Source organism: Shinella sp. HY16, from assembly GCF_028534175.1.
GTDB lineage: Bacteria > Pseudomonadota > Alphaproteobacteria > Rhizobiales > Rhizobiaceae > Shinella.
This window is the reverse complement of the sequence record NZ_JAHYXL010000003.1, coordinates 402187-459857: the sequence shown is the minus strand read 5'-3', so window position 1 is coordinate 459857 and position 57671 is coordinate 402187. Positions and strand designations below refer to the sequence as shown.

Below are 57671 nucleotides of genomic sequence, written 5' to 3'. Positions count from 1 at the left end.
ATGGCGTGCATCATCTCGCTGGTGGGCTCGGAGCTGTTGGGATTGATCAACAGGATGTGCGGGGTCATGCTCTTGTCAGGCTCCTGCTTTTGCGGGCTCTGCGACGAGGTTGTCACTTGCCGTGGTGGCGTCCGCCCGCTGCGTGATATCTTCCATCGACATGCCATAGGTTTCCGGTCCGAGGCGGATGCAGATGGCGAAGATGGCGTACATGGCGGCGGCGAGGCCGAAGACCCCACCCATGCCGTAGCTGTCGAACAGCGCACCCGAGATGGTCGGCACGAAGGATCCGGCAGCTGAGCCTGCCGCCAGGATGAAGGCGACGCCGAAGGCGCGGATGCGGGTCGGGAAGAGTTCCGGCGCATAGATCCAGATGGACGTGTTCAGGAGAAGCACGAAGAACTGGAACAGCGCGCCGAAGAACAGCACCAGATAGATGGTGGTGCCGAACTGCATGATGGAAAGCGCGGCAAGGCAGGCGCAGATCGCACCGACGGTCAGGACGCGCTTGCGCGGGAAGTAGTAGCCGAACATCGAGGCCGCGATGGCACCAAGGACGCTGCCGCTCTGGATGATCATGCTGTAGAGCAGGCTGCCCTGCAGCGTATAGCCCATCGAGACGAAGATGACGGGCATCAGGGTCAGAACGGAAAGCTGGGCGCCGTAGCTCATCAGGATGGCGATGGACACCGGCACGATGCGGCCGAGGAAGGGTGCACGGAACAGTTCCTTCCAGGCGCCCTTGGCGCGCGGCGCATCCTGCTCGTTGTCCTTCGAGAGATATTCGCGGACCACGAGGTTCTTCGGCCGGAGCGAACCGGATTCCAGCACCGAGAGCACCTTGTTCGCCTCGTCTATCCGCCCTTGCGAGGCGAGGAAGCGCGGCGTTTCCGGCACATAGCGGCGGTAGAAAACGACCAGCAGGGCCGGCAGCGCAAGCGAGGCGAAGAGCCAGCGCCAGCTATCCTCACCCGGGAAGATGCTGAAGATCATCAGACCATAAACGGGGGCAAGGAAATTGCCGAAGCCGCCCGCGCCCACATTGACGAGCCCGGCCGCCGTTCCGCGGAATTTCGGCGAGCAGAATTCCGACAGCATGGTGACGGCGGTGGAAATCTCGCCGCCGACGCCGAAGCCGACGATGGCCCGGGCGATGCACAGGAACATGAAATCCGGCGCCAGCGCGCAGGCTAGGGAGCCGAGCGAAAACAGCAAGAGATTGACAGTGAGCATGACACGGCGGCCGTAGCGATCGCCGAGGATACCGGAAAGCAAGCGGCCGATGGCGGCGCTGCCAAAAGTAATCGTGTTCAGGAAGCCGATATCCGTACCCGTCAGCCCCCAATGCTCCTTCAGGAGCGGGCCGGACACGCCGATCGTGTTCTGTTCGAAACTGTCGAACAGGCAGCCGATCAGCACCAGCGCGATGATCTGCTTGTGCGCACGTGTCACTCCGATACGGGTGAGCGCGCCCTCCAGTTGCCGAATGGCCGGCGATGATTTGCCGGACTGCACCATACCTTCTGCTGCCATAGTCTCCTCCTCTTGGCATCAGCATGAAAATCAATTTTCTTAGAATACACGTGAGAAATCATTTTTTCAAGAAACTTTGTGTCCCGGCCCGAGCGGCATTCTTGCGTAGTCCTGCAAGTCCGTTACAAGCTTGATTTCGAAGTGAAAGGCGGTGGCTCCGATGGGCTCTACGGATCGTTCGTTCCTGTTTCGCGTGCGTGATGCGCTTGACGACCTGCATCCGGCAGAGCGGCGACTCGGCGACTTCGTCTGTGACTTTCCAGGAGAGCTTGCCAGCTATTCGGCATCGGAGCTCGCAAAGCTGGCCCAGGTCTCGAATGCAACCGTGACACGGTTCGTCCGCCGGCTCGGCTACGAGAACTACGAGGAAGCCCGCCGCCATGCGCGCGACGAGCGCGAGACCGGATCGCGCCTGTTCCTCGCCACCTCGACGGATGCTGCAGGCGCGCAGTCGCTTGGCGCGCATGTCGCCCAGGGCATCGCCAATCTCGAAGGCACCTTCTCGAGTATTACCGATGCGCAGGTGGACGCCGTCGCCGACGCGATCCTGGCCGCGCGCAAGACCTGGGTGGTCGGCTTTCGCAGCAGCCATGCCTTTGCCGATTACCTGCAATGGCAGATGACGCAGGTGGTGGAAAACATCGTCGCCATCCCCGGCGCCGGCCAGACGCTCGGCGAACACCTCGTCAGCGTGACGGAGAAGGATGTCGCCATCGTCTTCGGCCTGCGTCGCCGTGTGGCGCAGATGGACAGCATCCTGACCGCGATCGAAAAGAGCGGCGCCAAGCTGCTCTACCTCACCGATGAAGGCGTCACCCATCGGGCGAGTGCCACCTGGCATTTCCGCTGTCACACGCTCGCGCCGGGACCGCTGTTCAACCACGTCTCGGTCATGGCCGTCTGTCACCTCATCACGACGCGCGCGATCGAGCGCGCCGGCCCCGCCGGCCGCACGCGCCTGCGCGGAATCGAGCGCTTCGGCGACACGCTGGAAGAGCTGTAGCGCCCCTAGAGTTTGTCAGGAAAAAGTGGAACCCGGTTTTCCCGAAAAGACAAACGAAAACAAAGAACGCTAGAGCCGTCAGTATGAAGCTGACGGGCTCTAGCGGGCGATGCGTTCGATCCTGCCGTTTTCCACCAGCGCTTCCGCCGGCGCCGGATGGGAGAGGAAATGCCCCGGGCTTGCCGTCAGGCCGTAGGCGCCGGACTGCAGAACGGCGACGAGGTCCCCGGCGGCAAGCGCCGGCAGCCCCGTGTCACGCGCGAGCGTATCGAGTGGCGTGCAAAGGGGGCCGACCACCGTTGCGGGCAGATCCGGTCCAGCCGCCATATGGGCAGGCGCGACGACCGGATAGTTTCGCTTGATGACTTGGCCGAGATTACCGGAAGCCGCCAGATGGTGGTTCATACCACCTTCCAGGACAAGGAACCGCACGCCGCGGGACGTCTTTACGGCGTTGATTTCACTGACATAGAGGCCCGCCGTACCGACAAGGAAGCGCCCCGGCTCGACGATGGCCCGCGCACCGGCGAGCAGCGGTTCGGAGCGTATCAGCGCCATCAGATCGGGAATGGCCGCGGCAACGGCATCAAGATCGAGCGGCCTGTCCCCGTCATAATAGGGAATGCCGAGGCCGCCGCCGAGATCGATCGTGGCAAGCGGTCTCCCGCTCGTGCGGGCAACACGCGCGGCCAGCGTGATGGCATGCCGCCAGCTTTCGATCAGCGCCGCCGCATCGAGGATCTGCGTGCCGCCATAAACATGGATGCCGACAAGTTCGATGTTCGGTACGGCAAGCACGGCCGCGATCGCCGCATCGAGGTCTTCCTCATCGAAGCCGAAGGCGGTCGCCTTGCCGCCCATGCGCATGGCGCCCACCTGAACGGCTGGAACCGGATTGATGCGCAGCGAGGCGCGGACCGGCCGGCCGATCGCGCGGAGCCGCGCGATCTCGTCATGCCCTTCGATGTGGATTTCACCAATCCCGCCGTCGATAACCGCCGCAAGTTCCGCATGGCGCTTGCCGGGCCCGGCGAAGAGGATCCGCTCCGGCTTTGCACCGGCGGCAATGGCCGCGTGGTACTCACCGATTGAGGCAATCTCGACGCCCGCCCCCTCCTCGATGAAGAGACGGATGACACTGCGGGCCGGATTGGCCTTGGCCGAGTAGTAGATGGCGGCAAAACCGTCGAGCACAGCGGCCAGCCGGCGATAGGCCCGGCGCATGACCGCACCGTCATAGATATAGGCGGGCGACCCCATCTGCGAGACGATCTCGCGCACGGAAAGCTCACCGACATGGAGGTCGTCGCCTCGCACCTCGAAAAGCTCTGTCGCAAGCGGGTAGCCGTGACGCGTCATCTTCACCGCGGGATCAGCCATTTTCCGTGCGCTCCCTGACGAGTTGCCGGTAGTCCACCTTGCCGTTCGGCGTCACCGGCAAAGCCTCGACGAATTCGAGGCCTCGCGGCACCATATAGGCCGCGAGCATGCCCGCGACCGCCTGCAACACCGACGCCGCGTTGACATCCGGCTCCAGCGCCACGCCCACGGCATGGAGCTTCTGCCCGGCAAAATCATCCGGCAGGCCGATGACGGCAACCTGGCGGAAGCGCCCGGTGCTCATGATCGCCTCCTCGACCTCCGATGGGCTGATGCGGTAGCCCGAGGATTTGATCATCGCATCGTTGCGGCCGATGAAGGAGAAGAAGCCGTCCTCGTCCTCAACGGCCAGATCGCCGGAGTAACAGACGATGTCACCGCCCTCGTCCCGCGGGCGGAACGGGTTCTGCCGCAGCACCCGGGCCGTCTCCTCAGGCCGGTTCCAGTAACCAAGCGAAACGGTCGGTCCACGATGCACGAGGATGCCGGGCTCGCCCGGCCTCGCGCGGCGGCCATCCTCGGTCACGATGAAGATCTCGCATTCCGGTATCGCCTTGCCGATCGAGGTCGGGCGGCGGTCCAGCTCTTCCGGTGGCAGATAGGTCGAGCGGAAAGCCTCAGTGAGGCCATACATCAGGAAGACGTTCGTCTGCGGCAGCATCCTGCGCAGATCCGCGACCGTCTGCGAAGGCACTGCCCCGCCAGAGTTGGTGATGTAGCGCAAATCCGGCAAGGCGGTCTTGTGCAGGAGGGGCGCAGCCTTCGTCAGGATCGCCCAGATGGTCGGCACGCCGGCAAGGGCGGTGATCTTGTGGTCACGCAACGCGCGAACGATCTCGTCGCCGAAGCGGAACGTCAGAATGACGGTCGTCGCCCCCTGCTCCACCGCGGTCAGGAGCTGGTTGAGGCCATAATCGAAACTGAACGGCAGGATGGAAAGAATGCGCTCCTCCGGCGTGATGCCGAGATAGGTGCGCACGATACGCGCGCCGGCCAGAAGGTTGCGGTGCGACACCATCACGCCCTTTGGCCGCCCGGTCGAGCCCGATGTATAGAGGATCGCTGCAAGATCCTCGCCGATGGCATTTTCACGGACAGCCACAGGCGCGGCTTCCGCCATTTCCTCGACGGTCAGGATATGCGCTTCGGCAACGCCATGCAGGCTTTCGGCGACCATCGGCGCAAGCTCGCGGCTGGTAACGACGACACGCGCCGCGCAATCGGCGACGATATGGCTGATCTGCGGACCGCGCAGCAGCGCATTGATCGGCACGAAAACGGCGGCAGCCCGGCTGGCCGCAAAGATGGAGACACATTCTTCGATACCGCGCGGCAGGAAGATCGCGACGCGGTCCCCGCGCTCGACGCCCACCTGCAACAGCGCCGCGGCAAAGCGCTCGACAGCCTCGTGGAAGGCGCGATAGTCGAGTTCCCTCTCGCCATGAACCAGCGCACGCCTGCCGCTCTCGGCATGCGGGACAAGAAGGTGATGAAGAAGAACCGGTGATCCCGTCACGCCCGAACCTGCGAGACGAAGCGCACAAGGCTTGCGGGTGTCGCCAGCTCCTGGAAATCGAACCCGTCATCCTCCATGGAGACCCCGAAGCGCTCGCCGAGGAACATGATCAGCTCGAGAAAGCCAAGGGAGTCGATCGCGCCGTCAAGCAGTGCCGTGTCTGGCGCAACGGGCGCGAGTGCCGGAAAACGCCGATCGATATAGGCGTGGATCTCGGCGCTGATGTCGTCTGTGGGGACTGCTGCACTCTGCATCGTCCGTCTCCTCTTCCTTTGCCTCTCACCGGCTACATCTTCAGAAGTACGCGCTCGGAATAGAGCTCATCGATCAATCTGTCGTCCCAATCGCCCTTCACCTGGTAGCAAAGGCCGCGTTTCCAGACCCAGGCATGCGGGACGTTGCGACCTTCCTCGACCTGGAGCGCGAGAACCGGCACCCCACGCAGGACAAGCAGGCGTGCAAGCGCCCCGAGATTGTCAGCGACGATGTCCTGGCTTTCGGCAAAAACAACCCGCGCGACCGGAATGCGCTTGCGCGAGGTGACGCTGAGCACGACCGGATGGTAACGCCCGTTGACTTCGACCGCGACAACGATGCATCCGAGGGCCAGATGGTTTCTGAGATCCCGCAGCAGGGTTTCGGCAAGCGCGCCTGTCGGAACAGCTTCGAGCGGTCGAAGCCGCCCCTGCCTTGGACCAGCGAGCGCCAGCCAGGGAAGGACGACGAGGGAAAGATCGAACCCTATCGATCGGAATCCGAAACGGTTGTTTATTTCAACGGCGGCGGGGGTCGGCGTCAGGTCCGTGTAGATCGCTTCCTTGTCGGCCAAACCCGCCATGATCAGACGTGTGGCGGACCAGCGATGATTCTCTTCCACGTACCAGCTCGAAAGATTCACGATCCTTCGACCTGTCTGCGCATCCCATCGGGAGATCGTCAGAAGGATGCCGACAGGGGTCTCCCCCGCCAGAAGAAAGAAGCCAACCGACGGTTGGCCGGCCGCCCTGTTCTGATCGGCAAGCCTGCGCAGTCCCTTGCGCCAGAAAGCACGAGAGCGGGAGGGGAACCCCTTCGAGAGCAGGGTCTCGGCCGCTTCCAGGCGAGCCTCGTCAATGGCGCAAAGCTTCAGCATTTCCTCAATCGAAAATCCGTTCCTGTCGAACCGTTCTAGGGATGACACCTTCTGAAAGCGTAAACGCACCTTCTTGCAATTAAGGCTTGAGCGGCAAATGACGAGAACGTGAACGGACGCGGCGACATTTGCCATTCACCGCGCCCTGTCTTTGCCAATTCTTCAACTTTGGCCCGTCCGCGACAGCGCTTTCGCCATTGAAGTGAAAACAATTACAACTTTACCTTTCGCATAAACGGCATGCTGACCCGGCCTCGTTATGCTCCGCCGAAGTAAGACGAAGGGGACCCCATGAGCTGGCATATTTTCACCGCCACCGCAGCGCTTGCAGCAGGAATGTACAGAGGCCAGTTTTTGGACCGCGCCGAGCCGGACGTGTTCGTTGCAGCCAGCTCCAATGCATTGCCGATGGAGCCGCGCCCGATCAACCCCGACTGGGTCATGGCAGGCAATCCCGTTGCCCGCGCCGCGCTTCACTCCCGGCCGGCGGACACCTATGCCACGATGGCGGTCTGGGATTGCACGGCCGGCCAGTTCCGCTGGTTCTTCGGATGGGACGAGATGGTGGTCATCCTCGAGGGCGAGGTTCACGTGACAGCCGAGGACGGCAGTGCGCGCCTCCTGACCAGCGGCGACATGGCCTATTTCAAGGCCGGCACCTGGGCGACCTGGCGTATCGATCGCTATGTCAAGAAGGCCGCCGTGATGAGAAAGCCCTTCCCGCTGCCCGTTTCGCTGCTCTATCGCACGCTTGGCTGGCTCCGGTCGGCCATCAAGGGCACGCAGTCGGGTGGCGGCCTGTAACGTCAAAAATCTGGCGCAGAAGATTACAGGCGCAGAGAAAGCCCCTCGCCCCGGAAGCGGGGCACCCTGGCATGAGCAGCGCAAGTCCTTTAGCGGATGCCATGCATCTCCGGGTTGACAAAACGCCTTGCTTCACTGGGAAGCAAGGCGCCTCGGGCTCTTGAGGCTCCAGCGAAACCGTGGAACCTTGCAGTCGATCACCTCGAGATGCTCGCTGCTGTTGAGCGTGTGTATTCTTGAAATCGCTTTGTCACGGGACGGAATGGGAACGGGGGCCGCAAGGCGCACCCTCTCCTCGTTCAGCTCGAGAAGATCGGCAAGCCCGAGGCCGGCGCCGTATTCCTGCGTTCCATCCTGCAAGGGCAATACGAGGCGGTTGCCGACACCGATAAAACTCCCGCCGGGCCGGGCGGCGGCCCGGTCTATCTGCAGCGGATTGCTGCGGTGCGGCGTCCATTCGCCATCCAGACGGTCCGCATAATACACCACGAGTGTGTCCGCAGCGCTCCCATAGGTGTCGCGTTCACTGGCGAACAGCCACAGGCGCCCCTCGTGCTCCAGGAGCGTCGCATCAAAAAGCGCACGATCCGGTATCAGGACGGCGTGTCGTACCCAGCCGTCCGGAAACGATGCCGCACGATACAGAACGAGACCGCCGCCCGCCGCACTCTCCGGCAGCATCCAGATTTCACCGTCGCGGCTGAAAACCTGCGGGTAAGACAGATGATGCGGCTCCTCGACGACCGTACGCGGAACGCTCGCCCTGCCATCGGGAAACACTTCCGCCACGGAAATGACGGCCTTCGTATCCCCGTCGGCAAAATCCTCCACGAAAATGAAGTGCCGCCCGTTCCAGTCGAACGGGAACGGATCGGCATAGAAGCGATTGCCGCCATCCGGCAGGATCGCCCAGGGCTCGCCCGTCAACGACCCCGTGCTGCCCACCTGCACACCCTTGTGGAACCGATAGTACGTATCCCAGCGGTGTATGTTGAACAGTGCCCGCTGAGCCGCGCCCGCCAGCTGGCGCGGCATCATCGAGAACATATAGGCATTGAGCAACTGCCCGGCCGTCGGCTGAGGCGATCGCGTGACGCGCTTGTAGGGTGTTTCTGCCGGCGCCCCGCTCCTGAGGTAGCGATCCGCCGCATCCACCAAAAGGGTAAGCATGCGCGCCAGAACATCGTCCAGCCCCCGGACGAGCGACAGGCGACTGTCGACCATGGGCGCAGCATGACCAATGGCCTCATCGTCGTTGAGAACGATATCGATCCTGGGCAAACATCCCTGCATCAACGCTTTCGCGGCGGACGCGACGGAAGCACAACCGTTGAAGCGCGGTTCAAGTGTCGGCGATGCGAAACTCTGCCCGCTCGCCGTCAGATCTATCCGCAGCGCTGCCTCGGCACGGGAGGAGGACAGTCCGACAGTGGACACGACATCGAAAAGATCGTTGCCGCGAATCCGCAATGTTCTTCTTTCTGCCCTAAGAATATTGCTGAGCATGCGGGGTTCATCGGGTGTTTCCACCCCTGCGAGCACAATATCGTGGCCCTTCTCGGCAAGGCGATCGGCAACAAGAAGATGGATGCGCCGAACGTCATTTGCAGGCACTAATATATCGATTGTGCTCACACGATTCCTTTATCTCAGGCTGATGAAAAAAATGATATAACACTTGATAGTTGCAAACTTTGGCAGGTCAAGTGAAATCTCCGATCCAGCCGCATACACCGTGCAATCAGACCGGCGCACTCTTTTAAATCGGGACAAACGCATGACAAGCCGTGTCTAAAATACTCCGGCATCCGTTAGCCAAACAGAAAAGGAGAGCAGCCAGTTTTCAGGTTGCTGTGCCCAAGCTCCCGGAATTTACATTCCCTGCGATATTTGTATTATTTTTGTCGTTTTTGATTTCGCGCCAGATGCCCTTTGCGATTGCGATTGTCAGGCCGATGGCGGAGCCGGTTATTGTGCCGATGACGAGGAGGACGGCGAGGCTTGGGGGCCAGGATCGGTTCTGGGGCGGCAGGGCGGTCGAGATGACGCGGATGTTCGTGGTGTCGAGCTGGCCGCGCTCGTTCAGCTGCTGGGCGCGGGCGAGGAAGGCCTCGTAGACGGCGGCCTTGGACTGGGCGTCGCGCTCGAGCTCGCGCAGCTGGACGAGGGCCTCGTTGTCGGTGAAGACGGTGGCGCTCTGGCTGGAGGAGCGGGATGTCAGGGCGGCAAGGGCGGCCTGGGCGCGGTCGAGCCGTGCCTTTGCGGCGACACGCAGGCGGCCGCTTTCCGCCGCGATCTGGGTTTCGAGGGCCTTTGCCGCCGACTGCAGCCGGGCGATGACGGGATGGCGGGCGCCATAGATGATCGACTGCACGCCGAGCTGCTGCTGGGTCTGGGCATATTGCGTGCGCAGGGCGGCAAGCGTTGCGGTCTCCGGATTGTCGGCGCTGGCGAGGGTGGCGCGGCCGGAGACGAGCTCCTTGTAGGCGGCCTCCTCGGCGATCACCAGGCGCTGGGCCTCCAGGACCTGGGTGTTGAGCTGGTTCAGCGAGGTCTGGCTGGTCAGTTCGCCGGCCACGCTGGGCTGCAGCCCCTTCTCGCGCTTGTAGGTCTCGACCTGTTCCTCGGCCTTGTTGACGGCATCCTTGAGTTCGGAGAGGCGGTCCTCCAGGCCCGTGACCGAGCGGCTGGCGCCGTCCGATTCGGCCTTTGCCAGTTCCTTTCGGAAGGAGGCGATCATCGTCGCGGAGATGTCGATCGACTTGGCCGCGTCCTCGGTGGTCACGGCAAGGGAGGCGACGAAGGAACGCTGGTCGCTCTCCACCTTCACGCGCTTGCGCAGGTTGGCGACGGCGATCACGGTGGGGTCGCCGGTCGCGTCGGCCGGCACGAACTCGCGGTCCCGAACGAGGTCGAGATCCTTGACGACCTGGGAGAGCACGTTGCCCGAGCTCAGCACGCGCAGCTTGCTGGCGGCCGCGAGCATCTGCCCGTCGAGCTGGCCGGCACTGGCATAGAGATCCTCGCTGACCACCTTGAGGCCGGCGGGATCGACCAGCACCTCGGAGGTGGCGGTGAAGCGCGGCTTGACGAGGAACACGACGGAGGCGCCGGCAAGCGCGCCGATCAGGGCAAGGCCGGCGATGACGAGCCAGCCCTGCCGGATCCAGTCGTAGAGGTGCTGGACATCCAGCGCGAGGAAGGCGCCGCGCCGCTCGACGGCCGACGGATGGCGGCCGGGCATGGCGAGGGGAACCGATGACGATGTCGAGGCGGCCGTGGACGCTGCCTTTGCCGTCGCGGCGGACGACGTGGACGTGGACGTGGACGTCGATGCGGACGCCGGGGAGGATGCGGACGCGCGGTCGGACGGGACGAGCTGGTTCAGCAGGGAGCTGCCGCGCGAGGATGACCGTCCCATGCGGCCCCTCACGGCGCCGGAAGGGTACCTGTCGGATATGTTGCTCATTCCGTAAAGTCCTGTCTTGCTTCGCGCGCCGGTCGGCGTGCGCCATGCGGGGGGATCGATTCGCGCGCGTCCATCCTGCCGGCTGTTGGTAAATTTGCGGTTTACCATAATGGAGGCTGCGCCTGCCGCGGTCTCAGCCCGGCTCTTGCCGGACGCGGGCTCCCCTATCGGCCGAACCAGGTGCGCAGCATGCCGGGCAGGCGCACCAGGGCCAGGCTGGCATAGTGCGGGTCGAGCATGACGGGCCTGCCCATCTCCCTTGCAAGGCGCAGGGCCAGGCCGCCGTCGCACACGACGATGCTGGCGCAGATGGCGGCGGCCATACCGATCGTGCCGAAGGCGTAACCGAGCACGATGCAGCCGGTCACCATGACGACGAAGCTGTAGGTGAAGTAGCGCCGGACCAGCGTCTGGCGCTGCGTGACGAGGAAGTTGTTGCCGGCCAGGCTGAAGGCGGCGTTGACGGTCACGCCGGCACAGATCAGGAGCATCGGCCAATAGGCATCCTGGTAGGAGGGCGGGAAGAACAGGTCCAGCACCATGCGCCCGAACAGGAACAGGAAGATGAAGGCGGCGAGCGCCGGCGTGAAGGCAAGCCAGGAGCTCTGGGCGAGGAGCTGGCGGTAGGCCTCGCGGTCGGATCCGGCATGCAGTTTTGCGAACATGGGCGTGAAGGTGGTGGAGACGCCCTCGGTGAACAGCGAGGGCAGGATGCCGAAGCGGCGGGCCACGTCGAGGATGGCGGTTGCGGCAGGGCCGAGGAGGAAGAGGCTGAGATAGGCCGGCACGCGCTCGGCCGTTCCGCGGACCACGAGGGCCTGCCAGATCTGGAAGGCATCGCGCACGGTCTCGCGCCGCGCGGTCCCCGACAGGCGCGCGGCAAGGTCGATGCCGCAGCGAAAGCGCAGGACCGCCTGGAGGCCGGTGACGAGCCAGGCGGAGATGGCGTGCACGACGACGGTGATTTCCAGGCTGAGCTTGCCGTGCCAGGCCAGCAGGGAGAGGATGGACAGGGACAGGGCGTGGAGGCCGACCGCTTCGGGGAACTGCGACTGGAGGGGGCGTCCGAAGCCGCGCAGCTGCGCGCTGAGCAGGCCGTTCATCATGTAGGCGGGCGCGGCGAGCGACGTCGCGGCGACGACCAGCGGCGAGATCGGCCCCGTCCCTGTATCGACCGCCAGCCGGAAGAACAGGGCGGTGCAGGCCGCCACGAGCGCCCCGACGGCCATCACGGCCAGCATGGCGAAGTTCGAGATGGACTGCACCCGGGTGTTGTCGGCATCGGAGGAGAAGGTGGCGATGTCGCGCATCGACACCTGGTCGAAGCCCATGGGCCCGAGGCCGCGCGCCAGCCCCCAGAACACGTAGATGGCCGAGAAGATGCCGACCTCGGCCATGGGGATCGTGTTGGCCAGCAGCACGATGATCAGAGCCTGGAAGACGATGCCGACCACACGCAGCGCGATCACATAGAGCGAGATCAGTGAAAAGTGCATGGACACATCCAGGTTTGGCTCCGCGCCGTTCGATGCGAACCTGCACGACAACGGTTGGCGAACCCTTAAACCACACTCGGCCAAACACCAGCGTCAGGAAAATACCGCCCGAGCCCGGCCAACGGTTCAAGATTCCCTTAATGTATTCCTGCTAGTCCGAAGAAACTCTTACCGGAATCGACAATGGTCACAGACATCGGCACATTCGGTGCGAATTCCGACGCAACGGCAACCAGGCAGAGCTGGGTCGTCGACACCCTCGTCTTCGTCGCTGCCGGTCTGTACTCGATTTTCGCCGAATCCATGCCCGAGCCGATCCAGGTGGCCATTGCCGGGGTCGTCAGCCTTTGGCTGATCCTCGCCGCCTGCCTCCCCATCGTTCGCCAAGGCATGGTCTATCTGGACATCAGAAGCTTCGCGCTCATTCTCTCGATCTGCTCGATGCTGGTGACCTACACCTTCCTGGTTTCGATAAACACGCCGCTCAACGATTATGCCCTCACCATCCTGCGCGTGATGACGGGGATATCTGCGCTCGTCTATTTCATGCGGTATGAGGGAACCATCCTGGCGGGGGCGAAAATCGCGATCTACGTTACCGTCTCGATCGTGGCCGTCGCGACGACAACCTTGTACGGCTTGTATGATTATGCCGGTGTTCTGCGACCCTATCCGTTTGCCGGCGTGGATGCCATCCACTCCAGCGCATACATTGTGTCGGGGGCGCTTGTCGGCGTCGTGCTGATGCGGTTGCGACGGGAAATCGGCGCGTTGACCGCCTGGCTGGTGGGTCTCCCCCTGTTCGGCCTTTTCATTGCCTATCAGGTCCGCACCACCTGGGTGATGCTGTTGGTCTTCTCCGCGGTCCTTCTCGTTCAGGGCATACGTCGCCGCACGACCCATCGGCTGTTTGCTTCCGCGGTGGGTCTGGGGTTTGCAACCTCCGTCCTGGTGCTTCTTGCCCTGGTATTCCTCTTCATTCCCAATTTCGACCTTGTCGAGTTTTCAAGTGGCCGGACGTCGACCTATGCAGAGCGTTTCAGCATGCTCGCGGAGCGTTCGAGCAGCCAGTGGCTGTTCGGTACCGGCCTCGGATCCGACATGTTCTTCAGCACCAGCTGGTGGTGGGAGGCCAAGGATTCGCACAACGACTTCCTCAATGTCGTCATCGAGCAGGGGCTTGTCGGGCTCTTCGTGATTCTGCTGACCTTCGGCTGGTCGCTGCGGCATGCAAACAACCTCCAGGCCGCGGTCCTCGTCGCGTTCATCAGTGGGTCGGCAATCAGCAATGCACTGCTTGTCCGGCCGATGCTTGCCGTACTCTTCCTCGCCGCGATCGTGCCATCCCCGTGCTCGAAGGTGGCGCAGCAGGGTAGTTCGTTCGACCGCCCGGCGTCACGACGACTGTAGCAGGCCTGGCGACAGGTCCAGGCCTCCGAGCTGTGTTGCCCGGGGCTTGGAAAGCTGTTTCCGCATATCGCCCTTCTTTTCCTGACGCTGGTGTTTGGCCGAGTGCGGTTTAAGGGTTCGCCAACCGTTGTCGTGCAGGTTCGCATCGAACGGCGCGGAGCCAAACCTGGATGTGTCCATGCACTTTTCACTGATCTCGCTCTATGTGATCGCGCTGCGTGTGGTCGGCATCGTCTTCCAGGCTCTGATCATCGTGCTGCTGGCCAACACGATCCCCATGGCCGAGGTCGGCATCTTCTCGGCCATCTACGTGTTCTGGGGGCTGGCGCGCGGCCTCGGGCCCATGGGCTTCGACCAGGTGTCGATGCGCGACATCGCCACCTTCTCCTCCGATGCCGACAACACCCGGGTGCAGTCCATCTCGAACTTCGCCATGCTGGCCGTGATGGCCGTCGGGGCGCTCGTGGCGGCCTGCACCGCCCTGTTCTTCCGGCTGGCGGTCGATACAGGGACGGGGCCGATCTCGCCGCTGGTCGTCGCCGCGACGTCGCTCGCCGCGCCCGCCTACATGATGAACGGCCTGCTCAGCGCGCAGCTGCGCGGCTTCGGACGCCCCCTCCAGTCGCAGTTCCCCGAAGCGGTCGGCCTCCACGCCCTGTCCCTGTCCATCCTCTCCCTGCTGGCCTGGCACGGCAAGCTCAGCCTGGAAATCACCGTCGTCGTGCACGCCATCTCCGCCTGGCTCGTCACCGGCCTCCAGGCGGTCCTGCGCTTTCGCTGCGGCATCGACCTTGCCGCGCGCCTGTCGGGGACCGCGCGGCGCGAGACCGTGCGCGATGCCTTCCAGATCTGGCAGGCCCTCGTGGTCCGCGGAACGGCCGAGCGCGTGCCGGCCTATCTCAGCCTCTTCCTCCTCGGCCCTGCCGCAACCGCCATCCTCGACGTGGCCCGCCGCTTCGGCATCCTGCCCTCGCTGTTCACCGAGGGCGTCTCCACCACCTTCACGCCCATGTTCGCAAAACTGCATGCCGGATCCGACCGCGAGGCCTACCGCCAGCTCCTCGCCCAGAGCTCCTGGCTTGCCTTCACGCCGGCGCTCGCCGCCTTCATCTTCCTGTTCCTGTTCGGGCGCATGGTGCTGGACCTGTTCTTCCCGCCCTCCTACCAGGATGCCTATTGGCCGATGCTCCTGATCTGTGCCGGCGTGACCGTCAACGCCGCCTTCAGCCTGGCCGGCAACAACTTCCTCGTCACGCAGCGCCAGACGCTGGTCCGGCGCTACTTCACCTACAGCTTCGTCGTCATGGTGACCGGCTGCATCGTGCTCGGTTACGCCTTCGGCACGATCGGTATGGCCGCCGCCATCTGCGCCAGCATCGTCGTGTGCGACGGCGGCCTGGCCCTGCGCCTTGCAAGGGAGATGGGCAGGCCCGTCATGCTCGACCCGCACTATGCCAGCCTGGCCCTGGTGCGCCTGCCCGGCATGCTGCGCACCTGGTTCGGCCGATAGGGGAGCCCGCGTCCGGCAAGAGCCGGGCTGAGACCGCGGCAGGCGCAGCCTCCATTATGGTAAACCGCAAATTTACCAACAGCCGGCAGGATGGACGCGCGCGAATCGATCCCCCCGCATGGCGCACGCCGACCGGCGCGCGAAGCAAGACAGGACTTTACGGAATGAGCAACATATCCGACAGGTACCCTTCCGGCGCCGTGAGGGGCCGCATGGGACGGTCATCCTCGCGCGGCAGCTCCCTGCTGAACCAGCTCGTCCCGTCCGACCGCGCGTCCGCATCCTCCCCGGCGTCCGCATCGACGTCCACGTCCACGTCCACGTCGTCCGCCGCGACGGCAAAGGCAGCGTCCACGGCCGCCTCGACATCGTCATCGGTTCCCCTCGCCATGCCCGGCCGCCATCCGTCGGCCGTCGAGCGGCGCGGCGCCTTCCTCGCGCTGGATGTCCAGCACCTCTACGACTGGATCCGGCAGGGCTGGCTCGTCATCGCCGGCCTTGCCCTGATCGGCGCGCTTGCCGGCGCCTCCGTCGTGTTCCTCGTCAAGCCGCGCTTCACCGCCACCTCCGAGGTGCTGGTCGATCCCGCCGGCCTCAAGGTGGTCAGCGAGGATCTCTATGCCAGTGCCGGCCAGCTCGACGGGCAGATGCTCGCGGCCGCCAGCAAGCTGCGCGTGCTGAGCTCGGGCAACGTGCTCTCCCAGGTCGTCAAGGATCTCGACCTCGTTCGGGACCGCGAGTTCGTGCCGGCCGACGCGACCGGCGACCCCACCGTGATCGCCGTCGCCAACCTGCGCAAGCGCGTGAAGGTGGAGAGCGACCAGCGTTCCTTCGTCGCCTCCCTTGCCGTGACCACCGAGGACGCGGCCAAGTCGATCGACATCTCCGCGACGATGATCGCCTCCTTCCGAAAGGAACTGGCAAAGGCCGAATCGGACGGCGCCAGCCGCTCGGTCACGGGCCTGGAGGACCGCCTCTCCGAACTCAAGGATGCCGTCAACAAGGCCGAGGAACAGGTCGAGACCTACAAGCGCGAGAAGGGGCTGCAGCCCAGCGTGGCCGGCGAACTGACCAGCCAGACCTCGCTGAACCAGCTCAACACCCAGGTCCTGGAGGCCCAGCGCCTGGTGATCGCCGAGGAGGCCGCCTACAAGGAGCTCGTCTCCGGCCGCGCCACCCTCGCCAGCGCCGACAATCCGGAGACCGCAACGCTTGCCGCCCTGCGCACGCAATATGCCCAGACCCAGCAGCAGCTCGGCGTGCAGTCGATCATCTATGGCGCCCGCCATCCCGTCATCGCCCGGCTGCAGTCGGCGGCAAAGGCCCTCGAAACCCAGATCGCGGCGGAAAGCGGCCGCCTGCGTGTCGCCGCAAAGGCACGGCTCGACCGCGCCCAGGCCGCCCTTGCCGCCCTGACATCCCGCTCCTCCAGCCAGAGCGCCACCGTCTTCACCGACAACGAGGCCCTCGTCCAGCTGCGCGAGCTCGAGCGCGACGCCCAGTCCAAGGCCGCCGTCTACGAGGCCTTCCTCGCCCGCGCCCAGCAGCTGAACGAGCGCGGCCAGCTCGACACCACGAACATCCGCGTCATCTCGACCGCCCTGCCGCCCCAGAACCGATCCTGGCCCCCAAGCCTCGCCGTCCTCCTCGTCATCGGCACAATAACCGGCTCCGCCATCGGCCTGACAATCGCAATCGCAAAGGGCATCTGGCGCGAAATCAAAAACGACAAAAATAATACAAATATCGCAGGGAATGCAGGTTTGGAGGGCACCCACGCCGCTACAGGAACTGCCTGACAAGCTCGGTAAGCTGCTGGCGGGCAGGAAGCGGCGTAAGCGTATGGTTCGCCGCAGGGATGAGCGCGATTGCCGTGCCGTTCATCTGCTTCAACCGCCGGCCGTCCGGCCCGAAATGCCGCGCAATCTCGTGAAGGCTGAGGTCGCCCTCGCAACTGACGACGAGCACGCGCGTTCCGCGCCGTGTCAGATCCCGCATCCAGCCTTCGACCGACCTGCCGGTCAGGGTCCTGGATATCAGGAGGGCGGACTTGAACAGCTCCATGGCGGAGCGCAGCGCACGCTTTGCGACTTTGAGCGCCATGGTCTTCGCGTCGCCCTTCCCCTCTGCCCGCTCGTCCCGATCGCCATCCACCGATTGCAGGCCGCGGGCATTGTCGCGAATGTTCGACAGCTCCATGTCCAGGGCGTAAGAACTGTTCCACGAAAAGCAGAGCGGATTGACCATCACGAGATTGGCGATACGCGGATCGTGCCGCGCGGCATGGAACGCCTGAAAGGCGCCTGCGCAGATGCCGATGGCACAAATGCGCCGGAAACCGTACCGATCGAGCCAATCGACGATGCGCATCACGTCGATGCGGGTGCGTTCATCGTAGAGCGGGATTCTCTTTTCCGTGGGAGCGCCGCTCTGGCCGAGCCCCGGCAGGTCGACACGCATCGAAGCGATCCCCTGGCGCGCCAGAGACCGGGCCATGTCGACCGCACCGCGCGCCGCGCCGATATGGGGTATTGCGCCGGCATTGAGAATGAGGACGACCTTCGCATCATTCGGAAGCGTCTCCGGCACGCAGAGGACGCCACAGATATCCGGCGCCGGGCCGAGAAATTGCGGAAGCTCCCGGTATCCATCCCCTTCCAGGACCGCTGGCTCCGAAACAAGCCGAACCTCTTCTCCGTCCGAGAGATTTCCGCGGCTGCCTGCCCATTCCACCACGACGGAAAGCGGCAATTCGGGCACGTCGTGAATGGGCCGGCTCATCATGCGCTCGAAACCATCGAACGGCTTGATCAGCGTCTTGCCTCCGCTTGCGACCACGCGCCCTGCCAGGTCCTCGTGCGCCGGGGCCGTCTGGGGCGACATCAGCAGCAGGTCCAGGCCCGGTCGAACGGCCAGATCCTCGCCCCAGGCAACACCACGCAGATCCGCGATCGTCTCTGCACTCGTCCGGAACCCGGACGCCTCGACACCGTCGAAGTCAGAGGCCGACGCATCCGCGCGCAAAGCCGCATCCACGATCCGCGAAAGGCCGACCAGTTCACGAACATAGCTCTTCCCCGATGCGGGAGGCGCAAGCAGTGCCATGCCGGCGACATCGCTTCTGCCGGCGACCGCGATGGGGGCGAGGAGTGCGCCAAGCCGAAAGCCGACGACCAGAACATCCGTCACCGATGTCTCGGATTTCAACCGGTCTATCGCGGTGTTGATGCTTCCGATCCAGGAGGCCAGACGCCCGGGCTGTGTGTGATCACCGGCCGCATCGCCGCAACCGGGATAGTCGAACTGCAGGACCGGGAATCCAGCAGCCGCCAGCTGTCCGGCGAGCAGCGTCAGAAAGCGCCGGCTGCAAAGGTCCTCAAAACCGAGCGCACCGGCGATCACGACGCCGCGTTTGCCTGCGGCAGGATGAAGCCAACCGATCGTCTGGTCGAAAACAATCGGTCTCACGCCGCAGCTCCAACCACGCGGGCATCCGGAGCAAAAACAGGGCTTGACGGCTCGCAGCCCATTTTTTGCCTGCTCGACAGGGAATGACGGGGGCTCGCATGCCTTATCGACGCGTGTCTATGCTGGTCTTCACCAAGCTTCAATTCTCATTCCCTTCGCCTTAAGCGTTGGTGCCGGGGCATCCGTCACCGTCGGAAAATGTATCCCCACGATGCCCGCTGCCGACTCGTCCCCTTCAATATTGCGTTATATCCAGCCGCTGGTCGATGAACGCCCGTTTGCCTCCTCTTCCCGCCACGATCTGAGAAACGGCCTCCTGCCGGAAAGCCAGGCTTCCCCTGCATTTTTCGGCCAGAAAAGCGGACAACCGCTCGACATCCGAGGCCGATCCATTCTGATCGAGGATATAGCGGATGACGACGTCGCCGGGCGTATCCTGATAGAACTGGTATTCGGCAATCCCCTTGAAGAAGGCGGGATCTTCCGGCGTCAGGTCCAGCGCCACCACCCTGTGACCGTCGAACGAAATCAGGAAGCCCGGCTTGCGGCGGGGCGCAAGGCCGCGGATCCGCAACCGCTCTCCATTGCCCGGCGTTGGCGCTTCGACAAGCGTGCCGAAATCTCCGGTGTCATAGCGGATGAACGGCATGCCGGTGGACAGGAAGCCGGTCCCGACGACACGCCCTTCGCGCCCCGGCTCCGTGACGGGAGTGCCGTTTTCGTCGACAAGTTCCGCAACGCCGTAGAGTGGATTGAACTCGTAAAGCCCATCGCTGCCCGGCACTTCGGCGGCAAACGCGACCTTTTCACTGAGGCCGTAGAAAACGCCAAACGCCACATCGCCAAGGACGCGACGGATCAGGCTGCGCTGGTGATCATAGAGCGGCTCGGAGATCGGCAATATGCCCTTGATCGCAAGCCGGGGCCACCGCTCGATCTGCTGCATGCGGCGGCACAGGAGTTCGATGGCGGACGGATATCCATAGAGGAAACGGATCTGCCGCCGGTCGATCTCGTCGAGATAGGCTGCTACGTCCTGCGCTGTCATCGGGAAGACTGCCAGCTTCAATTCCCGCAGGGCGGGATCCCACTCATGAATGCCGGAACCACCGTCCCCCAGGTGAAAGCCGCGCAAGCTCGCCCGCGCATCCCGCTCGGTAAACCCGACGCGCGACCAGGCGTCATAAACGAACGCCATCTCCCTCGGGCTTCTGTCCTTGTCGAGGAAGAAGGAAAGAGGAGCAGCGCGATTGGAGCCGCTGGTTTCGACGCTGTCGAGCTGCCACCGCGGTACGGCGAGCGCAGCTTCCCCGGCTGCCCGAAGCTGGTCCTTGTCGAGGATCGGCAACCGCCGCAGGTCCGCCAGCGTAAACGTCGACATATCGAACGCCGGCCCCAGGGCCTCGTCGAGACGGTCGCGATAGAACGCGCTGCCTTGGTGCGCCTTGGCAAGCAATGCGCGCAGCGCGGACAAATGCTGCTCATGTGCAAAATGCGGGTCGCTTGCGGCCCTTGCGATCCGCGCGCGTTCCCTAGCATAGGTTTTGCCGAATTTCATGCTGGTCGGCACGAGGGCGACGAGGGGCTTTGCGGCGTTGCGCACGAAGCGTGGGCTTCGGACGTACAGGCCGCGCAGAACATCCAGGGGTTTCATCGTTTCTCCATCCGACTTGTGGCCGCGGCCCGCCAGATGGCACATAGCGCATCGGCAAAGGGCGCCATGTCCAGCCGCGCCCGGTGCTGCTCTCTGCCTGCCTCCCCCATCCGCCGACGCAGGTCCGGTTCTGCGACCAGCCGCGCAAGCGCGTCCTTGAGCGCCGCGACGTCGCCGGGGGGAACGAGAAATCCGGTCTCGCCGTCGCTGACGATATCCTCGACGGCACCCACCGGCGTTGCGACGACCGCAAGGCCCGCCGCCATGCCCTCGATGATCGAGATCGGTTGATTTTCGACGAAGGAGGGAAGCGTCAGGATATCCGCCTCGGCAAGCAGCCGTGCAACATCGTCCGGCCCCTGCCAACCTGGAACGGCCACGCGTGCGGAAAGGCCGAGCTGGCCCAGCCGGTGGCGCAACGTCTCCACATCGCCGGAACCGGCAATGGTCGCGCGCCAGCCCGGCATGTCCGCCATCAGGCCGAGGGCTTCGCACAGTTCCGGCGTTCCCTTGTCCTTCTCGATCCTGCCGAGAAACAGAATGTGGACCGTATCACCGCCCCCGATATGCGGGAGGCTGGGAATTTCGGTGGCGTTCGGCACCACGATCACGCGCTCTTCCGCCTCGCGGACCTTGCCGAGGACGAAGTCCCGCCAGATTTTCCCGAGCACCACGACGCCGCTGGCCTGCCGGAACATCGTGCCGATCCTTCGGCTGAGCGACGCACTCGCCCCAGACCAGAAACTCGCATATCCGCCGCCGTGAAGATGGAGCACGTAGGGGATGCCGAGCATCTCCGCCCAGCGGGAAATGACAAGCTTGCGATAGGTACTGCCGTGGCTGGCGAGGTTGATGTGCACGACATCGACTTTGCCACGAAAGCGGGCAGCGAGCATTCTCGCGCAGAAATTCAGGGCATGCAAAGCAGAGAAGGCGACATGGCCGCTGCCCCGGCTGGCAAGAAAGCGCACCCGCACATCGCTCCGGGTGTGCTGCTCGAGTTCACGCTTCAGCGAAGCCATAACCCTGTCGATGCCGCCCTGCCCCGTAGTCCCAGCCGGTGTCGCCACCAGGACATGGATGACGCGGCCATCATGGGCGCGCTGAAGCATGTCTTTCTCCCCATTTCATACGTCCGGACGAAGTCATGGTTGCTGTTAACATTTCGCCACTAGGATTTCGTTAAAGCGCACGTAGAGCGCGACTCCACAATCGGCCTGCTCAATGAAGCTCGGCCGTCATTGGTCCTCTATCGGATACGCCAACGGGCTTCAGGCGGTGAGAACTGTCAGGATGGAAGAAGGTGCGGGGGATCGACCATGCGCGTCAAAACCAGCTTCGATCGGTGCGTGCAGCGAAGATCCGGCGTCGGCCATATCGCATCCAAAATGCCGGGAGGGGCTGCCGCCCTCACAGGCCGAATGGTTCGACGGCCTCATCCCATGCGAAGAGGACCGGATACGTAGAAAACAGGGAGCGGGGCCACCCCCAAGTTCTCCCCTGCTTTGCGACAGGAAAATCGGAAATCAGCCGACGAGGCCGAAAACCACTGCGCCGACGAACAGGAAAGCACCGGCCACGGCGATGTTGTTGACAAGAAACTGCCGCTCGGCGCGGCGCGTCCTGCGGTCGCTCACGGCGGTGAGGGCTCCATAGGTGGAACGGCCGCCGAGTTTCGCATTTCTCATTCGCCAACATCCCTTGCTTGCGGAGGCCGGATTCCCGGTCTTCTCCAAGGCGAGCACGAATGCCCGCCCGCTCTCTGGGAGTAATTTATATATTATCCCTATAAGATTGGTAGGGTATTTTTTCTCAATTTCGCCACACTGATAAATTCGCCGTTCATAATTCCCCACGGGGCCGGCCAATCGGCGGTCCTTTCGCGCATTTCGGCTCATGTCGCCGCCGACGGATCACATCGAGCGGCACGTTGCCGGGCGAGTGAAGCACGGGCAGAGCGGGTTGCGACCCGGTCCGTTCTGGGCCATAACTCCCCTCCCACCTGTCCGGAGGCCAACCGTCATTGCGAGCGTTGCGGGCCGTGCGTGAACGCCACGCCACGGTCGTTTTCCCCCGCGCTCCCGACGGCACCGACACGGTAAACAACAATGCGGACCGATAAAAAAGGAGAACGCATCATGGGTGCAACGGGACATCTCGGCACGGCTTGGAGCAAGCGCGAGTATCATCGCCAATGGCTTTGGCGCGAAGCGAACCGTCTCTTCGATTTCTTCCAGAACAGGGCTTTCAACCCGCTCGGCGGGTTTCATGAACTTGATGCCGAGGGCCGCCCGCTCAACCCCGGCAATCCCGTGCGCGGCATTCACTCCACGGCCCGCATGGTACATTGCTTTTCCATCGGCAGCCTGCTCGGCCGCCCCGGCTCCGATGCCATTGTCGACCACGGCATGAAATACCTTTGGGAAAAGCACCGCGACCACGAGCGCGGCGGTTACCACTGGTCGCTCGACAATGCCGGCCTGCTCGATGCCAGCAAGCAGGGGTATGGCCACGCCTTCGTGCTGCTTGCCGCTTCCAGCGCCAAGGTTGCCGGACACCCGGACGCCGACCGCATGATCGCCGACGTGACCGACGTTCTGGAAAAGCGCTTCTGGGAAGACAAGCACGGCGCGATCACCGAAGAGTACGAGGCGGACTGGACCACGATCCCCGGCTATCGTGGCCAGAATTCCAACATGCACCTGACGGAAGCCCTGATGGCCGCCTTCGAGGCGACCGGCGAGACGGGCTATCTGGACAAGGCAGAGCGCATCGCCGATTTGATCATCCGCCGCCTTGCGGGCGAAAACGGCTTCCGCGTGGCCGAGCACTTCGACGAGAACTGGGTGCTGGACAAGGACTATCGTGGCAACGAGATGTTCCGCCCCTCCGGCACCACGCCCGGTCACTGGCTGGAATGGGCGCGCCTCATCCTGCAACTCTACGTGCTCGGCGGCAAGAAACACGCCTGGATGCCCGAAGCGGCCCAAGCGCTCTTCGCCCAGTCGATCGCACTCGGCTGGGACAAGGAAAAGGGCGGCTTTTTCTACACGCTCGACTGGAACGACGAACCGGCCAAGCGCAACAAGCTCTGGTGGCCGATGGCCGAAGGCGCCGGCGCGGCGGCGTTCCTTGCAGAGCATATGCCGAGCGATTTCCACGAGACCTGGTATCGCACGATCTGGGACACCATCGCGCGACACTTCCTTGATCAGGAGCGCGGCGGCTGGCATGAAGAACTGACGGAAGATCTCGTGCCGAGCTACACCCTGTTCGCCGGCAAGGGAGACATCTATCATGCGCTCCAGGCCTGCCTGATCCCGCTCTACCCGGCGACAGGCAGCCTGACGAAGGGTATCATCGAGGCAGGTGGCCGCTAGGTCATCCCGGCGACGGCTTGCAGCGGCCTGCACCGGCAGATGCGGGGCAGGCCGCGACAGTCTTTCGCCCTTCGAAGAGCCGCGAAAACAAATCTAGGGCCTGCCGGCTGCAAGGGCCGGCAGACAGGAGCGGAATGATCGACATACCGGACCAGATCTCCACCGCATGGATCGCCATTGCCCTGGTGGCGTTTCTCGCAAAGCACCTGCTGGGCGATTTCATCTTCCAGACGAAATGGATGGTGATGGGCAAGGAGCGTTGCAAGGACTGGGTGCTTCCGCTCGCCATCCATGCCGGCGTACATGGCACCATCACCGCCCTGCTCTTTCTCGTCGTTTCACCGGCGCTCGCCTGGCTCGGCCTTGTCGATGCCCTCGTCCATGGCACGATCGACCGCCTGAAGAGCCACGCCGCCCGGCGCGCGAAGCTCACGCCGCAGCAGACCGGTTTCTGGTGGCTTTTCGGCATGGACCAGACACTGCACCACCTGACGCATATCGTCCTGGCGATCCTTCTCGCCGCCGCAGCGTCCACCAGCTAGGCTTTCAGAAACCGCACGATCAGCTCGCCCTGCCGTATCCAACGCGAGCGGGCGAAACGATGCATTGTGCCGATTTGGGCAGGCGCAGAAAAAAGCGCCAGTAAAAGCAATTTGTGAGAGCAACTCAAACCAATACGAAACGAATGGCTGCTACAGGTGGCTGCGATAACGGCGGCGTGCGTACGCAGGAAATAGTTAGGATGTTGCCGTAGGGTAAGTTGCAACGCCGGAAACGGCGCCGGTTTTTCTAGACTACGAATTGGGGACTGTTGAATGAAAGTCGCGATTTTCGGCCTCGGCTATGTGGGTTTCACTGCCATGTGCTGCATTGCAAAAGAGGGCCATGAGGTCATCGGCTTCGATATCAGCGAAAAGAAGGTCAACCAGATCAACCGCGGCGTCTCGCCGATCACGGAACCGGGCGTCGACGAACTTTTGACGGAGGGCTTGAAGGCCGGCCGTATCTCCGCGCACACGGAGATCAAGCACCATCTCGAGGACTGCGACATCGCCATCGTCTGCGTCGGCACGCCGAGCGCACCCGACGGCGCGCACAACATGACCTATATCGCCGAGGTGACCCGCCAGATCGCGGCCGCAATCGGAAAGAACCGGACCTCGCCGCTGACCGTCGTCTATCGCTCGACCATACGTCCGGGCACCGTCGAAGGCCTGATCGCGCCGATCCTTGCCTCGGAACTCGGCAGCGCCTTCGAGCGCAGTGTCGAACTCGTCTACAATCCGGAATTCCTGCGTGAATCCTCCGCCGTACAGGACTATTTCGACCCGCCGAAGATCGTCATCGGCACCGTCGACGGCAAGCCGAGCGCCCGCATGGATCTCCTGAACAAGAACCTGAAGGCGCCGACCTTCTATGTTCACCTGGGCGAATCCGAAATCACCAAATTCGTCGACAATACGTGGCATGCCCTGAAAGTGGCCTATGCCAACGAGGTCGGCCGCATCTGCATGCAGCTGGGGCTCAGCGCCAAGAAGGTACACGAGATTTTCGTCTCCGACACCAAGCTCAACATCTCCCCCTACTACATGCGCCCGGGCGGCGCCTTCGGCGGCTCGTGCCTGCCCAAGGACGTGCGTGCCATGCAGTTCATCGCTGCCGATTGCGGCGCGCATACACACCTGGTCGATTCCCTGCTGCGCTCGAACGAAGCGCACAAATACCGCCTTTTCGAGCATTCGACCCGTGGCCTCAAGCCGGGTGCCGCCATCCTCCTTGTCGGCCTCGCCTTCAAGGCGCACACCGACGACCTGCGTGAGAGCCCGAACATCGATCTCGCCCGCGGTCTTCTGCGCGAAGGCTACAAACTCTCCGTCTTCGATCCGGCGATCGATGCGAACAAGCTCGTCGGCGCCAACCTCGGCTACGCCTATACCCAGATCCCGACACTCGCACAGCTGCTTGTGTCGAAGGAGGTCGCGGAAGGCACGGCCTATGACCGCGTCATCATTGCCAACGACACCTATCGCAAGCTCGACATCGGCAAATATGACGACATCATCAATCTGAACGCGCTTTCGTGAGGCCCGCCGCGATGGACACAACTCTCTCAGCGAGCGAAACGGCCAGCATCTCGGGCAATACCGAGATCGCCGGCGCCCTGAAGGGTCGCAAGATCCTCATCATCGTCGAGAACCTGCCCGTCCCCTTCGACCGGCGTGTCTGGCAGGAGGCGCGCACCCTCCATGCCGCGGGTGCGCAGGTGGCGATCATCTGCCCGACGGGCAAGGGCTATACAGCGCGCTACGAGCAGCTCGACGGCATCCACATCTACCGTCATCCCCTGCCGCTCGATGCCGGCGGAGCGCTCGGTTATCTGCTGGAATATGGCGCAGCGCTTACCTGGGAGACGTTGCTGTCGTGGAAGATCCTGTTCCGTCACGGCTTCGACACGCTGCACGGCTGCAACCCGCCGGACCTCATCTTTCTCATCGCCTGGCAGTTCAAGCTGCTGGGCAAGCGCTACATCTTCGATCATCACGACATCAACCCGGAACTCTATGAAGCCAAGTTCAACAAGCGTGGTTTCTTCTGGCGTCTGATGTGCGCTTTCGAATGGCTGACCTTCAAGACGGCCGATACCGTGATCTCCACGAACGAAAGCTACAAGAAGATCGCGCTGGAGCGCGGCGGAAAGAAGCCCGAGGACATCTTCGTCGTCCGCAGCGGGCCGGATCTCAGCCGCGTGAAGGCCGTCGCCCCCAACCTGGACCTGAAGAATGGCCGCGATTTCCTCATCGGTTATGTGGGCGTCATGGGTGATCAGGAGGGCATCGACCTCCTGCTCGAGGCTGCCCGCCACCTGGTTTTCGAACGCGGCCGACAGGACATCCAGTTCACGCTCGTCGGCGGCGGCCCCAGCCTCGCGGCCCTGCAGGCGCTCTCGGAAAAAATGGGGCTGAAGGACTACGTCACCTTTACTGGGCGGGCGCCCGACCAGACCCTCTTCGAAGTGCTGTCGACCGCGGATGTCTGCGTCAATCCTGATCGGGTAAACCCGATGAACGACAAGTCGACGATGAACAAGATCCTCGAATACATGGCCGTCGGCAAGCCGATCGTCCAGTTCGACGTCACGGAAGGCCGCTTCAGCGCCCGTGAAGCCTCGCTCTATGCCAAGCCCAACGACCCGATCGATTTCGCCGACAAGCTCGCCGAACTTCTGGCCGATCCTGCGCTTCGCGCGGAGATGGGTGCCTTCGGCCGCCACCGTGTCGAAACGCAGATGGCCTGGAGCTACGAGATCCCGAAGCTGATCGCAGCCTACAAGAATGTGCGGCCATAGCGGCCGTACCGCACCGACGACGGGGCTCCCGATAGCCTCGTCGGAGACGGGCCTGCCTCCTGCACTCTCATTCCTCTTTGAACCGGCTTCGGCCACCGGCACCTGCGGGAGCTAGCGATGTCCCTCACCTGGTACATGAATCGGCTGCGCGCCATGGGGCCCGCCGAAATCGCCCATCGCTTTGTCGAGAAGGGCAAGAAGTTGGCCGCGCGCGGCCGTATCGAGGGCTGGGAGCGTTATCGCACCCCCGGTCCTTCACCGGTGTTGCCGGGACTGGCGGCCAATGTCGCTGCCGCATCCGACGACATGAAGGCGGAGATACTGGCTGCAAGCAGCACCGTGCTTTCCGGGCACTACAGCGCACTCGGAGCCGACTGGCCGCTGCGCGACCCGCAAAACCCGTTTCCGGCGGAGGCCTGGCGGCTCGACCCCGTCACCGGTGGCCTCTGGCCAGGGAGCGAGGCCTATTGCTTCGACATTCCCTATCGCCACGAGCGCACGCTGGGCGACATCAAATATGTCTGGGAATACAACAGGCTGCAGTTTCTGCAGCCGTTGGCTGCCGACGCGGCACTGACCGGCAATCCTGCAGCGATCGCGACCATCGAGGCGGCGCTTGAAAGCTGGTATGCGGCCAATCCGCCATTTCGCGGTCTGTGCTGGAACAGCGGCATCGAGCTCGGGCTTCGCGCCATCAGCCTGCTCGTCGTCACCAGCCTCTGCGGCGACCGGCTCTCGACCGGAACGGTCGAAAAGATCCGGACCATCCTCCACGCGCATCAGGTCTGGATGGCTCGCTATCCGTCACGTTTCTCCTCGGCCAACAATCACCTCATCGCCGAGGTGGCCGGCGAGTTCCTGATCTCGCTCGCCATGCCGGACCTTCCCCTGTCAGCCGGGCTCGAAGCCAAGGGGCGGAAGATCCTTGCGCAAGAGGCGAACAAGCAGATCCTCGCCGACGGCGTGGGGGCCGAACAGTCGCCGACCTACGGCGCCTTCACCGCCGAGTTCCTGCTTCTCTGCTGCTCTGCCGCGCGCACGGCGGGCCGTCCCCTCCCGGCCGGGGTCGACGCACGGCTTCACGTCTTTTCGACCTTCATCGCCTGGCTTTCCGATGCCGAGGGCAAGGTTCCCGGCATCTGCGACGATGACGAGGGACGCGTCCTCACTTTGTCCCGGCATGAAGCGGCCTATGCGGCCTCGGTCTCCGCCGCCATTTCCGGTTATCTCGGCACGCCGTCCGCGGGGCCGCGGCCGAAGGAAAACGAACTGCGCGACGCCCTGCTGCGGTCGCCCGCCACCGGTACGCCGCCACCCTCCGGCCTGATGACCTTTGCGGACGGCGGCTACACGATCGTCAGAAAGCGGCAAAACGACCGCGACGTGCATATCGTCATGGATCATGCGCCCCTCGGCTATCTCTCCATCGCGGCCCATGGCCATGCGGATGCACTTTCCGTGATCGCCACCATTGACGGCATCCCCCTGTTCGTCGATGCCGGCACCTATCTCTATCACTCCGGCGGCCCCTGGCGCGAGTGGTTCCGCAGCACGCGCGCCCACAACACGCTGACGCTTGGCGATACCGACCAGAGCATCATGTCGGGCGCGTTCAACTGGTCGCACAAGGCCTCAAGCCGGCTCGACAGCGTAGCGGACGGGAAAGACTGGCGCATCGTCGCCTCCCATGACGGATACGAGAAGCGCTTCGGGTGCATCCACCGCAGAACGGTGTCTTCCGATCCTTCCGGCTTTTCGATCCACGACACGCTGGTCGGCAACCCCGATCAGTCGGCGGAGGTCGTTTTCCAGCTGGCACCCGACTGCCGCGCAGAGATCGAGGCCGGCGCGATCCGCATCTTTCATAAGGCGCAGCGACTCGCGACACTGTCCTTTTCGCAGGCCGGGCAGGTGGAATGCGCCAGCGGGGGTGCTCCCGGCGATGGCGGCTGGTACTCGCCCCATTTCGGAATCAAGGTGCCTGCCCCAAGAATCGCCTGGAAAGGAAAGCTCCCGCCGGAAGGCCTTGTGACGAAGGTCGATCTCGTTGTGGACGGCCGCGGGTGATGCACACGGAGAGGGAGCCGCAAGCGGCTGCCAACCGGCATAGGTGAGCGAAGCGGAAAACCGCGGACGCGTACGGATGGCCGTTCCGATTGTCTGCGTTACGGCGAGGTGGTGTCCTGGCTGTCGCTTTTCCCGGTCCGCCCCTGCACCGCCTCGCGCAGCAGAAGATCCGTAAGGGCGAACTTGTCCGCGAACCAGCGATCTGCCGCATGCCACATGGCCGGCGTCAGGCGGATGTCGTGGCCGCCGCGCGCGGTGGTGGTCAGGAGGCCGGCGTCACACGCCGCCTCGACGATCCGGCGGACATGGGTGCGCGATACGCCCGTCTGCGTGGCGAGCCTCTGGTAGCCGGAGGTAACGAGGCCGTCGCCGCCGTCGCGCCCGTCCCGCAGCAGAAGCAGCAGGATCATGTAGCCGCAATCATGGGCAAAGAAGGGGGCAAGCGGCAGGTGGCGGCGGATGATCCGGCTGAGGCCCGGCAGATGCGGCAGGGTCGCCCGGCGCATGGCGCGGTGCAGTTCCGGCGAAAGCGGCCCGTTGCGCCCCACCGTCGGCGAGAGCCCGAGATCCGACAGGCCGGAGACAAGCAGCCCGAGAATGCCGGCATCGCGGGCGAGCAGCGCCGCGCTCGGCACAAGCAGGCGCACGCGTCGGTCCGATGCGTGGGGCTGCTGCGCGAGAAAACCGTATTTGCGCAGACAGGAAACCTGGGCCTCGACCCGGTTGCGGCTCGCCACACCAAGCTCCGTGACCTCACGCTGGAGCCGCCCGAGCGTCAGCCAGGTGGACGATTGCGTCATGTCCTGTCCTGCATGCAGAGAGAGCGCGGCGAGGTAACAAAGAAAGCGCCCCTCTTCCAGGATGAGCCGGTTGAAGAGATGATTGCCCTCATAGAGCGCGAGCTTGCCGGCAACGAGCCGGTCCCGTGCGGCCGCAAAACCGGGCGCATTCAAGAATTCGAACGGCGGCACCTGGAAAACCAGCGCACTGTCGGCAAAGGAAACCTGATCCATACCTATACCCCAATCCGGAGCGATGCGCCCTTTTGTTCTGATTGTCGCGACATCGCGGGCCCGAAATGGACCCTTTATTTTCCATGGGGTTGCAGCCCGGTGAAACTGTCAATTGTATTACTAAGCCCAATCGGCATTATGAGACGGGGGGCCAAAAGAATGAGACACCGTGCCAAGCCGGCGAAACCGGTACGACGGCGAATTTCCGGGAACCTTCGCCCGTCCCTGCCTCTTGATAGGCAAGACCACCCATCATCGAACCGTCGTGAGAGACAATGAGTCCCGCCGCAAAGCTGCCTTCCAACTCCGTCCTTGCCGAAGCCGGCGCGGATTGCCGCCGGGAAAGCCAGCTCTTTGCCGAAACGCTCGATCCCATCTTCCGCACGACCATGGCGACGCCGGAGCAGCTTGGTGATTTCCGCGCCAGCCTTGCCACCTATTTCATGGGGCCTGCCCTGTTCTTCGCGGCCGAAATGCTCGGCACGACCTATCGTTTCTCGCGCGATCCCAGCCGCATCGCCCGCAGCGGCCTCGACCTCATCTTCGTACAGGTGACGCTCGACGGCAGCGACCTGCGCACGGTCAATGGCGAAACGATGCTGGTGGAGGCGGGCGACATATCGCTTTTCGACCTGTCGCGCCCCATGCAGTCCGAGACCCAGCACTGCCGCAACCTCACCCTCGTGCTGCCGCGTCATCTACTTTTCGGCAAGGAGGGACAGAACGAGGCCCTGCACGGCCTCCTCCTGAAGCGTTCGACCAGCACCGCACGGTTGATCGGCAGCCACCTGCGCGCCCTGTTCGCCGACCTCACGGATATCACGCCGACCGAGGCGCCAGCCATCGTCACCGCCACGGCCAATCTCGTCACCACTCTCGTCGGGCCACAGGTTGCTGAGCGAAGCCTGCCCTCCCCAACGGTGCGTGGCGCCGTCATCATGGAAATCCGGCGGTATATCGAGCACCACCTCGCCCTGCCGGATCTCGGGCCGGAACATCTGTGCAAGATGTTCGGCCTGTCGCGCGCATCGCTCTACCGGTTGTTCGAGCCGATCGGCGGCGTTACCGATCATATCCGCACCCGCCGCCTGCGCGCGGCCTTCGACATGCTGGCGGACGAACGCAAGCGCACGGTCGGCGAGATCGCCTATGCCTGCGGCTTTTCTGACATGTCCGCCTTTTCGCGCGCCTTCCGCCACCAGTTCGGCATGAGCCCCAGCGAGGTGCGCGAGATGGGCGATCGCGGGCCGCTCGCCCTCGGTTCCGCCGAAAAGCAGGCTACCGCCTCGGTACATGACTGGCTGCGCATCGTCAGCGCCCTCTGACCGGTTCGTTGAAGATGCGCAGCGGTCCGGCACCCCAAATACGTGGAACCTTCCGATCTCCGTCATCTTGCCGTTTGACACTTGAAATCACATCAACCAATATGTGATCACATTTTTTGAGGACTTGCTGGAGAACGGGATGGAGAGGGCGAACCTGGAGGCGCGCGCCCGCGCGCTTATCGAGGCAGAAGCAGAGGTTTTTCGCGCGCGGCGGCCCCGGTCGGCGGCGGCGCATGACGAGGCGACCTCGGGCTTCTTCGACGGTGTGCCGCAGCACTGGATGCTCGACTGGCCGACGCCCTTTCCCCTCGTCGTCGATGAGGCCAGCGGCGCCGAACTCGTCGATCTCGATGGCAACCGCATCGTCGACGTCTGCCTCGGCGATACCGGCGCCATGTTCGGCCATGGCCCCGCCCCCGTTCTCGAAGCCCTGAAGAACGCCGGCACGCGCGGTCTCACCACCATGCTGCCCTCGTCCGATGCCGCTGCGGTCGGCCGCCTGCTGGTGGAGCGTTTCGGCCTGCCGCGCTGGCAGCTCGGCGCCACAGCCAGCGATGCCAACCGCTTCGCCATCCGCGTCGCCCGCGCCGTCACCGGCCGGGCAAAGCTCCTCGTCTTCGACGGCTGCTACCATGGCGCGGTGGACGACACGCTGGTGGACCTCGTCGACGGCAAGACCATTTCCCGCCGCAACCTGCTCGGGCAGGTGCGCGATCTCGGCGAACTCACTGTTTCCATCCCCTTCAACGACGAGGCGGCGCTGGAACGGGCGCTCGCAGGAAACGACATCGCCTGCGTGCTCGCAGAACCCGTGATGACGAACTGCGGCATGATCCCGCCAGCTCCCGGCTTCCATGCCGCACTGCGGCGCCTGACACGCGACGCCGGCACGCTGCTGCTCATCGACGAGACGCACACCATCTCCACCGGTCTCGGCGGCTACAGCAAGGTACACGGCCTCGAGCCCGACCTCATGGTGATGGGCAAGCCGATCGGCGGCGGAGTGCCGGTCAGCGTCTGGGGCATGACCCAGGCGATTTCCGACAAGCTGCACGTCATCCGCCGCGAGCAGAGCGGCCACGGCCATTCCGGCATCGGCACGACCCTTTCGGGCAGCGCCCTGCAGCTTGCCTGCCTGCGCGCCTGCCTCGAACATGTCATGACCGAAGAGGCCTATCGCATCATGCAGGCGCGCGCCGACCGGATCGAAGCCGGCTTCAAGGCGGCCATCGCCGCCGCCGGTCTCGACTGGACGGTCTCGCGCGTCGGCGCACGACTTGAAGTCGTCTTCTCGCCCGTCGCCGTGCGCAACGCCGCGGAGGCGCGGGCGGCCGCATCCGACACCATCGAGGCAGCCTTGCACCTTTCCATGCTCAACCTCGGTTATCTCCTGACGCCCTTCCACAATATGGTGCTCGTCAGCCCCGCCCTTTCCGAACAGCAGGCCGGCGGCCTCGTGGAAGCATTCGCGACCGTCACCGGCCGCCTTGCCGAACGGAGGGCCGCCGCGTGAGCCGCGACCTTTCCAGCCGCCCGCCGGAAGCCGCAGATATCGCGGAGGCCGAGGCCTTTCTCGCCGCCCATCCCGAGATCACCGCCTTCGACCTCGTTCTGATCGACCTCAACGGTATCGCCCGCGGAAAGATCATCCGGCGGCACGAGCTGTTGCCGATCTTCCGCTCCGGCCGGCACCTGCCCGGCTCGATCCTCGGCCTCGACGTGACAGGCGAGGATGTGGAGGAAACCGGGCTTGTCTGGTCGGATGGCGATGCCGACCGCCGCGCCTGGCCCATCGCCGGCTCGCTGGTTCCCCTGCCCTGGACCTCGCCGCCGCGCGGTGAGCTGCGTCTTGCGCTTTTCGAGCTCGACGGCACACCGATGGCGGCCGACCCGCGCCATGCGCTGGCGCGGCAAGTGAAGCTTCTTGAGGCCGACGGCTTCCACCCGGTGCTTGCCTATGAGCTGGAATTCTATCTGCTCGATCGCGAACGCACGGCCGATGGGAACTTCCAACCACTCCGCCTGCCGCTTTCCGGCGAACGGCCCGATGGTATCCAGGTCTATGGCGTCACCGAACTGGACCGGCTGGAGCCCTTCATCCATGCCGTCTATCGCGGCGCGGAGGCGCAAGGCCTGCCCGTCGAGACGATGATCTCGGAATACGCCCAGGGCCAGTTCGAGCTGACGCTGCGCCATGGTGCCGCTCTGCGGGCCGCCGACGATCTAACCATGCTGAAGCGTCTGCTACGCGGCCTTGCGGTAAGGCACGGCATGATGGCCTGCTTCATGGCAAAACCCTTCGCCGGGCGTGCCGGCTCCGGCATGCATGTGCATGCGAGCCTCGCCGACGCTGAGGGGAGAAACCGCTTCGCCGATGCGGGCGACGCCCTTTCGCCCCTCCTGAAACACGCAGTCGCCGGCCTGCTCGAAACGATGCATGAATCCATGCTCGTCTTCGCACCGCACTTCAATTCCTGGCGGCGCTTCTCCGCCCAGAGCTACGCGCCGACGACACCGACCTGGGGTACGAACAACCGCAGCGTGGCGGTCCGTATCCCGGCCGGTTCACCCACCGGCCGCCATCTGGAGCAACGCGCCGCCGGCATCGACTCCAACCCCTATCTCGTCGGCGCGACCGTGCTTGCCGGCATGCGCAAGGGCATGCTCGATCAGGCCGATCCCGGCCCCGAGACCACCGCCTATGCCGACAATGCCGGCGACGAATTGCCGCCGGACTGGCGCAGCGCCATCGAGACGGCCGCCCGCTCCACCTTCCTGAAAGAAGCCCTCGGCGAGCGGTTGCACCACGTCCTTCTCGCCCTCAAGCACGCGGAATACCGCCGCTTTGCTGCGGAAGTCACCGCGCTCGAACGCACGCTTTATGGTGAAGTCGTCTGATCATGAAAACCTTCTACACCGCCGACCATCACCTGCATCACAGCGGCATGGAGCTTTCCTTCGGGCGCATCGTCGAGACCTTCGAGATGCCGGAGCGGGCCGAAATCGTCCTTAGACGCGTCAAGGACGTCGGCCTCGGGCCGGTGATCGAACCTGCCGTCTATGATCGAGCGGCCATCGAGCGTATCCATACGCCCGCCTATCTCGACTTCCTGCAAAGCGTCTTTGCCGAATGGCGCGCCGCCGGCCGCGACGGCGAGGTCTGGCCCTATAGCTGGCGCCATCGCTCCATGCCGATGCTCGACGCCCCGCCCGCCGGCCTCGATGCCCGCCTCTCCTACTATTCCTTCGATATGGCCGGCTCGATCACCGAGACGACCTGGCAGGCCGCCAAACGCGCCGCCGACACGGCGCTCGCCGGCGCCGATGCAGTGCTGTCCGGCGAGCGCGCCGCCTTCGCGCTCTGCCGCCCGCCGGGCCATCATGCCGGCCGCGACTTCTTCGGCGGCTACTGCTATCTCAACAATGCCGCCATCGCCGCCCAGCGTTTCCTCGACAACGGTCACGCCCGCGTCGCGATCTTCGACATCGACTACCACCACGGCAATGGCACGCAGGAGATCTTCTACGACCGTGACGACGTGCTGCTCGCAAGCCTGCACGGCGACCCGGATTTCGAGTTCCCCTTCCATCTCGGTTATGCCCGCGAACGTGGTGCAGGCAGCGGCGAGGGCCACAACCTCAACTATCCGCTACCCGCGGGCACAGATTGGCCGGAATGGCAGGCCGCCTTCGAGGATGCACATGCAAAGATCGCCGCCTACGCCCCGACCGCTCTCGTCATCTCGCTCGGCGTCGATACGTTCAAGGAAGACCCGATCTCGCAGTTCAAGCTGGAAAGCGAGCATTTCCTCACCATCGGCCGCCGCATCGCCGACTTCGCTCTCCCCACCCTCTTCGTCATGGAAGGCGGCTACGCAGTGGACGCCCTCGGCGTCAACGCCGTGAACGTCCTGCAGGGATTCCAGGGCGCCTGACGCTCGCTTAAAGATCCTGGTGCAGGTTCTTGCGTGACAGGTTCTTAACGTCCCGCTCACCGCAGAGCGCCATGGTGATGTCGAGCTCCTTGCGGATGATCTCGAGGGCGCGGCGAACGCCCGGCTTGCCGCCAGCGCCGAGGCCGTAGAGGAAGGGGCGGCCGATATAGGTGCCCTTGGCACCGTAGCAGAGGGATTTCAGCACGTCCTGGCCGGAGCGGATACCGCCGTCGATATGGACCTCCATCTTGTCGCCGACGGCATCGACGATGCGCGGCAGCATGCTGATAGAGGACGCGGCGCCGTCAAGCTGGCGGCCACCGTGGTTGGAGACGATGATGGCATCGGCGCCGCTATCAAGCGACATGCGCGCATCTTCCTCGTCGAGAATGCCCTTGAGGATGAGCTTGCCGCCCCAGCGATCGCGGATCCACTCGATATCCTTCCAGGAGAGCTGCGGATCGAACTGTTCCGAGGTCCAGGAGGAGAGCGAGGAAAGATCCTCCACCCCCTTGGCATGGCCGACGATATTGCCGAAGGTGCGGCGTTTGGTGCCGAGCATATCGAGGCACCAGAAGGGCCGCGTCGCCATCTGCCAGAGATGTTTCGGCGTGAAGCGCGGCGGGGCGGAAAGACCGTTGCGCAGGTCCTTGTGGCGCTGGCCCAGGATCTGCAGGTCGAGCGTCAGCACAAGCGCCGAGCAGCCGGCGGCCTTGGCGCGGTCGATGAGGTTGTGGACGAACTCCTTGTCCTGCATCACGTAGAGCTGGAACCAGAAGGGCTTCGACGTCACGGAGCGCACGTCTTCGATCGAGCAGATGCTCATCGTCGACAGCGTGAACGGCACACCGAACTCCTCAGCCGCCTGTGCGGCGAGCATTTCGCCATCGGCATGCTGCATGCCGGTAAAGCCGGTCGGCGCGAGCGCAACAGGCATCGACACCTTCTCGCCGATCATCTCGCTTTCCAGCGAGCGGTTCGTCATGTCGACGAGCACGCGCTGGCGCAGCTTGATCTTGTGGAAGTCGTCCTCGTTGGCCCGGTAGGTCCCCTCGGTCCAGGCACCGGAATCCGCATATTCGAAGAACATCTTCGGCACGCGGCGGCGCGCCCGGTCCTTGAGGTCCGCGATCGTCAGGGCCTGGTCTATGCTCATGCTGTCTGTCCTCGCATCATCCGGCTTTTCGGGATCGCACTCTTTTACGAAGGCGCGCGCAGGCCTGCAACGCCTTCCTGCCGGTTTCGGCGGGAAACATGCACCCTCATATGAATGAGGTGTTCACGAGTAAAGAATGATGACGCGACGCTGTCAATGTACATTTGACGGCCGACCGCCGCTGCCGCGAGAAAACCGCCCTCCCGGCGAACCGGGAGGGCGAAAGCCTTACTTGGTGGCGTAGAACTTCGCCATGTCGGGCAAGCGCTTCACGCGAATGCTGGACGCCTTGCCCGCGGTGCGAAAGGCCTCGAAACGCTCCTTGCAGACTTCCGTCATCAGCGCGGTCGCCGGCTTCAGGTAGGTGCGCGGGTCGAAATTGTCCGGCTTTTCCTTGAAGTTCTTGCGGATCGTGCCGGTCATGGCGAGGCGAAGGTCCGTGTCGATGTTGACCTTGCGCACGCCGAGCGGAATCGCCTTCTGGATTTCGGCAACCGGCACACCCCAGGTCTGCTTCATCTCGCCGCCATAGGTGGTGAAGAGATCCTGCAGCTCCTGCGGGACCGAGGAGGAGCCGTGCATGACGAGATGCGTGTTCGGCAGCTTCTTGTTGATACTGGCGATCGTGTCGATCGACAGGATGTCGCCGTCTGGCGCACGGGTGAACTTGTAGGCGCCGTGGCTGGTGCCGATGGCGACGGCAAGCGCGTCGACGCCGGTTTTGGAGACGAAATCGAGCGCCTGGTCCGGGTCGGTCAGCAGCTCCTCGCGGGAAAGCTTGCCCTCGAAGCCATGGCCATCTTCCTTGTCGCCGGCGCCCGTTTCCAGGTTACCGAGACAGCCAAGCTCACCTTCGACCGACACACCGGCCGCATGCGCGATCTTCACCACTTCCGCGGTGACATCGACATTGTATTCGTAGCTGGCGACGGTCTTGCCGTCGGCGAGCAGCGAGCCATCCATCATGACGGAGGTGAAACCGTTGGTGATGGCCGAGATGCAGGTGGAAGGCTGGTCGCCATGGTCAAGGTGGAGGCAGACCGGAATATGCGGATATTCTTCCGCCGCACCGAGGATGAGATGGCGCAGGAAAGCATCGCCGGCATAGGCGCGCGCACCGCGGCTTGCCTGCAGGATCACCGGAGAATCCGTCGCATCTGCCGCGCGCATGACCGCCTGGATATATTCCAGGTTGTTGACGTTGAATGCGGGCAGTGCGTAATTATTCTCCGCTGCGTGATCGAGCAATTGCCGCATGGTGATCAATGCCATTCCTGTCCTCCTTCGGATGCAGTTTCATCGGGTTGGCGGCACTATTCACAGATCGCTCCGCCATATGCAACAGCCCTCAAAGACCCCGGTCAAAGCCAAATCGATTAAATGCTGCGGCGGAAATAAATTTCCGGTGGACACGGTAAAAATCCGGCCCGCGCGAGCGGACCGGATGCCAAAAATCCATTCCAGTTCAAATAAATAGGACAAATGCCCGGCCGTCTCTCAACGGCCGGGCGAAAGACCTATTCCGCCTCGTCGGCTTCCGGAGCCTGGAAGCTGCCGCGCTCGCCGGAGATGATCTCGCGCTTGCCGACATGGTTGGCAGGGCCGACGAGGCCTTCCTTCTCCATGCGCTCGACGAGGGACGCGGCGCGGTTGTAGCCGACGGCAAGGCGACGCTGGATATAAGAGGTCGAGCACTTGCGGTCGCGCATGACGACCTTGACGGCCTTCTCGTAGAGGTCGTCGCCGTCTTCGGCCGCAATATCGCCCTTGTCGAACACTGCGCCGCCGGCCGCCGGCTTCTCGTCCTCTTCTTCCTCTTCCTCGGCGGTCACGGTCTCCAGATATTCCGGGCGACCCTGAGCCTTCAGGTGCAGCACGACCTTTTCGACTTCCTCGTCGGAGACGAAAGGACCATGCACACGGGAAATGCGCCCGCCGCCGGCCATATGCAGCATGTCGCCCTGGCCGAGCAGCTGTTCGGCGCCTTGCTCGCCGAGGATGGTACGGCTGTCGATCTTCGACGTCACTTGGAAGGAGATGCGCGTCGGGAAGTTCGCCTTGATCGTGCCGGTAATGACATCGACCGAGGGGCGCTGCGTCGCCATGATCAGGTGGATGCCGGCCGCGCGGGCCATCTGGGCGAGCCGCTGGATCGCGCCTTCGATCTCCTTGCCGGCGACCATCATCAGATCAGCCATCTCGTCGACGATGACGACGATGTAGGGCATCGGATCGAGGGCGAGTTCCTGCTCCTCGTGGATCGCCTCGCCGGTGCCCTTGTCGAAGCCGGTCTGGACGCTGATCGAGATGGTCTCGCCCTTGTCGCGCGCGGCGGCCACACGGTTGTTGTAGCCGTCGATGTTGCGCACGCCGAGACGCGACATCTTCTTGTAGCGGTCCTCCATCTCGCGCACCGCCCATTTCAGCGCCATGACGGCCTTCTTGGGATCGGTGACGACGGGGGTCAGGAGGTGCGGGATACCGTCATAGATCGACAGTTCCAGCATCTTCGGATCGACCATGATCAGGCGGCACTCTTCCGGACGGAAGCGATAGAGCAGCGAGAGGATCATCGTGTTGATGGCGACGGACTTGCCCGAGCCGGTGGTGCCGGCGACGAGCAGGTGCGGCATCTTGGCGAGTTCCGCGATGACGGGCTCGCCGCCGATCGTCTTGCCGAGGCAGATCGGCAGCTTGAAGCCGGTCTTTGCGAAGTCCTGGCTCTCGATCATCTCGCGGAAATAGACCGTCTCGCGCGTGGCGTTCGGCAGTTCGATGCCGATGACGTTGCGGCCGGGCACGACCGCGACACGGGCCGACAGCGCCGACATGGAGCGGGCGATATCGTCGGCAAGGCCGATGACGCGGGAGGATTTGACGCCGGGCGCCGGCTCGAACTCATAGAGCGTGACGACCGGGCCGGGACGAACGTGGATGATCTCCCCGCGCACGCCAAAATCTTCCAGCACGCTTTCGAGAAGGCCGGCATTCTGCTCCAGCTGTTCCTGGGTGAGCACGTAGCCGACGGTGCCCGGAGGCTCCTGCAGGAGTTCGCGCGGCGGGTATTCGTAGGCATCGCCTGCCGGTGTCGCCATCATGACCTGGAACGGCCGGGAGCGCGAGAGCACCGAGGACGGGGTTTCGCGCACAGGCTCGACAACAGCAACCGGCGTGGCGGCAACCGGAACAGGCTGGACCTCGACGACAGCCGGCACGATCTCGGCCACCGCTTCGATGACCGGAGGGGCAACGACCGCGACGGGCTCGGCCTTCACTTCGGCAACGGGCGCAGCGTCGGCAACCGTTGTCCGGGCAACGGGCGGGCGGCATTCGACGACGCGGAAGAGCGAGGTAATGGAAGGCACTTCCTGACGCATCTCGGGAACCGCAACGGGCTGCGGTACGACCACGGTGGCCGGTGCAGGAACGGGCAACGGCATGCGCACGACGGTGACGGCAGGCCTTGCCGGCCGCTCGACCGCATCTTCGTCCGGTACAAGCGTTTCCCAGAAGGCATGGTCGGACAGGTTGGCAAAGCGGCTGATTGCAGTACGCACGTCGGTCTTCTCGGCAGTTTTTGGAATGGAGGTGGCAGGTCTGGCGATGGAAGCGACCGGCATGGCGGGCGCGACCGCCCTTGCGGCAAGAGGTGCGGGCAGCGGAACGGCCGGCTTGAACACGACAGCGGCATCAGCGGGCGTTCCCGTCGTGCCGGCAGCGACCACGGCCTGAACCAGCGGCGGCACCGGTTCGGCAACGATAGTCGCCGCGGCCGCTTCGGCCTGCTGCGCCTCGGACCGGCGGCGACGGTCTTCCAGCGCCTCGCGAAGGCGCTGCAGCAGCTCCGCCTGGGAAAGCTGCAGCATCTCGGCAGGCTGCGCCGCCGGCTGGGCAACCTGCTCGACCACCGGCTCGACCTGGCGCACCTCTTCCGCAACCGCCTCCTCGATCTTGGAAGCGACCTTGTCGGGGGTGCGGGTGAAGCGGACGTTCGGCGCCATGTAGAAATGGCTTTCCCAGCTTCCGTCGGCATATTGGCCCGGATCGTAGCTCCTCAGCGCCGGCGAGCGGAAGCGCGGGCGATAGTCCTCGTCATTGGCAACCGGCTCATCGGCCGCGTGCCAATCCTCGACTTCCGGAACGACTTCCGGCAAGGCGTTGTTTTCGTGGGAATAATACGGCGCTTGTTCGCCGACTCCCTCTTCGGTTTCAAGGACAGGGTAGAAGTTTGTTCTGGAAATACGCATGAACCTGCAAACTCGACGATCATTGCCGATAGGGATGCGTAGATGGTTAGGAAATGAAGGTTAACATTGTCTTTGGATGGGGCCGAAATCGTGTTCACGATCCCGTTTCAATCCATCCGCCGGCCCTCCGTTCCGAAGAGGTGAAGCCGCTCCTGTGGCAGGTCGACGCGGACCGTCGCGCCTGGATCCAGCATGGTCCGGTCGAGCGTGAAAATTTTCATCGGAACGTCGTGAATGGTCACATGCATGATGATACCGAAACCCGTCGGCTCGATGAGATCGACTTTCGCCTCCAGCGCGCCGCGCGCGTTCAGCACCACATGCTCGGGACGGATACCGAGCGTCGCTGCCGCGCCTGATTCGATGCCGCTTCTTCGAGGAGCAGACAACGTCGCGCCGTTTGCCAGCCGCAGGTCCGCCTGGTCGCCGGACACGAGATAGCGCCCCTCGAAGAAGTTCATGCCCGGCGAACCGATGAAGCCCGCAACGAAGAGATTGGCCGGCCGGTCATAAAGATCGAGCGGCGTGCCGACCTGCTGGACCACCCCGGCATGCATGGCGACGATCCGGTCCGCCAGCGTCATGGCCTCGATCTGATCGTGGGTGACGTATATGGATGTTGCATGAAGATCGCCGTGCAACTTCTTGATTTCGGCGCGCATCTGCTCGCGCAGCCGCGCGTCGAGATTGGACAGCGGCTCGTCGAAGAGAAAGGCTTTCGGCTGGCGCACGATGGCGCGGCCCATGGCGACACGCTGGCGCTGGCCGCCCGAGAGCGCGCGTGGCCGGCGCTCCAGCAGCGGATCGAGGCCAAGCTTCGAGGCGGCATTGCCGACGGCGCTGGCAATCTTTTCCTTCGCGGTGCGGCGGAGTTTCAGGCTGTAACTCATGTTGTCGGCAACGCTCATATGCGGATAGAGCGCATAGGACTGAAACACCATGGCGATGTCACGGTCCTTCGGGGCAAGGTCGTTGACCCGTTTGCCGTCGATGCGGATGTCACCGGACGTCACGTCCTCCAGCCCGGCGATCATGCGCAGCAGCGTGGATTTCCCGCAGCCGGAGGGCCCGACCAGCACGATGAACTCGCCGTCGCGGATGGTGAGATCGACACCGTGCAGCACGGAGAAGGCGCCGAAGCTCTTGCGGATGTCCTGGATATCGATGGAGGCCATGAAAAACCCTTTCAGCCTTTGACCGCACCGGCCGTCAGGCCCTGCACGAGATAGCGCTGGATGAGGAGGAAGAAGAGGCATGCCGGGATAAGCGCGAGAATGCCCGCCGCCATCATCTGCCCGAAATCGACCGAGAACTTCGAAACGAAGGTGAGCAGGCCGACCGGGAAGGTTGCAGCGTCATTGCCCGAGATCAGCATCAGCGCGAAGAGCAGTTCGCTCCAGGCCGCGGTGAAGACGAAGCCGAGCGTCGCGGCGATGCCGGGCAGCGTCAGCGGCAGGATGATCTGGCGGAAGGCGACGAACTGTGTCGCCCCGTCGATCATCGCCGCCTCCTCCAGGTCCTTCGGAATGCCGTCGAAGAAGGACTGCATGAGGAAGGTGGCGAAGGGCACGTTGAACGCGGTATAGACGATGACGAGGCCGGTGAGGCTGTTGGTCAGCCCCAGCGGCGAAAGCATCTTGAAGATCGGCGCGACCAGCATGACCAGCGGGAACATCTGCGTGATCAGCATCAGTGCGACGATCCAGTATTTTGCGCGGAATTTGAAGCGTGAGAGCGCGTAGCCGGCGAGCGAGGCGAGGATCGTCACCGCGACGGCGGTCGAGCCGGCGACGATCAGGCTGTTCTTGAAGAAGGTCGGGAAGGCGCTGTGGGCGATGACGAAGGTGTAGTGCTCCAGGGTGGCACGCGAGGGCCACAGGCGCACCCCCTCGCTGTAGAGCAGGTCGTTCGGCGTGACCGAGACCTTCAGCAGCCAGAACAGCGGGAAGAGCGCGACGACGATATAGGCGAGGATCGCGAGCCGGTGAAGAACGGTGAGGATTGGCTTGCTTCGCATGGTCTCAGCCCTTGTTCAGCAGCGTCTGGCGAAGCAGCACGATCAGCATGGAGTAGACGAGCAGCAGGATCAGCAGCACGAGAGCGATGGCCGAGGCGTAGCCGAAGTCGAGCCGCTTGAACGCCTGGGTGAAGATGTAGCTGGCGACGATCTGCGTGCGGTCGGCCGGCCCGCCATTGGTCATGACGACGATAAGGTCGGCGAAATTGGAGATCCAGACGGTGCGCAGGAGAATGGTGATGGCGATGGTCGGCGCCAGGAACGGCAGCGTGATAGAGAGGAAACGCTGCACCGGCCCTGCCCCGTCGATGCTGGCGGCCTCGTAGAGATCGCGTGGGATCGCCTGAAGCGCAGCGAGCAGAGTGATCGCGAAAAAGGGAATGCCCCACCAGACATTGGCGGCGATCGGCCCCCACATGGCGAGCTGCGGGTCGGAGAGGATGTTGTTCGGCGCGTCCAGCATGCCGAGCGCGTGCATCCAGTGCGGCAGCGGGCCGATCACCGGATTGAACAGCCAGGCCCAGTTGAGGCCGGCGAGAAAACTCGGCACGGCCCAGGGCAGGAAGACCAGCGCCTGTGCGAGGCCGCGACCGGCGAAGGGTTTGTCGAGCAGCAGCGCGAGGATGAGACCGAAGACGAATTGCAGGAAGACAGAGGCGCCCGTCCACCACAGCGTGTTGCGCAGCGCCCGAAAGAAGGCCTGATCCTCCGATAGCGCGCGAAAATGATCGAGCCCTATGAAACCGCCGGAAAGCGGGTTCAGAAGCTGGATATCGCGGAACGCATAGGAAATGCCGAGCACCAGCGGCACCAGCATGACCGATATGATGAGGATCAGCGCTGGTGCGCTGTAGAGATAGGGTTCCGATGCGTCGGCGATCCGCTTCCTGAGCGGCCGCACGGCTTGCGGATGGACGGCAAGGGTCATCGTCTCGCTTCCGTTCAAGGTGGCGGGGCGTTCTGGGAGAATGTCTGCGGGCGGAGCCTCGTGTCTCCGCCCGCAGGGTCCTCAGCCTACTTCTTGGCGAGGAACTTCTGCTGTGCCTTGGTCAGGTAGTCCGCCCACTGGTTGGCGAGATCTTCCGGCGTGATGTCGCCAAGAAGGGCTTCCTGCGAGGTCTTGATGACGAGCGAATCCTTGAAGAAGGCGAACTCCTCAAGATGCGTCGGCATGACGGTCGGCACGGCATCCTTGTCCTCGAGCTCGGCAAACCAGCCCTTGAACTGCTCGCTGGCGTAGAACGGGTCCTTTTCCGCCGAAGTGTGCACCGGCAGCGCACCGGTGCGCTTGTTCCACTCGATATTGCCTTCCGGCCCTTCGAGCGTCTCGATCAGCTTCCAGGACAGGTCCTTGTTGGCGCTGGAGGCGAACATCGACCAGCCTGCAAAACCGATCGTCGGGAAGGTCTTTCCGGCGGGCCCCTTCGGCATGGTCATGATGCCGTAGTCTTCCGCCTTCATGCGTTCGGCGATGGCGATCAGCGCGTCCGGGTCCTGGTCGAGGAAGGCGCAGGTGCCCGAATAGAAGCCCGCGACGATCTCGTTAAAACCCCAGTTGACGCTGTCCTTCGGGGCATAGCCGTTCTTGTAGAGATCGATGACGAAGGTCAGACCCTTGACCCAGCCTTCGCTGTTGAAGGTGGAGGTGCCGTCCTCGTTGAAGAATTTGTTGTCGCCCGCCATGGACGCGCCGAACATCACCCAGCCGTTGAGGCCGCCCGGGCCGCCGCGCAGGCAATAGCCGTATTTGCCGGGCAATGCCGAGACCTTCTTGGAGGCTTCGGCGAATTCGTCCAGCGTCTTCGGCGGCTCGGATACGCCGGCCTCCGCGAGCAGCTTCTTGTTGTAGAACATGGCGCGCAGATAGAAGCCGTAGGGCAGCATGTAGGCCGTGTCGTTGATGTCGCGGCCAAGCTCAAGGGCACGAGCCGTAAGGCCGGGCGTGTGCTCCCACTTCGCAAGATACGGTTCCAGGCTCTCCAGCATGCCGTTGTTGGCATAGAGCGACAGCCAGGTATCGGGCATTTCCATGACGTCAGGCACTTCACCGGCCGAGACCATGGTGGCAAATTTCTGGAAGGCCTCGCCCCAGGGAAGCGAGATGATCTCCACCTTGGTGCCGGGGTTCGCCGCCTCGAACTTCCCGACGATGGATTTCAGCGTCTCCGTGCGCTCAGGGCTGGTGATGACCTCGACAAGCTTCAGCGTCGTATCCGCCAAGGCGCTCGATGCCATCAGGGTGGTGATGAATGCTGCAGTCAAAAGTCTCTTCATGGTCGTTCCCTCTTTTGTGGTTTTGCTTAGAAGTTTGACGTCAGGTTTGGGTTGCGGCCGCTATCGCCGCATCCAGGTCACTCCACAGGACCTCGGTTCCCTCCAGGCCGATATGGAGACGCACGGACCGCGCATCGATGCCGAAGGCATGCGCGGAATTCGGCTGAGCCTTCTGTTGAAGGACAACTTCCCCAGGCACGATCAGGCTCTCGTGCCCGCCCCAGGAGACGCCGAGCTTGAAGAGCTTCAGCTGGTCGGCGAAGGCGCGGATGTCGATGCCGTCACGGAAGGTGAAGGAGAAGAGACCCGACGTTCCGGTCAGTCCCGGCGGCAGGCGGTTGGCGAGCGCGGGATGAAAGACCTTGTCGACGATGTCGAGCGCTTGCAGGCGCTTTGCGATTTCGAGCGCCGAGGCCTCATGCGCCTTCATGCGGATGGGCAGGGTGCGCAGCCCGCGCACCAGCAGCCAGGCATCGAAGGGCGAAAGTTTTCCGCCGAGATAGGGATAGGCTTCCGACCGGATACGGCCGATCAGCTCCTTCGAGCCGGCGACGACACCAGCGACGACATCGCTATGCCCACCGAGATATTTCGAGGCCGAGTGCAGCACGAGATCGACACCCAGCATCAGCGGGCGCTGGAAGACCGGGCTTGCCCAGCTGTTGTCGATGACGCTGACAATGCCGTGCTTCTTTGCGAGCGCGGCGAGTGCGCCGACATCGTGCGCTTCCATCACCCAGCTCGTCGGGCTTTCGAGATAGAGCAGCTTCGCGCCGGGCAGAGCTTTCGCCACCGCCTCCTCGTCGCGCCCGTCGACATAGGTCACTTCGATCTTCATGCGCTTCAGATGCGTGCCGAACAGGCGGAAGGCATCCGGATAGCAGTGACGCACAGCGACGATACGGTCGCCGGGCTCGACGAAGGAGAGCACGGTGGAAGAGATCGCCGCCATGCCGCTGGCAAAGCCGAGGGCATCCTCGCCGCCTTCGAGCTTGGCCAGCACCTCCTCGAAAGCGCGCACCGTCGGGTTGAGGCCGCGCGTATAGATCGGCCGCACGATCTCACCACGATAGGCGGCCACCATCTCGTCATAGCTGCCGAAGGTGAAGAGCGAGGTCTGCACGATGGGCGGCACGACCGCATCGAAGGCGTTCGCTTCGTCATGGGCGACGGTGAGAGCGGCAAAGTCGAACGGATCGGCTCCGTTGATCATCGGGACATGTCCTTGATGTCTTCCTCGACGACGGCGAGGATCTTTAACGTTTCCGCCCGCGCCGCCTCGGGATCCCGTGCAGCGATGGCGTTGAAGAGCGTGCGGTGGAACGGAAAGGAGCGGCGGGCGAAGTCCGGCCGGTTGAACGGTTTTTCCCAGAAGCGCTCGAAGGCGCCGCGCATCTGCTCCAGAAGCTGCTTGAACAGCGGATTGTGCGTGGCATCGTAGATCGCGAGGTGGAAAGCGAGGTCTTCCGGTCCGGACGTGCCCTTGGAGAGGTGCACCCGCTCCATCTCGTCGAGCCTCGCTTCGATGGTCGCGACATCCTCTTCCGTGCGCCGCCGGGCTGCCACCATGCCGGCCTCGCATTCGATGCCGCGGCGCACTTCCAGCGTCTGAAGCAGCACGTCGCGCAAGTGCACCGCATCGAAGGAGAGCGGCATATGCACCGTCGCCGTCGTTATCGGCTTCAGGAGATAGGTGCCGCTGCCCTTGCGGCTTTCGATGACGCCGAGCGCCTGGAAATGACGGATCGCCTCGCGGATCGTCGAGCGCCCCACCACGAGCGCCGCCATCAGCTCGCGCTCGGCCGGCAGCCGGTCACCCGCTGCAAGATTGGCGCGGTCGATATAGGAGGCCAGCGCCTCCGTCACCTGCCGCGCCCGGTCAATGGGCGGCAACGGCGCGATCTGCGGCCTGTCGCTCAATTCGCCTGGCATGACGCCATGTCCCCTGTTTCGTGTCAGCTTCTCAAATTGGTCTGACATCTTAGCATTATGCGCCGGGCTTCGACTGTCAAGCGCCAATCATCCGTGAGCAGATCCATCGCCAATAAAAAACGGGCCGATCAAGAGATCGGCCCGCATGGGACTGTCGATAACGTAGCGTGCGACGGGCGGCTATTCGCCCGCAGCGGGTTGACCCTCGGGCTCCCGCTCGACCGGGGCTTCGGCTGGCACATCCGGATTGCCCTCCGCCCGGTCGCGATGCAACGTGGCGCGGGCAAGCAGCATGAGCGTGACGGGGGTCGTCACGGTGATGAAGATACCGATCAGGATCTCATGCACGACAGGACGGGTGGCGAGCACCGTGAAAAAGATCATCGAGGCCATGACGATGCCGCCAGTACCCCAGCTCGAACCGAGCGTCGGCGCATGGATGCGCTCGTAGAAGGTCGGCAGGCGGACGAAGCCGATCGTGCCGACCAGCGTCAGGCCGGCGCCAACCACCAGGAAGAAAGAAACGGCAAGCGCCGCCCAGGCCGGCAGGTCGCCTGCGAACTCGATGTCCGTCATTCGATCACCTCCCCGCGCATGAGGAACTTGGCGAGCGCAACCGTCGCGACGAAACCGAGCATGCCGATGACGAGCGAAGCCTCGAAATAGATATCCTTGCCGGTACGGATGCCGAAGACCATCAGGAGCAGCATGGAGTTGAGGTAGAGCGTGTCGAGCGCCAGGACACGGTCCTGCGCACGGGGTCCGCGGAACATGCGGAAGGCCGCAAGCGCCATGGCGATGGCGAGGAACACCTGCGCGATGGTGATGGACCAGATGAGAATCGTGTGGCTCATTCGAAGATCTCCATCAGCAGCGCCTCGTAACGGTTCTTGATCAGCGCCTGCCACTCGGCCTCGTCGACGAGGTCGAGGACATGGATCAGCACCGTCTTGCTGAGCGAATTGTACTCGAGCCAGGCCGTGCCCGGCGTGCTCGTGATGACGACAGCCAGCACGGCGAGCGCCGTCGGGTTTTCCAGCGCGACGGGTACGGTGATGAAGCCGGCCTTGTGCTTGCGCCGGCCACCGGTGAGAAGGATGGAGGCAACGGCAAGGTTCGAGCGCAGGATGTCGTAGAGTACGATGCCGACGAGCTTGGGCAGCAGATACCATTTCGGCAGGCGTGGCTTCACCGGGCGCAGGGCCGCCATGCCCCAGGAGGCGAAGACCGACACGATGCAGCCGAGGATGAGATGGCCGAGCGTAAAGCCGTTGAGGGCAAGCCACATGATGACGAGCGAGGCGCTGAGCAGCGGATAGGGCAGCATTTCAGATCCCTCCCCCGCCATCCGGCCCGCTTGGCTCGGCGACCCCGGCGCGGCGCGCGTTGATCACGGCGTCGATGTAGGAGGCCGGCTGCTGAAGGTTGCGGATCGTCTCCTCCATGTAGCCCATCGCCGGCCCGGCCTTGATGGTGAGCGCCAGCGTCAGCGCGATCAGAAGCATGACCGGGGCCATTTCCATGACGAGCACCCGCGGCACGGTGCCCTCCATCGAGGCCCAGAAGGTGCGGATGCCGGCGCGGGTCATCGAGATCAGCGCCGCCAGTCCCGACAGGATGAGCAGGCCGACGATCCACCAGACGGAGGCCGCGATGGGCGCCGCGCCATTGGCGCTCGCGCCGATCATGCCCGACAGCATGGCGAATTTCGCGACGAAGCCGGAGAGCGGCGGCAGGCCTGACAAGAGGATGCCGCAGGCGGCAAAGCAGATGCCGAGCACGGCGATCGTGCCGGGCATGGTGACGCCGACCTCGACCTCCTCGTCCTCCTCGTCCGCATCGCCATAGGCCTCCATGGTGACGGCGAGAACCGAGGCGCCCGCATCCTGCCCGCGTTCGACGAGTTCGATCAGCATGAAGAAGGCGGCGATCGTCAGCGTGGAACTGACCATGTAGAACAGCGCGCCCGACGTCACCGTGCCGTTGTTCAAACCGAGTACGGCGAGCAGGGTGCCGGAGGAGACGAGCACGGAATAGCTCACAAGCCGTCCAAGCGCCTGCGAGGCGAGAACCCCGATCGTGCCGAAGGCAATGGTCGCCATGCCGCCGTAGAGCAACACGTTGAGGCCGAGCCCCGCCGAATCGCCCTGCCCGAAGACGAGCAGCGAGAGGCGCAGGATGACGTAAATGCCCACCTTGCTCATGATGGCGAAGATGCCGGCGACCGGCGCCGTCGCGGCGCTGTAGGCACCCGGCAGCCAGAAGTTCAGCGGCCACATGCCGGCCTTGATGAGGAAGACGATGCCGAGAATGCCCGCACCCGCCTCCAGCAGCATGCGCCGCTCGCCCTCGATCTCGCCGATGCGCACGGCGAGGTCCGCCATGTTGAGCGTGCCTGCCGAGCCGTAGATGGCGCTGACCCCGATCAGGAAGCAGAGCGCGGCGGCAAGGTTGACAGCGATGTAATGGAGGCCCGCCTTGACACGCATCGAGCCGGAGCCGTGCATCAGGAGACCGTAGGAGGCGGCGAGCATCACCTCGAAGAAGACGAAGAGATTGAAGAGGTCACCCGTCAGGAAGGCCCCGTTGAGGCCCATCAGCAGGAACTGGAACAGCGAGTGGAAATGCGCGCCGGCGGTGTGCCAGCGGGCAAGCGCGAAGACCAGTGTCGGGATGGCGAGGATCGAGGCAAGGACGAGCATCAGCGCCGAGAGCCGGTCGACGACCAGCACGATGCCGAACGGCGCCGGCCAGTTGCCGAGCAGATAGACGCCCTCGAAACCGTCCGAGCCATTGCTCGCAAGACGGAACAGGCTGATGGCGACGGCAGCCAGTGCCAGGCACGACATCACGCTGATCATCGCCTTCACGACGCGCTCACGCTCGTCGAAGAACAGGAGAAGCGCGCCTGCGACAAGCGGGATGACGATGGGCGCGATGATGAGGTGTTGCTGCCAGCCGCTCATTTCGGCTGCTCCCTGCCGTCGACATGGTCCGTGCCAGTCAGGCCTCGGGCGGCGAGCAGCACCACGAGGAAGAGCGCCGTCGTGGCAAAGCCGATGACGATGGCGGTGAGCACCAGGGCATGCGGCACCGGATCGGTCACAGCACCGATGTCAACGCCCTCAACCAGCAGCGGCGCGGCGTTGGATTTCACCCCACCCACCGCGAAGATGAAGAGATTCACCGCATAGGACAGCAGCGAGAGGCCGATGATGACCTGATAGGTGCGTGGACGCAGGATGAGCCAGACGCCCGAGCCCGTCATGATGCCGATACCGATCGAAAGAACGAGTTCCATCAGGCTTCCTCCGCCTTGGGAGCGTCGAGACTGCGAACCCGATGCATGCGTATGGACTGGTGCGCAAGCGCGATGAGGATCAGCACCGTCGCGCCGACGACGAGCGAGAAGACCCCGAGGTCGAAGAACAGCGCCGTTGCCGCCGGCACCTTGCCGATGAAGGGTATCTCGACATACTGCGAATGGCTCGTGAGGAACGGATAACCGAGCACCCAGGCGCCCATACCCGTCAATGCGGCCAGCAACAGGCCGACGCCCATCCAGCGCAGCGGCAGGATACGCAGCCGATCCTCCGACCAGCGCACGCCACCACCGAGATATTGCAGCAGGAAGGCGATCGCCATGGTGATGCCGCCGGCAAAGCCCCCGCCCGGCAGGTCGTGCCCGCGCAAGAGGAGATAGATCGAGAAGGTGATGATGACCGGGAACATCCACTGCATGATGACCGAGGGCACCAGCAGATAGTCGCGCACCGTATCGCCGGCCGAGCGCTCTGGGCGCTCATCGTCATAGGCGTTCTGGATGCGCTGCTGTTCCGGCTTCTCGATGCTGTCGGCCGCCGGGCGGAAACGGCGCAGCAGCGCGAAGACCGTGAGCGCCACGATAGCCAGGACCACGATCTCGCCCATCGTGTCGAAGCCGCGGAAATCGACGAGGATGACGTTGACGACATTGCGCCCGCCCCCTTCCGTATAGGCCTTTTCGAGGAAGTAGCTGGCAATGGCGTCCGGCACCGGCTGCTTCATGATCGCATAAGAGAAGACGAACATGCCGAAGCCGCAGGAGATCGCGAGCAGGAAGTCGCGGAAGCGGCGGCTGCGAGCGGAGAGCGTGACGGAATTGTCGACCTTCTCCGAACGCTTGGGCAGCCAGCGCAGGCCAAGCAGCAGGAGGACGGTCGTGACGATTTCCACGACGAGCTGCGTGATGGCGAGATCCGGCGCGGAAAGCCAGACGAAGGTGATGCAGGTCGTGATGCCCGCGCCACCGAGCAGGACGAGCGCGGCCAGACGATGGTACTTCGCCTGATAGGCCGCCCCCAATGCGCAGAAGGCGCCGATACTCCAGATGGCGGCGAAGATGGGATCGATGTCGCCGAAGACCAGCGGCGTCGGCGCAAAACCCGCCATATAGAGCGGGACGACGCCCGCCAGCAAACCTGCCGCCGCGATGAGGCGCAGTTGCGGCTGGAGATTGCGGGTGCCGAGGTGGCTTTCGAGCCAGCGCGCCCATTTCCACGACACGGTGACGAGCACGCGCTCGAAGATGCGCTGACCGCCGAGATGACGGAAGAGCGGCGGGCCGTCGTCGCACCGCGCGAGATAGTCCTTCAGCACCGCATAGAGTGCGGCACCGCCGACGAGCGCGATCATGCTCATGATGAGCGGCGTGTTGATGCCGTGCCAGACGGCAAGGCTGTATTCCGGCGTGCGCGTACCCAGCACAGAGACGACGGCCGAATGCAGGAACGGGCCGATCGAAAGCGATGGGATGATGCCGACGACGAGGCAGGCGAGCACCAGGAACTCGATGGGGAAGCGCATCCAGTGCGGCGGCTCGTGCGGCTTGGACTTGGGCAGGTCCGTCGGCTCGGGACCGAAGAAGACCATGTGGATGAAGCGGATCGAATAGGCGACCGAGAAGGCGCCGGCGAGCGTCGCGACATAGGGCAGGATGCGGTCGAGCACGGAATCGGCGTGCGTCTCCACCGCCTCGGCGAAGAACATTTCCTTGGAGATGAAGCCGTTGAGCAAGGGTACGCCGGCCATGGCTGCGCTTGCCACCATGGCAAGCGTGCCTGTTATCGGCAGGTATTTGAAGAGCCCGCTCAATCGTCGCATGTCACGCGTGCCGGTCTCGTGGTCGATGATGCCGGCAGCCATGAAGAGCGAGGCCTTGAAGGTGGCGTGGTTCATCATGTGGAAGATCGCGGCCACGGCGGCGAGCGGGCTGCCGAGGCTGAGCAGCGTGGTGATGAGCCCGAGATGGCTGATCGTCGAATAGGCGAGCAGGCCCTTCAGGTCCTGCTGGAACATCGCGAAATAGGCGCCGAGGAGCAGCGTGCTGATACCGGCGATACCGACCAGCATGAACCATTCATAGGTGCCCGACAGCGCAGGCCACAGGCGCACGAGCAGGAAGACGCCGGCTTTCACCATGGTGGCGGAATGCAGATAGGCCGAGACCGGTGTCGGCGCCGCCATGGCATTGGGCAGCCAGAAATGGAACGGCACCTGCGCGCTCTTCGTCAGTGCGCCGATGAGGATGAGCACCAGCGCCGTCAGGTAGAGCGGGTGCGCCTTGATCTTGTCGCCCGCCGACAGCACCACGTCGAGATCGTAGCTGCCGACGATATGGCCGAGCACGAGCAGGCCGGCAAGCAGGCAGAAGCCGCCGATGCCGGTGATCGTCAGCGCCATGCGCGCGCCGTCGCGGGCGGCGGCATTGTGATGCCAGTAGCTGATGAGCAGGAAGGAGAAGATGCTCGTCAGCTCCCAGAACACCGAGAGCAGGATGATGTTGCCCGACAGCACGATGCCGAGCATCGAGCCCATGAAGGCGAGCAGGAAGGAGAAGAAGCGCGGAACCGGGTCTTCTTCCGACATGTAGTAACGCGCATAGAGCACGACGAGACAGCCGATGCCGGTGATGAGCATCGCAAAGAGCCAGGCAAAGCCGTCCATGCGCAGCGTGACGTTGAGCCCAAGCTGCGGCAGCCATTCGAGATCGAGCCGGACCTTGCCGCCATCGCGCACCGCGGGATAAAGCGCGGCCGTCAGCACCAGGGCGACAAAAGCCACCGCGCCGGACATGCGCGCGGCAAGCACCCTTGAATCGGTCCGCAGCAGAATGGTCGCGGCAAGGCTTCCCGCGAAGGGAAGGCAAAGCAGCAGCACCAGAATCATTTCACCTGTCATCGTTTGATCGATCGCTTTCGAACGTCAGAGCTTCTCCCGCCGGAACGCCGGCGATATCGGGAAGACCGCACGCGACCGAAGGGACGATCGGGCAGTCGTCAGACGAAATTCAACGGAGGGGCACGGGCCCCGCGCATTTCCGAACGCCCTACGCCGGCACCGGGCCTGAGGACCACGACAAGCGCCGCGGCCAGGCCCTCCAGGCGGAAAGCTTCCCGGATCGGCAGGCAGGTAAAATCGGTCCCTGCGCTGTCGAGCGACGTCACTTTTCCGGCGACGGCACGCTTTCGGCATTCGATGTCGGGAAGCGCCGAAGGGTAACCCGCAGTCTTCTGCGTGCCATAACGAAGCATCTTCGAGCTGGCACTGACGGCGGAAGGCGTTGTGAGCGTGGATATCAACAACAAAAGACAGGTAAGCGCAGTGCAGAAGAGGCAAAAAGCCCGACGAAAAGGTCGATGCTGGTGCCCTGATGCTGCCAAACGTCCTGCCTCTCGATTCCGTCGCCCGCGTTGAATATTCTCTCATCCGGACAATACGTTGGCGGGATTGACGCTGTCCACCCGCCAGCATGAAACTTTTCCAAAATTACGCCGATTTGCCGCAACCGGCAGCATGCTTTTCCTTTTCGCGTCGGAAAACGGTCATCCTGCCGCACCCTTGTCCGCTTGATGCCCTGCCGCTTTGGGCGCATTCTTTTCGGGCGAATCGCATGAGGCAGACCTGCTCCCGTGGGGCGACGATGCCCGGAGCGCATGGTGCACCTGGTACCTGGACCCGCCGGACGATGTCGTTCCGGTCATCCAGCGAGTTCCGTGTCCCGATCCTGTCAGCCTTTTTCGGCAACACATCGGCGGTGCGGCGTCAGTTCACTCTCGAACGGGGATTAGCGATGACGGATGCGCGAAGGGAATGGATCAGCAAGCGGGCCTATACGCTCTGGGAAGAAGCGGGGCGGCCGCATGGCCATGATGGCGACCATTGGGAACAGGCGGTGCAGGAGCGCGACGAATTCGAGCGCGTGGCGCTTGCCCCCGAAGCCAGGCCGGACGGCACACGGAAGCCGCTGATCGAGATATCCAAGAAGGCGCAAGGGAAGAAGTCCGAGGCCGCCAAGCCACGCAAGAAGGCGGAAGCCGCGGCGGAAAAGCCGATTGCTGCCAAGGCCGTCGCAAAAGCAAAATCCGTCAAGGCCGCGGCGAACGGGACGGAAGCCTGATCATCGCGACAAGATCCGGCGGCGGATTGAGGGAATGCCGGCGACGTGCCGGCGCTCTTTCTCCGTTCGCCGCGTCGGCCCGTTCTTCCTTCTGACCAGGCAGTGTCCTGCCTTTCGGCCGTTTCATCCTCCTGCGGCATCAATACCCTTGGAGACGCGGTCGCGACGCTCTATGTGAACGGGCGACGCGAGCTGAAGCGAGGATACCCGGTGCGATCGATCTACATGGCGGCAGGTATGCTGATGACGGCGATCGGCATCGTCGGCGTCTTCCTGCCACTTTTGCCGACGACGCCGTTCCTGCTTGTCGCGGTCTGGTGTTTTTCCCGCTCCTCGCCGCGTCTCGAGCAGTGGCTGCTGAATCACCGCACCCTCGGCCCGCCGCTGGCGAACTGGCGGCGCGAGGGAGCGATCTCGGCGCGCGCCAAGACGATTGCGATCTGTCTCATCATCGCAAGCTACGGCTTTTTCTACTACCGCACCGCGCCGTCGCTTCTCCTCGCCGCCATCATGGGCCTCGTGCTGTCGGCAAGCGCCCTTTTCATCCTGACACGCCCCCTGCCAAAAAAGACGTGAGGCTCCGATGGCAACGAAGCAAGCCCCGGTCATCGTCTGGTTCCGCAGGGATCTGCGCATCGACGACAATGCGGCACTTTCCGCCGCGGCGCAAACCGGACGCCCCATCCTGCCGCTCTATATCCTGGAGCCCGCCGAGGCCGGAACCGGCCCACTGGGCGCCGCCCAACGCTGGTGGCTGCACCATTCCCTCGCCGCACTTGCCGGCAGACTGGCCGATCTTGGTGCGCCGCTCACCCTGCGCAGCGGACCGGCCGACGTGGTCCTCGATGCGCTGATTGCCGAGACCGGCACCGACACGATCCACTGGAACCGCCGGCACGATCCGCCAGGCATGACGATCGACCGCGCGATCAAGGCCACGTTGAAGGCGCGCGGCCTTACGGCCACGAGTTTCGCCGGCCAGCTTCTGCACGATCCGACCCGCCTCCTGACCGGAGAAAAGAAGCCTTTCCGGGTCTACACACCCTTCTGGAAGGCTCTCGAGAGGTCCGGCGAACCGCATGAAGCGATCGAGCCGCCGGCCGGCTTGATCGCTCTTCCCGAAGCCGTCGCATCAGAGCATCTGGACGATTGGCATCTCACACCGGAAAAACCCGATTGGGCCACACCGTTCCGGGAAATCTGGACACCCGGCGAAGCAGCCGCGCGCGCGCACCTCGAAACCTTCGTCGATGGCGCGATCGATGGCTATGGCGCCGACCGCGACCGCCCCGCGCTCGACGCCACCTCCATGCTCTCACCCCATCTGGCGCTCGGCGAGATCTCCCCGGCCCGCATCTGGCACGCAACACGTGGCCTCGACGCACCAACGGGCGATCTCGTCCACTTCCGCAAGGAACTGGCCTGGCGGGAGTTCTGCTACCACCTGCACTTCCACTTCCCCGCACTCCCGGAAAAAAACTGGAACGATAAGTTCGACGCCTTCCCCTGGCAGGAACGCGAAGAGGCCTTCATGCTCTGGACACGCGGCCTCACGGGTTATCCGATCGTCGATGCCGGCATGCGCCAACTCTGGCGGCACGGCTGGATGCACAATCGCGTGCGCATGATCACCGCCTCCTTCCTGATCAAGCACCTGATGATCGACTGGCGACGCGGCGAAAAATGGTTCCGCGACACGCTTGTCGATGCCGACGCGGCGTCGAATGCGGCGAACTGGCAATGGGTGGCCGGCTCTGGCGCCGATGCTTCGCCCTTCTTCCGCATCTTCAACCCCATCCTGCAGGGCGAAAAGTTCGATCCCGACGGCACATACGTGCGCCGTTTCGTGCCGGAACTGGAGACCCTGGACGCAGCCTGGATCCACAAGCCCTTTGCCGCGCCCGAGGCCGCGCTGAAAGCGGCCGGCATCGGTCTCGGCGAGACCTATCCGAAGCCCATCGTCGATCATGGCCGCGCCCGCGAACGGGCGCTTGCCGCCTACAAATCGCTGAAGACGGGCTGATCCAGCGTTCTTTGTTTTCGTTTGTCTTTTCGGGAAAACCGGATTCCACTTTTCCCTGGCAAACTCTAATCACTTCGCGCCAGGGCGGAGGTGAGCAGCCGTACGAGGGTATCCCCCGCGTCCTCCAAGGCACCGCTGTTGTCGATGATCACCGTATCGGCGGCGACGACGATCTCGGGCGCCGCGCGGTCGAGCCGCCGGGCGATGGCCTCAGCGCTTTCCCGGCCGCGGGTGGCGAGGCGCGCGGCAAGAATATCCGCACGCGCGGTAATCAGCACAACCTTCAGTCGCCCGTAGACCTCAGCGAAGGCTGGCAGTGCCGAACGGCTGCCATTGGCGATCAGCGTCATGCCGCTCGCAAGCTGGCCAAAGGTTTCCCGCGGAATACCATAGGAAAGGCCGTGCGCATCCCAGGAGACCGCAAAATCTCCGGCCGCGTCCCGGGCCGCAAAACCCACCGCATCGACCGCCTCATGCGCCTCCCCGCCGGCATCCGGAGGGCGTGTGATGACGCGGCGCACGAAGCCGAGACGCGGTTCGCCGGCAAAATGCCGCGAGGCATAGGACATGACACTGTCCTTGCCCGCGCCGCTGGGGCCGACAACGACGACCATCGTGCCGGCCGCAACGGGCAGCGGCCGGGCCGAGACGATTTCGGCCTCCATAGTCAAGCGACCCGCCTGCCCTGCCGCCAGACCGAGCGCACGACCGGAACACCGGAGGGCCGGCGCACGCGCACGAGGTCGGCCCGCAGGCCTCTTGCGATGGCGCCGCGATCATCGAGGCCGACGGTGCGGGCCGGCGTGGAGGAGACCATGGCGATCGCCCTCGGCAGGTCGATGCCCTCGACCTCGTCGGCCAGAATGAAAGGCGCATGCATCAGGCTGAAGGGCACGTAGTCGGAGGAGAGCACGTCGAGCACGCCCATCGTGGCAAGGTCCCGGGCGGCGATATTGCCGGAATGCGACTTGCCGCGGACGATGTTCGGTGCACCCATCAGAACGCTCATACCGGCGCCGTGCGAGGCCTTGGCGGCATCGAAGCTCGTCGGGAATTCGGCAAGGCGAATACCATAGCCGACCGCCTCCTCGACATGTTCGAGGGTCGCGTCGTCGTGGCTGGCGACGGAGATGTCACGGGCGG

50 protein-coding genes (2 of these 50 only partly in view) are annotated in these 57671 nt (G+C 63.9%); 18 read left to right on the top strand and 32 right to left on the bottom strand.

What is annotated here, in order from left to right:
- Both K0P03_RS28510 and K0P03_RS28505 read right to left on the bottom strand, forming a co-directional pair.
- Window positions 1-68 carry the 5' end (the start) of an aspartate/glutamate racemase family protein gene (locus K0P03_RS28510; protein WP_272791345.1) on the bottom strand. The gene continues 616 nt to the left of window position 1, outside the view, so 68 of the gene's 684 nt are visible here — the first part of the coding sequence; the start codon lies at window positions 66-68; its stop codon lies beyond the left edge, outside the window.
- Window positions 69-75: 7 nt separating this feature from the next.
- Window positions 76-1533, bottom strand: a complete 1458-nt coding sequence (locus K0P03_RS28505) for an MFS transporter (RefSeq protein WP_050744614.1) — start codon at window positions 1531-1533, stop codon at window positions 76-78.
- Window positions 1534-1693: 160 nt separating this feature from the next.
- Between K0P03_RS28505 and K0P03_RS28500 the strand changes: the two genes are divergently transcribed.
- Window positions 1694-2536: a MurR/RpiR family transcriptional regulator gene (locus K0P03_RS28500; protein ID WP_023512100.1), complete on the top strand. Its 843-nt coding sequence runs from the start codon at window positions 1694-1696 to the stop codon at window positions 2534-2536.
- 99 nt (window positions 2537-2635) lie between these two features.
- Here K0P03_RS28500 and K0P03_RS28495 read toward each other — a convergent pair whose 3' ends face one another.
- From K0P03_RS28495 to K0P03_RS28480, 4 genes are read right to left on the bottom strand one after another with little or no spacing between them, the layout of a single operon-like run.
- Entirely contained in the window at window positions 2636-3916 is a 1281-nt protein-coding gene (locus K0P03_RS28495) for a type III PLP-dependent enzyme (RefSeq protein WP_272791344.1), read from the bottom strand.
- Window positions 3909-5432: an AMP-binding protein gene (locus K0P03_RS28490; protein WP_272791343.1), complete on the bottom strand. Its 1524-nt coding sequence runs from the start codon at window positions 5430-5432 to the stop codon at window positions 3909-3911. Before K0P03_RS28490 ends, K0P03_RS28495 begins: the two co-directional genes overlap by 8 nt.
- Window positions 5429-5686 carry an acyl carrier protein gene (locus tag K0P03_RS28485; RefSeq protein WP_023512103.1) on the bottom strand — a complete coding sequence of 86 codons (258 nt, stop codon included), beginning with the start codon at window positions 5684-5686 and terminating at the stop codon, window positions 5429-5431. The genes K0P03_RS28490 and K0P03_RS28485 overlap by 4 nt, the downstream gene beginning before the upstream one ends.
- A gap of 32 nt (window positions 5687-5718) precedes the next feature.
- Complete coding sequence (locus K0P03_RS28480) at window positions 5719-6699, bottom strand: hypothetical protein (protein WP_272791342.1); 981 nt, start codon at window positions 6697-6699, stop codon at window positions 5719-5721.
- A 156-nt stretch (window positions 6700-6855) separates the two neighbouring features.
- On the opposite strand from K0P03_RS28480, the gene K0P03_RS28475 reads away from it, so the two are divergent.
- The gene (locus K0P03_RS28475; RefSeq protein ID WP_023512105.1) at window positions 6856-7368 is read left to right on the top strand and encodes a cupin domain-containing protein; all 513 of its coding nucleotides are present in this window, start codon (window positions 6856-6858) and stop codon (window positions 7366-7368) included.
- A 132-nt stretch (window positions 7369-7500) separates the two neighbouring features.
- On the opposite strand, the gene K0P03_RS28470 is transcribed toward K0P03_RS28475, so the two are convergent.
- Together K0P03_RS28470 and K0P03_RS28465 are read right to left on the bottom strand one after the other, a co-directional pair.
- Window positions 7501-9003: a glucosamine inositolphosphorylceramide transferase family protein gene (locus tag K0P03_RS28470; RefSeq protein ID WP_272791341.1), complete on the bottom strand. Its 1503-nt coding sequence runs from the start codon at window positions 9001-9003 to the stop codon at window positions 7501-7503.
- A 208-nt stretch (window positions 9004-9211) separates the two neighbouring features.
- Window positions 9212-10612 carry a GumC family protein gene (locus tag K0P03_RS28465; protein WP_272791340.1) on the bottom strand — a complete coding sequence of 467 codons (1401 nt, stop codon included), beginning with the start codon at window positions 10610-10612 and terminating at the stop codon, window positions 9212-9214.
- On the opposite strand from K0P03_RS28465, the gene K0P03_RS28460 reads away from it, so the two are divergent.
- The gene (locus tag K0P03_RS28460) at window positions 10611-10844 is read left to right on the top strand and encodes a hypothetical protein (protein ID WP_272791337.1); all 234 of its coding nucleotides are present in this window, start codon (window positions 10611-10613) and stop codon (window positions 10842-10844) included. The two genes, K0P03_RS28465 and K0P03_RS28460, sit on opposite strands and share 2 nt — an antisense overlap.
- A 157-nt stretch (window positions 10845-11001) precedes the next feature.
- On the opposite strand, the gene K0P03_RS28455 is transcribed toward K0P03_RS28460, so the two are convergent.
- Complete coding sequence (locus K0P03_RS28455) at window positions 11002-12333, bottom strand: lipopolysaccharide biosynthesis protein (RefSeq protein ID WP_272791338.1); 1332 nt, start codon at window positions 12331-12333, stop codon at window positions 11002-11004.
- Between the two features lie 183 nt (window positions 12334-12516).
- Here K0P03_RS28455 and K0P03_RS28450 point away from each other — a divergent pair, with 183 nt between their 5' ends.
- Both K0P03_RS28450 and K0P03_RS28445 read left to right on the top strand, forming a co-directional pair.
- Complete coding sequence (locus tag K0P03_RS28450; RefSeq protein WP_272791339.1) at window positions 12517-13743, top strand: O-antigen ligase family protein; 1227 nt, start codon at window positions 12517-12519, stop codon at window positions 13741-13743.
- 178 nt (window positions 13744-13921) lie between these two features.
- Window positions 13922-15253: a lipopolysaccharide biosynthesis protein gene (locus K0P03_RS28445; protein WP_272791338.1), complete on the top strand. Its 1332-nt coding sequence runs from the start codon at window positions 13922-13924 to the stop codon at window positions 15251-15253.
- Window positions 15254-15410: 157 nt separating this feature from the next.
- Here K0P03_RS28445 and K0P03_RS28440 read toward each other — a convergent pair whose 3' ends face one another.
- Complete coding sequence (locus tag K0P03_RS28440) at window positions 15411-15644, bottom strand: hypothetical protein (RefSeq protein WP_272791337.1); 234 nt, start codon at window positions 15642-15644, stop codon at window positions 15411-15413.
- On the opposite strand from K0P03_RS28440, the gene K0P03_RS28435 reads away from it, so the two are divergent.
- Window positions 15643-17052, top strand: a complete 1410-nt coding sequence (locus tag K0P03_RS28435; protein WP_272791336.1) for a GumC family protein — start codon at window positions 15643-15645, stop codon at window positions 17050-17052. The genes K0P03_RS28440 and K0P03_RS28435 overlap by 2 nt on opposite strands.
- Here the strand turns inward: K0P03_RS28435 and K0P03_RS28430 are convergent.
- The 4 genes from K0P03_RS28430 to K0P03_RS28415 all read right to left on the bottom strand — a co-directional run bounded on the left by K0P03_RS28430 (window position 17036) and on the right by K0P03_RS28415 (window position 22063).
- A complete protein-coding gene (locus tag K0P03_RS28430) occupies window positions 17036-18721 on the bottom strand; it encodes an alpha/beta fold hydrolase (protein WP_272791335.1) in 1686 nt (561 codons plus the stop codon). The two genes, K0P03_RS28435 and K0P03_RS28430, sit on opposite strands and share 17 nt — an antisense overlap.
- 235 nt (window positions 18722-18956) lie before the next feature.
- The gene (locus K0P03_RS28425) at window positions 18957-20375 is read right to left on the bottom strand and encodes a phenylacetate--CoA ligase family protein (protein WP_272791334.1); all 1419 of its coding nucleotides are present in this window, start codon (window positions 20373-20375) and stop codon (window positions 18957-18959) included.
- Complete coding sequence (locus K0P03_RS28420; RefSeq protein ID WP_050744950.1) at window positions 20372-21487, bottom strand: glycosyltransferase family 4 protein; 1116 nt, start codon at window positions 21485-21487, stop codon at window positions 20372-20374. Before K0P03_RS28420 ends, K0P03_RS28425 begins: the two co-directional genes overlap by 4 nt.
- Window positions 21488-21901: 414 nt before the next feature.
- Window positions 21902-22063 carry a hypothetical protein gene (locus tag K0P03_RS28415; RefSeq protein ID WP_023512481.1) on the bottom strand — a complete coding sequence of 54 codons (162 nt, stop codon included), beginning with the start codon at window positions 22061-22063 and terminating at the stop codon, window positions 21902-21904.
- Window positions 22064-22513: 450 nt separating this feature from the next.
- Here K0P03_RS28415 and K0P03_RS28410 point away from each other — a divergent pair, with 450 nt between their 5' ends.
- The 5 genes from K0P03_RS28410 to K0P03_RS28390 all read left to right on the top strand — a co-directional run bounded on the left by K0P03_RS28410 (window position 22514) and on the right by K0P03_RS28390 (window position 29168).
- Window positions 22514-23755 carry an AGE family epimerase/isomerase gene (locus tag K0P03_RS28410; protein ID WP_272791333.1) on the top strand — a complete coding sequence of 414 codons (1242 nt, stop codon included), beginning with the start codon at window positions 22514-22516 and terminating at the stop codon, window positions 23753-23755.
- Window positions 23756-23889: 134 nt separating this feature from the next.
- Window positions 23890-24297, top strand: coding sequence for a DUF3307 domain-containing protein (locus tag K0P03_RS28405; RefSeq protein ID WP_023512483.1), 408 nt, complete (start codon window positions 23890-23892; stop codon window positions 24295-24297).
- A 273-nt stretch (window positions 24298-24570) separates the two neighbouring features.
- On the top strand, window positions 24571-25839 hold the full coding sequence (locus K0P03_RS28400; RefSeq protein ID WP_023512484.1) for a nucleotide sugar dehydrogenase: 1269 nt from the start codon (window positions 24571-24573) through the stop codon (window positions 25837-25839).
- A gap of 11 nt (window positions 25840-25850) precedes the next feature.
- Window positions 25851-27101: a glycosyltransferase family 4 protein gene (locus K0P03_RS28395; RefSeq protein WP_050744948.1), complete on the top strand. Its 1251-nt coding sequence runs from the start codon at window positions 25851-25853 to the stop codon at window positions 27099-27101.
- A 117-nt stretch (window positions 27102-27218) separates the two neighbouring features.
- Window positions 27219-29168 carry a heparinase II/III family protein gene (locus K0P03_RS28390; protein WP_272791332.1) on the top strand — a complete coding sequence of 650 codons (1950 nt, stop codon included), beginning with the start codon at window positions 27219-27221 and terminating at the stop codon, window positions 29166-29168.
- Between the two features lie 98 nt (window positions 29169-29266).
- Here K0P03_RS28390 and K0P03_RS28385 read toward each other — a convergent pair whose 3' ends face one another.
- Window positions 29267-30181: a hypothetical protein gene (locus tag K0P03_RS28385; protein WP_272791331.1), complete on the bottom strand. Its 915-nt coding sequence runs from the start codon at window positions 30179-30181 to the stop codon at window positions 29267-29269.
- 275 nt (window positions 30182-30456) lie between these two features.
- Between K0P03_RS28385 and K0P03_RS28380 the strand changes: the two genes are divergently transcribed.
- The 4 genes from K0P03_RS28380 to K0P03_RS28365 all read left to right on the top strand — a co-directional run bounded on the left by K0P03_RS28380 (window position 30457) and on the right by K0P03_RS28365 (window position 35441).
- Complete coding sequence (locus K0P03_RS28380; RefSeq protein ID WP_130514575.1) at window positions 30457-31506, top strand: helix-turn-helix domain-containing protein; 1050 nt, start codon at window positions 30457-30459, stop codon at window positions 31504-31506.
- Between the two features lie 139 nt (window positions 31507-31645).
- Complete coding sequence (locus K0P03_RS28375) at window positions 31646-33019, top strand: transaminase (RefSeq protein ID WP_272791330.1); 1374 nt, start codon at window positions 31646-31648, stop codon at window positions 33017-33019.
- Entirely contained in the window at window positions 33016-34404 is a 1389-nt protein-coding gene (locus K0P03_RS28370; protein ID WP_272791329.1) for a glutamine synthetase family protein, read from the top strand. Before K0P03_RS28375 ends, K0P03_RS28370 begins: the two co-directional genes overlap by 4 nt.
- 2 nt (window positions 34405-34406) lie before the next feature.
- Window positions 34407-35441: a histone deacetylase family protein gene (locus K0P03_RS28365; protein WP_272791328.1), complete on the top strand. Its 1035-nt coding sequence runs from the start codon at window positions 34407-34409 to the stop codon at window positions 35439-35441.
- A gap of 7 nt (window positions 35442-35448) precedes the next feature.
- Here the strand turns inward: K0P03_RS28365 and K0P03_RS28360 are convergent, their stop codons facing one another.
- From K0P03_RS28360 to K0P03_RS28290, 15 genes are all read right to left on the bottom strand, one after another.
- Complete coding sequence (locus K0P03_RS28360) at window positions 35449-36591, bottom strand: alpha-hydroxy acid oxidase (protein WP_272791405.1); 1143 nt, start codon at window positions 36589-36591, stop codon at window positions 35449-35451.
- Window positions 36592-36825: 234 nt separating this feature from the next.
- On the bottom strand, window positions 36826-37869 hold the full coding sequence (gene fba / locus K0P03_RS28355; protein ID WP_050744941.1) for a class II fructose-bisphosphate aldolase: 1044 nt from the start codon (window positions 37867-37869) through the stop codon (window positions 36826-36828).
- 245 nt (window positions 37870-38114) lie between these two features.
- Window positions 38115-40844, bottom strand: coding sequence for a DNA translocase FtsK (locus K0P03_RS28350; protein ID WP_443020615.1), 2730 nt, complete (start codon window positions 40842-40844; stop codon window positions 38115-38117).
- A gap of 107 nt (window positions 40845-40951) precedes the next feature.
- Window positions 40952-42019 (bottom strand): ABC transporter ATP-binding protein, encoded by a 1068-nt coding sequence (locus tag K0P03_RS28345; protein ID WP_272791327.1) that lies wholly within the window; start codon window positions 42017-42019, stop codon window positions 40952-40954.
- An 11-nt stretch (window positions 42020-42030) separates the two neighbouring features.
- The gene (locus tag K0P03_RS28340) at window positions 42031-42861 is read right to left on the bottom strand and encodes a carbohydrate ABC transporter permease (RefSeq protein ID WP_023514442.1); all 831 of its coding nucleotides are present in this window, start codon (window positions 42859-42861) and stop codon (window positions 42031-42033) included.
- A 4-nt stretch (window positions 42862-42865) separates the two neighbouring features.
- Window positions 42866-43789, bottom strand: a complete 924-nt coding sequence (locus K0P03_RS28335; RefSeq protein ID WP_023514443.1) for a carbohydrate ABC transporter permease — start codon at window positions 43787-43789, stop codon at window positions 42866-42868.
- Window positions 43790-43875: 86 nt separating this feature from the next.
- Complete coding sequence (locus tag K0P03_RS28330; protein WP_023514444.1) at window positions 43876-45135, bottom strand: ABC transporter substrate-binding protein; 1260 nt, start codon at window positions 45133-45135, stop codon at window positions 43876-43878.
- A gap of 40 nt (window positions 45136-45175) precedes the next feature.
- The gene (locus tag K0P03_RS28325; protein ID WP_272791326.1) at window positions 45176-46348 is read right to left on the bottom strand and encodes a PLP-dependent transferase; all 1173 of its coding nucleotides are present in this window, start codon (window positions 46346-46348) and stop codon (window positions 45176-45178) included.
- On the bottom strand, window positions 46345-47067 hold the full coding sequence (locus K0P03_RS28320; protein WP_023514446.1) for a FadR/GntR family transcriptional regulator: 723 nt from the start codon (window positions 47065-47067) through the stop codon (window positions 46345-46347). Before K0P03_RS28320 ends, K0P03_RS28325 begins: the two co-directional genes overlap by 4 nt.
- A gap of 180 nt (window positions 47068-47247) precedes the next feature.
- The gene (gene mnhG / locus K0P03_RS28315) at window positions 47248-47643 is read right to left on the bottom strand and encodes a monovalent cation/H(+) antiporter subunit G (protein WP_272791325.1); all 396 of its coding nucleotides are present in this window, start codon (window positions 47641-47643) and stop codon (window positions 47248-47250) included.
- Window positions 47640-47921: a K+/H+ antiporter subunit F gene (locus tag K0P03_RS28310; RefSeq protein WP_023514448.1), complete on the bottom strand. Its 282-nt coding sequence runs from the start codon at window positions 47919-47921 to the stop codon at window positions 47640-47642. The genes mnhG and K0P03_RS28310 overlap by 4 nt, the downstream gene beginning before the upstream one ends.
- Entirely contained in the window at window positions 47918-48394 is a 477-nt protein-coding gene (locus K0P03_RS28305; RefSeq protein ID WP_023514449.1) for a Na+/H+ antiporter subunit E, read from the bottom strand. Before K0P03_RS28305 ends, K0P03_RS28310 begins: the two co-directional genes overlap by 4 nt.
- Window position 48395: 1 nt before the next feature.
- Entirely contained in the window at window positions 48396-50033 is a 1638-nt protein-coding gene (locus K0P03_RS28300) for a monovalent cation/H+ antiporter subunit D (protein WP_272791324.1), read from the bottom strand.
- Entirely contained in the window at window positions 50030-50368 is a 339-nt protein-coding gene (locus K0P03_RS28295) for a Na+/H+ antiporter subunit C (RefSeq protein ID WP_023514451.1), read from the bottom strand. The genes K0P03_RS28300 and K0P03_RS28295 overlap by 4 nt, the downstream gene beginning before the upstream one ends.
- Complete coding sequence (locus tag K0P03_RS28290; RefSeq protein ID WP_050744934.1) at window positions 50368-53286, bottom strand: monovalent cation/H+ antiporter subunit A; 2919 nt, start codon at window positions 53284-53286, stop codon at window positions 50368-50370. Before K0P03_RS28290 ends, K0P03_RS28295 begins: the two co-directional genes overlap by 1 nt.
- An 892-nt stretch (window positions 53287-54178) precedes the next feature.
- Here K0P03_RS28290 and K0P03_RS28285 point away from each other — a divergent pair.
- The 3 genes from K0P03_RS28285 (at window position 54179) to K0P03_RS28275 (ending at window position 56528) form a co-directional block, all read left to right on the top strand.
- Window positions 54179-54505 carry a DUF2934 domain-containing protein gene (locus K0P03_RS28285; RefSeq protein WP_082342498.1) on the top strand — a complete coding sequence of 109 codons (327 nt, stop codon included), beginning with the start codon at window positions 54179-54181 and terminating at the stop codon, window positions 54503-54505.
- 210 nt (window positions 54506-54715) lie between these two features.
- Entirely contained in the window at window positions 54716-55081 is a 366-nt protein-coding gene (locus K0P03_RS28280) for a YbaN family protein (RefSeq protein WP_023514455.1), read from the top strand.
- 7 nt (window positions 55082-55088) lie between these two features.
- Complete coding sequence (locus K0P03_RS28275; protein ID WP_272791323.1) at window positions 55089-56528, top strand: cryptochrome/photolyase family protein; 1440 nt, start codon at window positions 55089-55091, stop codon at window positions 56526-56528.
- Window positions 56529-56593: 65 nt separating this feature from the next.
- Here the strand turns inward: K0P03_RS28275 and phnN are convergent, their stop codons facing one another.
- Entirely contained in the window at window positions 56594-57193 is a 600-nt protein-coding gene (phnN, locus tag K0P03_RS28270; RefSeq protein WP_272791403.1) for a phosphonate metabolism protein/1,5-bisphosphokinase (PRPP-forming) PhnN, read from the bottom strand.
- A gap of 2 nt (window positions 57194-57195) precedes the next feature.
- Window positions 57196-57671, bottom strand: partial view of an alpha-D-ribose 1-methylphosphonate 5-triphosphate diphosphatase gene (locus K0P03_RS28265; protein ID WP_272791322.1) — the 3' portion only. The gene runs 664 nt beyond the window's last position; the window shows 476 of its 1140 coding nt (coding positions 665-1140); its start codon lies off the right edge, out of view; the stop codon is at window positions 57196-57198.

Excerpts from the sequence above, each read along its gene's own strand:
- K0P03_RS28505 (WP_050744614.1), bottom strand. The coding sequence starts at position 1,533 with ATGGCAGCAGAAGGTATGGTGCAGTCCGGCAAATCATCGCCGGCCATT.
- K0P03_RS28500 (WP_023512100.1), top strand. The coding sequence starts at position 1,694 with ATGGGCTCTACGGATCGTTCGTTCCTGTTTCGCGTGCGTGATGCGCTT.
- K0P03_RS28495 (WP_272791344.1), bottom strand. The coding sequence starts at position 3,916 with ATGGCTGATCCCGCGGTGAAGATGACGCGTCACGGCTACCCGCTTGCG.
- K0P03_RS28485 (WP_023512103.1), bottom strand. The coding sequence starts at position 5,686 with ATGCAGAGTGCAGCAGTCCCCACAGACGACATCAGCGCCGAGATCCAC.
- K0P03_RS28480 (WP_272791342.1), bottom strand. The coding sequence starts at position 6,699 with ATGGCAAATGTCGCCGCGTCCGTTCACGTTCTCGTCATTTGCCGCTCA.
- K0P03_RS28475 (WP_023512105.1), top strand. The coding sequence starts at position 6,856 with ATGAGCTGGCATATTTTCACCGCCACCGCAGCGCTTGCAGCAGGAATG.
- K0P03_RS28460 (WP_272791337.1), top strand. The coding sequence starts at position 10,611 with ATGGCGAGGGGAACCGATGACGATGTCGAGGCGGCCGTGGACGCTGCC.
- K0P03_RS28465 (WP_272791340.1), bottom strand. The coding sequence starts at position 10,612 with ATGCCCGGCCGCCATCCGTCGGCCGTCGAGCGGCGCGGCGCCTTCCTC.
- K0P03_RS28455 (WP_272791338.1), bottom strand. The coding sequence starts at position 12,333 with ATGCACTTTTCACTGATCTCGCTCTATGTGATCGCGCTGCGTGTGGTC.
- K0P03_RS28450 (WP_272791339.1), top strand. The coding sequence starts at position 12,517 with ATGGTCACAGACATCGGCACATTCGGTGCGAATTCCGACGCAACGGCA.
- K0P03_RS28445 (WP_272791338.1), top strand. The coding sequence starts at position 13,922 with ATGCACTTTTCACTGATCTCGCTCTATGTGATCGCGCTGCGTGTGGTC.
- K0P03_RS28435 (WP_272791336.1), top strand. The coding sequence starts at position 15,643 with ATGCCCGGCCGCCATCCGTCGGCCGTCGAGCGGCGCGGCGCCTTCCTC.
- K0P03_RS28440 (WP_272791337.1), bottom strand. The coding sequence starts at position 15,644 with ATGGCGAGGGGAACCGATGACGATGTCGAGGCGGCCGTGGACGCTGCC.
- K0P03_RS28425 (WP_272791334.1), bottom strand. The coding sequence starts at position 20,375 with ATGAAACCCCTGGATGTTCTGCGCGGCCTGTACGTCCGAAGCCCACGC.
- K0P03_RS28420 (WP_050744950.1), bottom strand. The coding sequence starts at position 21,487 with ATGCTTCAGCGCGCCCATGATGGCCGCGTCATCCATGTCCTGGTGGCG.
- K0P03_RS28415 (WP_023512481.1), bottom strand. The coding sequence starts at position 22,063 with ATGAGAAATGCGAAACTCGGCGGCCGTTCCACCTATGGAGCCCTCACC.
- K0P03_RS28410 (WP_272791333.1), top strand. The coding sequence starts at position 22,514 with ATGGGTGCAACGGGACATCTCGGCACGGCTTGGAGCAAGCGCGAGTAT.
- K0P03_RS28405 (WP_023512483.1), top strand. The coding sequence starts at position 23,890 with ATGATCGACATACCGGACCAGATCTCCACCGCATGGATCGCCATTGCC.
- K0P03_RS28400 (WP_023512484.1), top strand. The coding sequence starts at position 24,571 with ATGAAAGTCGCGATTTTCGGCCTCGGCTATGTGGGTTTCACTGCCATG.
- K0P03_RS28395 (WP_050744948.1), top strand. The coding sequence starts at position 25,851 with ATGGACACAACTCTCTCAGCGAGCGAAACGGCCAGCATCTCGGGCAAT.
- K0P03_RS28390 (WP_272791332.1), top strand. The coding sequence starts at position 27,219 with ATGTCCCTCACCTGGTACATGAATCGGCTGCGCGCCATGGGGCCCGCC.
- K0P03_RS28385 (WP_272791331.1), bottom strand. The coding sequence starts at position 30,181 with ATGGATCAGGTTTCCTTTGCCGACAGTGCGCTGGTTTTCCAGGTGCCG.
- K0P03_RS28380 (WP_130514575.1), top strand. The coding sequence starts at position 30,457 with ATGAGTCCCGCCGCAAAGCTGCCTTCCAACTCCGTCCTTGCCGAAGCC.
- K0P03_RS28375 (WP_272791330.1), top strand. The coding sequence starts at position 31,646 with ATGGAGAGGGCGAACCTGGAGGCGCGCGCCCGCGCGCTTATCGAGGCA.
- K0P03_RS28365 (WP_272791328.1), top strand. The coding sequence starts at position 34,407 with ATGAAAACCTTCTACACCGCCGACCATCACCTGCATCACAGCGGCATG.
- fba (WP_050744941.1), bottom strand. The coding sequence starts at position 37,869 with ATGGCATTGATCACCATGCGGCAATTGCTCGATCACGCAGCGGAGAAT.
- K0P03_RS28350 (WP_443020615.1), bottom strand. The coding sequence starts at position 40,844 with ATGCGTATTTCCAGAACAAACTTCTACCCTGTCCTTGAAACCGAAGAG.
- K0P03_RS28345 (WP_272791327.1), bottom strand. The coding sequence starts at position 42,019 with ATGGCCTCCATCGATATCCAGGACATCCGCAAGAGCTTCGGCGCCTTC.
- K0P03_RS28340 (WP_023514442.1), bottom strand. The coding sequence starts at position 42,861 with ATGCGAAGCAAGCCAATCCTCACCGTTCTTCACCGGCTCGCGATCCTC.
- K0P03_RS28335 (WP_023514443.1), bottom strand. The coding sequence starts at position 43,789 with ATGACCCTTGCCGTCCATCCGCAAGCCGTGCGGCCGCTCAGGAAGCGG.
- K0P03_RS28330 (WP_023514444.1), bottom strand. The coding sequence starts at position 45,135 with ATGAAGAGACTTTTGACTGCAGCATTCATCACCACCCTGATGGCATCG.
- K0P03_RS28325 (WP_272791326.1), bottom strand. The coding sequence starts at position 46,348 with ATGATCAACGGAGCCGATCCGTTCGACTTTGCCGCTCTCACCGTCGCC.
- K0P03_RS28320 (WP_023514446.1), bottom strand. The coding sequence starts at position 47,067 with ATGCCAGGCGAATTGAGCGACAGGCCGCAGATCGCGCCGTTGCCGCCC.
- mnhG (WP_272791325.1), bottom strand. The coding sequence starts at position 47,643 with ATGACGGACATCGAGTTCGCAGGCGACCTGCCGGCCTGGGCGGCGCTT.
- K0P03_RS28310 (WP_023514448.1), bottom strand. The coding sequence starts at position 47,921 with ATGAGCCACACGATTCTCATCTGGTCCATCACCATCGCGCAGGTGTTC.
- K0P03_RS28305 (WP_023514449.1), bottom strand. The coding sequence starts at position 48,394 with ATGCTGCCCTATCCGCTGCTCAGCGCCTCGCTCGTCATCATGTGGCTT.
- K0P03_RS28300 (WP_272791324.1), bottom strand. The coding sequence starts at position 50,033 with ATGAGCGGCTGGCAGCAACACCTCATCATCGCGCCCATCGTCATCCCG.
- K0P03_RS28295 (WP_023514451.1), bottom strand. The coding sequence starts at position 50,368 with ATGGAACTCGTTCTTTCGATCGGTATCGGCATCATGACGGGCTCGGGC.
- K0P03_RS28290 (WP_050744934.1), bottom strand. The coding sequence starts at position 53,286 with ATGACAGGTGAAATGATTCTGGTGCTGCTGCTTTGCCTTCCCTTCGCG.
- K0P03_RS28285 (WP_082342498.1), top strand. The coding sequence starts at position 54,179 with ATGACGGATGCGCGAAGGGAATGGATCAGCAAGCGGGCCTATACGCTC.
- K0P03_RS28275 (WP_272791323.1), top strand. The coding sequence starts at position 55,089 with ATGGCAACGAAGCAAGCCCCGGTCATCGTCTGGTTCCGCAGGGATCTG.
- phnN (WP_272791403.1), bottom strand. The coding sequence starts at position 57,193 with ATGGAGGCCGAAATCGTCTCGGCCCGGCCGCTGCCCGTTGCGGCCGGC.